Source organism: Streptomyces sp. NPDC059740 (genome assembly GCF_042733155.1).
Classification (GTDB): Bacteria; Actinomycetota; Actinomycetes; order Streptomycetales; family Streptomycetaceae; genus Streptomyces.
Genome location: NZ_JBHWGP010000011.1, coordinates 1 through 56,212 on the forward strand (window position 1 = coordinate 1; position 56,212 = coordinate 56,212).

The 56,212-nt window shown below is 73.1% G+C and carries 48 protein-coding genes, 2 pseudogenes and 1 riboswitch (1 of these 51 cut by a window edge); of the genes and pseudogenes, 25 read left to right on the forward strand and 25 right to left on the reverse strand.

The features are described from left to right. The first annotated feature begins 306 nt into the window (after positions 1-306). Positions 307-783 (forward strand): macro domain-containing protein, encoded by a 477-nt coding sequence (locus ACFV3R_RS15495; protein ID WP_385581728.1) that lies wholly within the window; start codon positions 307-309, stop codon positions 781-783. A gap of 229 nt (positions 784-1,012) precedes the next feature. On the opposite strand, the gene ACFV3R_RS15500 is transcribed toward ACFV3R_RS15495, so the two are convergent. The 7 genes from ACFV3R_RS15500 to ACFV3R_RS15530 all read right to left on the reverse strand — a co-directional run bounded on the left by ACFV3R_RS15500 (position 1,013) and on the right by ACFV3R_RS15530 (position 11,851). Continuing rightward, on the reverse strand, positions 1,013-1,288 hold the full coding sequence (locus ACFV3R_RS15500) for a DUF6881 domain-containing protein (RefSeq protein WP_385581731.1): 276 nt from the start codon (positions 1,286-1,288) through the stop codon (positions 1,013-1,015). A 2-nt stretch (positions 1,289-1,290) separates the two neighbouring features. After that, the gene (locus ACFV3R_RS15505) at positions 1,291-5,355 is read right to left on the reverse strand and encodes an HYD1 signature containing ADP-ribosyltransferase family protein (RefSeq protein ID WP_385581734.1); all 4,065 of its coding nucleotides are present in this window, start codon (positions 5,353-5,355) and stop codon (positions 1,291-1,293) included. Then, the gene (locus ACFV3R_RS15510; protein WP_385581736.1) at positions 5,352-6,083 is read right to left on the reverse strand and encodes a WXG100 family type VII secretion target; all 732 of its coding nucleotides are present in this window, start codon (positions 6,081-6,083) and stop codon (positions 5,352-5,354) included. The genes ACFV3R_RS15505 and ACFV3R_RS15510 overlap by 4 nt, the downstream gene beginning before the upstream one ends. Before the next feature lie 323 nt (positions 6,084-6,406). Continuing rightward, on the reverse strand, positions 6,407-7,669 hold the full coding sequence (locus ACFV3R_RS15515; protein ID WP_385581739.1) for a nucleotide sugar dehydrogenase: 1,263 nt from the start codon (positions 7,667-7,669) through the stop codon (positions 6,407-6,409). Next, complete coding sequence (locus ACFV3R_RS15520; RefSeq protein WP_385581741.1) at positions 7,662-9,095, reverse strand: MFS transporter; 1,434 nt, start codon at positions 9,093-9,095, stop codon at positions 7,662-7,664. Before ACFV3R_RS15520 ends, ACFV3R_RS15515 begins: the two co-directional genes overlap by 8 nt. Next, a complete protein-coding gene (locus ACFV3R_RS15525; protein ID WP_385581744.1) occupies positions 9,088-10,956 on the reverse strand; it encodes an NAD-dependent epimerase/dehydratase family protein in 1,869 nt (622 codons plus the stop codon). The genes ACFV3R_RS15520 and ACFV3R_RS15525 overlap by 8 nt, the downstream gene beginning before the upstream one ends. Positions 10,957-11,074: 118 nt before the next feature. Beyond that, entirely contained in the window at positions 11,075-11,851 is a 777-nt protein-coding gene (locus tag ACFV3R_RS15530) for a phytanoyl-CoA dioxygenase family protein (protein ID WP_385581747.1), read from the reverse strand. A 401-nt stretch (positions 11,852-12,252) separates the two neighbouring features. Between ACFV3R_RS15530 and ACFV3R_RS15535 the strand changes: the two genes are divergently transcribed. Together ACFV3R_RS15535 and ACFV3R_RS15540 are read left to right on the forward strand one after the other, a co-directional pair. Beyond that, complete coding sequence (locus tag ACFV3R_RS15535; RefSeq protein ID WP_385581750.1) at positions 12,253-12,948, forward strand: hypothetical protein; 696 nt, start codon at positions 12,253-12,255, stop codon at positions 12,946-12,948. 309 nt (positions 12,949-13,257) lie between these two features. Further along, positions 13,258-13,932: a pentapeptide repeat-containing protein gene (locus tag ACFV3R_RS15540; protein WP_385581753.1), complete on the forward strand. Its 675-nt coding sequence runs from the start codon at positions 13,258-13,260 to the stop codon at positions 13,930-13,932. A 12-nt stretch (positions 13,933-13,944) separates the two neighbouring features. Here ACFV3R_RS15540 and ACFV3R_RS15545 read toward each other — a convergent pair whose 3' ends face one another. Next, the gene (locus tag ACFV3R_RS15545) at positions 13,945-14,442 is read right to left on the reverse strand and encodes a hypothetical protein (protein ID WP_385581756.1); all 498 of its coding nucleotides are present in this window, start codon (positions 14,440-14,442) and stop codon (positions 13,945-13,947) included. Between the two features lie 188 nt (positions 14,443-14,630). Continuing rightward, positions 14,631-15,842 carry a beta-ketoacyl-[acyl-carrier-protein] synthase family protein gene (locus ACFV3R_RS15550; protein WP_385581759.1) on the reverse strand — a complete coding sequence of 404 codons (1,212 nt, stop codon included), beginning with the start codon at positions 15,840-15,842 and terminating at the stop codon, positions 14,631-14,633. 151 nt (positions 15,843-15,993) lie between these two features. On the opposite strand from ACFV3R_RS15550, the gene ACFV3R_RS15555 reads away from it, so the two are divergent. After that, positions 15,994-16,611 carry a TetR/AcrR family transcriptional regulator gene (locus ACFV3R_RS15555; protein WP_385581762.1) on the forward strand — a complete coding sequence of 206 codons (618 nt, stop codon included), beginning with the start codon at positions 15,994-15,996 and terminating at the stop codon, positions 16,609-16,611. Positions 16,612-16,710: 99 nt separating this feature from the next. Here ACFV3R_RS15555 and ACFV3R_RS15560 read toward each other — a convergent pair whose 3' ends face one another. Beyond that, entirely contained in the window at positions 16,711-17,286 is a 576-nt protein-coding gene (locus tag ACFV3R_RS15560; protein ID WP_385581764.1) for a TerD family protein, read from the reverse strand. A 306-nt stretch (positions 17,287-17,592) separates the two neighbouring features. Between ACFV3R_RS15560 and arfB the strand changes: the two genes are divergently transcribed. Continuing rightward, the gene (gene arfB / locus ACFV3R_RS15565; RefSeq protein ID WP_385581767.1) at positions 17,593-18,030 is read left to right on the forward strand and encodes an alternative ribosome rescue aminoacyl-tRNA hydrolase ArfB; all 438 of its coding nucleotides are present in this window, start codon (positions 17,593-17,595) and stop codon (positions 18,028-18,030) included. Between the two features lie 83 nt (positions 18,031-18,113). On the opposite strand, the gene ACFV3R_RS15570 is transcribed toward arfB, so the two are convergent. Beyond that, positions 18,114-18,614 (reverse strand): flavin reductase family protein, encoded by a 501-nt coding sequence (locus ACFV3R_RS15570; RefSeq protein ID WP_385581770.1) that lies wholly within the window; start codon positions 18,612-18,614, stop codon positions 18,114-18,116. 384 nt (positions 18,615-18,998) lie between these two features. Between ACFV3R_RS15570 and ACFV3R_RS15575 the strand changes: the two genes are divergently transcribed. Together ACFV3R_RS15575 and ACFV3R_RS15580 are read left to right on the forward strand one after the other, a co-directional pair. Then, on the forward strand, positions 18,999-20,942 hold the full coding sequence (locus ACFV3R_RS15575) for a diguanylate cyclase domain-containing protein (RefSeq protein WP_385581773.1): 1,944 nt from the start codon (positions 18,999-19,001) through the stop codon (positions 20,940-20,942). 347 nt (positions 20,943-21,289) lie between these two features. Continuing rightward, positions 21,290-22,246, forward strand: coding sequence for a carbohydrate-binding protein (locus ACFV3R_RS15580; protein WP_385581775.1), 957 nt, complete (start codon positions 21,290-21,292; stop codon positions 22,244-22,246). A 79-nt stretch (positions 22,247-22,325) separates the two neighbouring features. On the opposite strand, the gene ACFV3R_RS15585 is transcribed toward ACFV3R_RS15580, so the two are convergent. The 3 genes from ACFV3R_RS15585 to ACFV3R_RS15595 form a co-directional block, all read right to left on the reverse strand. Continuing rightward, entirely contained in the window at positions 22,326-23,264 is a 939-nt protein-coding gene (locus ACFV3R_RS15585) for a 1-phosphofructokinase family hexose kinase (RefSeq protein ID WP_385581778.1), read from the reverse strand. A gap of 194 nt (positions 23,265-23,458) precedes the next feature. After that, positions 23,459-24,658: an N-acetylglucosamine-6-phosphate deacetylase gene (gene nagA, locus ACFV3R_RS15590; protein WP_385581781.1), complete on the reverse strand. Its 1,200-nt coding sequence runs from the start codon at positions 24,656-24,658 to the stop codon at positions 23,459-23,461. Further along, positions 24,658-25,590 carry an ROK family protein gene (locus ACFV3R_RS15595; protein ID WP_385581784.1) on the reverse strand — a complete coding sequence of 311 codons (933 nt, stop codon included), beginning with the start codon at positions 25,588-25,590 and terminating at the stop codon, positions 24,658-24,660. Before ACFV3R_RS15595 ends, nagA begins: the two co-directional genes overlap by 1 nt. A 246-nt stretch (positions 25,591-25,836) precedes the next feature. Between ACFV3R_RS15595 and ACFV3R_RS15600 the strand changes: the two genes are divergently transcribed. Together ACFV3R_RS15600 and ACFV3R_RS15605 are read left to right on the forward strand one after the other, a co-directional pair. Next, on the forward strand, positions 25,837-27,114 hold the full coding sequence (locus ACFV3R_RS15600; protein ID WP_385581786.1) for an extracellular solute-binding protein: 1,278 nt from the start codon (positions 25,837-25,839) through the stop codon (positions 27,112-27,114). A gap of 277 nt (positions 27,115-27,391) precedes the next feature. Then, a complete protein-coding gene (locus ACFV3R_RS15605; RefSeq protein WP_385582235.1) occupies positions 27,392-27,601 on the forward strand; it encodes a DUF3263 domain-containing protein in 210 nt (69 codons plus the stop codon). Positions 27,602-27,865: 264 nt separating this feature from the next. On the opposite strand, the gene ACFV3R_RS15610 is transcribed toward ACFV3R_RS15605, so the two are convergent. Then, positions 27,866-28,444, reverse strand: coding sequence for a TetR/AcrR family transcriptional regulator (locus ACFV3R_RS15610; RefSeq protein ID WP_385581789.1), 579 nt, complete (start codon positions 28,442-28,444; stop codon positions 27,866-27,868). Positions 28,445-28,532: 88 nt separating this feature from the next. Between ACFV3R_RS15610 and ACFV3R_RS15615 the strand changes: the two genes are divergently transcribed. The 4 genes and pseudogenes from ACFV3R_RS15615 to otsB all read left to right on the forward strand — a co-directional run bounded on the left by ACFV3R_RS15615 (position 28,533) and on the right by otsB (position 31,175). After that, positions 28,533-29,414, forward strand: a complete 882-nt coding sequence (locus ACFV3R_RS15615) for an SDR family oxidoreductase (protein ID WP_385581792.1) — start codon at positions 28,533-28,535, stop codon at positions 29,412-29,414. 3 nt (positions 29,415-29,417) lie between these two features. Next, positions 29,418-29,734, forward strand: a pseudogene (locus ACFV3R_RS15620) (IS481 family transposase); the annotation flags it as partial. Positions 29,735-29,810: 76 nt separating this feature from the next. Further along, positions 29,811-30,218, forward strand: a complete 408-nt coding sequence (locus tag ACFV3R_RS15625) for a PPOX class F420-dependent oxidoreductase (RefSeq protein ID WP_385581795.1) — start codon at positions 29,811-29,813, stop codon at positions 30,216-30,218. A gap of 108 nt (positions 30,219-30,326) precedes the next feature. After that, on the forward strand, positions 30,327-31,175 hold the full coding sequence (otsB, locus tag ACFV3R_RS15630; protein WP_385581797.1) for a trehalose-phosphatase: 849 nt from the start codon (positions 30,327-30,329) through the stop codon (positions 31,173-31,175). Between the two features lie 101 nt (positions 31,176-31,276). On the opposite strand, the gene ACFV3R_RS15635 is transcribed toward otsB, so the two are convergent. Both ACFV3R_RS15635 and ACFV3R_RS15640 read right to left on the reverse strand, forming a co-directional pair. Then, entirely contained in the window at positions 31,277-32,731 is a 1,455-nt protein-coding gene (locus ACFV3R_RS15635; RefSeq protein WP_385581799.1) for a trehalose-6-phosphate synthase, read from the reverse strand. A 136-nt stretch (positions 32,732-32,867) separates the two neighbouring features. After that, complete coding sequence (locus tag ACFV3R_RS15640; protein ID WP_385581801.1) at positions 32,868-33,845, reverse strand: glucosyl-3-phosphoglycerate synthase; 978 nt, start codon at positions 33,843-33,845, stop codon at positions 32,868-32,870. Between the two features lie 307 nt (positions 33,846-34,152). Next, positions 34,153-34,308, forward strand: a riboswitch (SAM riboswitch). 17 nt (positions 34,309-34,325) lie between these two features. On the opposite strand from ACFV3R_RS15640, the gene thrC reads away from it, so the two are divergent. The 6 genes from thrC (at position 34,326) to ACFV3R_RS15670 (ending at position 40,477) form a co-directional block, all read left to right on the forward strand. After that, the gene (gene thrC / locus ACFV3R_RS15645) at positions 34,326-35,606 is read left to right on the forward strand and encodes a threonine synthase (protein WP_385581804.1); all 1,281 of its coding nucleotides are present in this window, start codon (positions 34,326-34,328) and stop codon (positions 35,604-35,606) included. An 88-nt stretch (positions 35,607-35,694) separates the two neighbouring features. Beyond that, the gene (locus ACFV3R_RS15650) at positions 35,695-35,973 is read left to right on the forward strand and encodes a MoaD/ThiS family protein (protein WP_385581807.1); all 279 of its coding nucleotides are present in this window, start codon (positions 35,695-35,697) and stop codon (positions 35,971-35,973) included. Positions 35,974-36,467: 494 nt separating this feature from the next. Then, entirely contained in the window at positions 36,468-36,671 is a 204-nt protein-coding gene (locus ACFV3R_RS15655; RefSeq protein ID WP_003986833.1) for a cold-shock protein, read from the forward strand. 549 nt (positions 36,672-37,220) lie between these two features. Beyond that, positions 37,221-38,843, forward strand: a complete 1,623-nt coding sequence (gene groL, locus ACFV3R_RS15660) for a chaperonin GroEL (protein WP_385581810.1) — start codon at positions 37,221-37,223, stop codon at positions 38,841-38,843. Between the two features lie 232 nt (positions 38,844-39,075). Further along, positions 39,076-40,137, forward strand: coding sequence for a hypothetical protein (locus tag ACFV3R_RS15665; protein WP_385581813.1), 1,062 nt, complete (start codon positions 39,076-39,078; stop codon positions 40,135-40,137). A gap of 91 nt (positions 40,138-40,228) precedes the next feature. Continuing rightward, entirely contained in the window at positions 40,229-40,477 is a 249-nt protein-coding gene (locus ACFV3R_RS15670) for a hypothetical protein (RefSeq protein ID WP_385581816.1), read from the forward strand. Positions 40,478-40,658: 181 nt separating this feature from the next. Here ACFV3R_RS15670 and ACFV3R_RS15675 read toward each other — a convergent pair whose 3' ends face one another. The 4 genes and pseudogenes from ACFV3R_RS15675 to ACFV3R_RS15690 form a co-directional block, all read right to left on the reverse strand. Beyond that, a complete protein-coding gene (locus ACFV3R_RS15675) occupies positions 40,659-41,795 on the reverse strand; it encodes a questin oxidase family protein (RefSeq protein ID WP_385581821.1) in 1,137 nt (378 codons plus the stop codon). 794 nt (positions 41,796-42,589) lie between these two features. Next, a pseudogene (locus ACFV3R_RS15680) lies at positions 42,590-44,233 on the reverse strand (PTS transporter subunit EIIC); the annotation flags it as partial. A 62-nt stretch (positions 44,234-44,295) separates the two neighbouring features. Then, entirely contained in the window at positions 44,296-45,252 is a 957-nt protein-coding gene (murQ, locus tag ACFV3R_RS15685; protein WP_385581824.1) for an N-acetylmuramic acid 6-phosphate etherase, read from the reverse strand. A gap of 259 nt (positions 45,253-45,511) precedes the next feature. Beyond that, complete coding sequence (locus ACFV3R_RS15690) at positions 45,512-46,516, reverse strand: MurR/RpiR family transcriptional regulator (protein ID WP_385581827.1); 1,005 nt, start codon at positions 46,514-46,516, stop codon at positions 45,512-45,514. A 403-nt stretch (positions 46,517-46,919) separates the two neighbouring features. Here ACFV3R_RS15690 and ACFV3R_RS15695 point away from each other — a divergent pair, with 403 nt between their 5' ends. From ACFV3R_RS15695 to ACFV3R_RS15715, 5 genes are all read left to right on the forward strand, one after another. Next, positions 46,920-47,279, forward strand: coding sequence for a hypothetical protein (locus ACFV3R_RS15695; protein WP_385581831.1), 360 nt, complete (start codon positions 46,920-46,922; stop codon positions 47,277-47,279). Positions 47,280-47,376: 97 nt separating this feature from the next. Then, positions 47,377-47,733 carry a DUF4031 domain-containing protein gene (locus tag ACFV3R_RS15700; protein WP_385581833.1) on the forward strand — a complete coding sequence of 119 codons (357 nt, stop codon included), beginning with the start codon at positions 47,377-47,379 and terminating at the stop codon, positions 47,731-47,733. Between the two features lie 268 nt (positions 47,734-48,001). Beyond that, a complete protein-coding gene (locus ACFV3R_RS15705) occupies positions 48,002-48,556 on the forward strand; it encodes a pyridoxamine 5'-phosphate oxidase family protein (protein WP_385581837.1) in 555 nt (184 codons plus the stop codon). Between the two features lie 179 nt (positions 48,557-48,735). Continuing rightward, a complete protein-coding gene (locus tag ACFV3R_RS15710) occupies positions 48,736-49,056 on the forward strand; it encodes a hypothetical protein (protein ID WP_385581840.1) in 321 nt (106 codons plus the stop codon). A 253-nt stretch (positions 49,057-49,309) separates the two neighbouring features. Beyond that, positions 49,310-50,206 carry an endonuclease/exonuclease/phosphatase family protein gene (locus ACFV3R_RS15715; protein ID WP_385581843.1) on the forward strand — a complete coding sequence of 299 codons (897 nt, stop codon included), beginning with the start codon at positions 49,310-49,312 and terminating at the stop codon, positions 50,204-50,206. Between the two features lie 117 nt (positions 50,207-50,323). Here ACFV3R_RS15715 and ACFV3R_RS15720 read toward each other — a convergent pair whose 3' ends face one another. The 3 genes from ACFV3R_RS15720 to ACFV3R_RS15730 all read right to left on the reverse strand — a co-directional run bounded on the left by ACFV3R_RS15720 (position 50,324) and on the right by ACFV3R_RS15730 (position 53,630). Further along, positions 50,324-51,568 carry a Cmx/CmrA family chloramphenicol efflux MFS transporter gene (locus ACFV3R_RS15720; protein WP_385581846.1) on the reverse strand — a complete coding sequence of 415 codons (1,245 nt, stop codon included), beginning with the start codon at positions 51,566-51,568 and terminating at the stop codon, positions 50,324-50,326. A gap of 239 nt (positions 51,569-51,807) precedes the next feature. Then, positions 51,808-52,641, reverse strand: a complete 834-nt coding sequence (locus ACFV3R_RS15725; RefSeq protein WP_385581849.1) for a helix-turn-helix domain-containing protein — start codon at positions 52,639-52,641, stop codon at positions 51,808-51,810. A gap of 335 nt (positions 52,642-52,976) precedes the next feature. Continuing rightward, positions 52,977-53,630: a hypothetical protein gene (locus ACFV3R_RS15730; RefSeq protein WP_385581851.1), complete on the reverse strand. Its 654-nt coding sequence runs from the start codon at positions 53,628-53,630 to the stop codon at positions 52,977-52,979. 170 nt (positions 53,631-53,800) lie between these two features. Here ACFV3R_RS15730 and ACFV3R_RS15735 point away from each other — a divergent pair, with 170 nt between their 5' ends. Next, entirely contained in the window at positions 53,801-54,508 is a 708-nt protein-coding gene (locus ACFV3R_RS15735; protein WP_385581854.1) for a copper homeostasis protein CutC, read from the forward strand. A 249-nt stretch (positions 54,509-54,757) separates the two neighbouring features. On the opposite strand, the gene ACFV3R_RS15740 is transcribed toward ACFV3R_RS15735, so the two are convergent. Further along, a protein-coding gene (locus ACFV3R_RS15740) for a HelD family protein (protein ID WP_385581856.1) crosses the window boundary here: on the reverse strand, positions 54,758-56,212 show its 3' portion. 669 nt of this gene lie beyond the right edge of the window; the window shows 1,455 of its 2,124 coding nt (coding positions 670-2,124); the start codon falls outside the window, past its right edge; its stop codon occupies positions 54,758-54,760.

The window sequence follows — 56,212 nt, forward strand, 5'->3', positions numbered from 1 at the left end:
GACTCGACACCCACATGATCACCAGCGGCCATGCCTGTTCTGCGTCCAGGGTCGCCTCCGACAGAAGTCGACAAGCCGTCATATCCGGAACTCAACGGGTGAAACCATCCCACCTTGGCACTTCTCAAAGACCCTGAGTGGGCGAGTGAAGCAGCCCGGTAATGGCTGGGCCCAACTTCATGAAGTGCGGCATACCGTATATCGGCAGCTTCCAGGGGTAAAGAATCAGGCCGGTGCAGGAGCTCAGTGCGAGTAGTACTATCGGTGAGTGCAGCTGCAAGTGGCGGGAAGGCGAGGAAAACCCTCATGATCGAAGAGGTGCGCGGGGATCTCCTGGATGCTGAAGCTGAGGCTTTGGTGAATGCCGTCAACACCGTCGGCGTCATGGGGAAGGGTGTCGCTCTGCAGTTCAAGCGGGCATTCCCCGAAAATTATCGCTTCTACAAGTCGGCGTGTGAACGTGAGTCGCTTGCGCTGGGTGATGTCCTCGTTTATGACTCTGCCAGGCCGGGTCCGCGGCGTTACATCGTAAATTTCCCGACCAAGGGGCACTGGCGTTCTCGGTCCAAGTCGGCAGATGTCGAAGCGGGACTTCGCTCCCTGGTGAAGGCGATCAGGGACTACCGAATGCAATCTGTTGCGATTCCCGCCCTGGGGTGTGGCAATGGTGGCTTGGAATGGATCGAAGTCCGAAAGCTCATCTATGAGGCGCTGAGTGAATTGGAAGGGGTTTTGATTCTGCTTTACCCCCCTCAGGATGCTGCGGCGGTTTCGGCTACGTAGAGCCGGCGCTTCGAGGTTCTGGAACGTTGTTCTGGAACGTTGCATGCCGCTCCGCCTCGACCAGATGCTTCGCCGAGCCGCGACCCCTCGGGGAGCCGCGGCTTCCTCGGGCGCATCTGTGCCGCAGGTGATCTGCTCCGTCTCCGTGGAACGAAAGCGTTTTCATCCTCGGGTGCTCATGTGCGTCGCCGGTTGGTGGGGGCCGAGGGGGTTGTTAAAGCGGTGCAAGTCACTTGACTGTGTCGCGCCATACCGCCTCGAATTCCTCTTCGGTGATGACGAAAGCTGAGAATTCCGGTTCATTTTGAAAGTCTTCGATGGAGCCGAGTGGAATCTCTCCGAGCTCGGTCGGGGCCGAGGATGCATGTTCACTGGCCCAGCCCCATCGTCCGTCACGAAATCGCTCGACTTTTCGCGTCTCGTAACCATCTTCGCCGATCTCCGAGTAGATCGCAATCGGCTCTTCTGTGAATTCATGGTGCCAGAGCACTTTCCAGTACTGCATGGTCAGTTCTTCCCGTGCCGGATGATGCGGCCAGTGAGATCCAAAGGTCGATCTCCTGGGATGAGGAAAACATCTCTCCTTTCGGTGCCCTGCAGCACTTCCAGGTCGGAGACGTCGATTTCGATGAAGTGGGTGAACTTGTGCCACCCCCGCGGCGTGCGCAGAAAAGCGTACGAGAGTTGTCCGGGGCGTTTGTCTCCGGGTTTTATGTCAGAAAGATATTGGCCATCTCCGAAGCGAGCATCCTTAGGGTTGTTGTTTTTGGTGGAAGCCCACAGTTCGTTGCTGTCCAATATTTGTTCCAGTCTTTTCTCGTTGGTGTAGTGAAAAAGAGTGGATGGTTTAGGTTCGGCGGGTTGCGCGTCATGACATTCGGGAGCCAGTCCGCACGAGTCGCTCAGGGCGAGGGGATTGTGTACGTAGGTTGCGGGATTGGGGGCGGGGGGCAACCCCAGCGGATCCGCTGAAAGATACCTTCCCGCCCCCGGCTCGTAGTACCGGAAGTAGTTGTAATGCAGCTCCGTCTCGGCGTCGAAGTACTGCCCCGGAAAGCGTAGTGGCGTGTAGGCGGTGGCATCGCGGTTCCAGGTGGTGGTGCCCCATAGGGTGGCGCGAGTGTGCCAAGCGATGTCGCCTGATTCGGTGACGAGTTCGGTGGGGGTGCCGATGAGGTCGGTAACGATGGCGAAGAAGCGTTCGTCCACCTCGTCCTGCAGGGCGTCTACCAGCTCCTCCGCTGCCTCTGGCCGGTGCGCGAAAGCTTCGTTGCTTCCCTCCGCTGTTCGCCCCGGGCGCGCATGCGCCGCCGCTGTGTTCTGAGAAACCGGCGTGCTCACGGCAACGAAGGGGACGCCTTCGAAAGCGGTGACAGATGACGGCCGTGCGCTCTTCAGGCCCACCGCGAGATCAGAAGTGCCGTCCACCTCACCGGGGATCTTCCGCTCGGTCTGAGCAACAGGCGCCAGCCCGTCGTAGTCCCAAGTGAGCGCGACGGCAGGGGCGGTGCCTTCCCCTCGGGTCACCTGTTCGGTGACGGTCACCCCGTCCCAGGTGAAGTCGGTGCGCTCGACGACCTCCTGCTCCTCCGAGTCGGCACCTTTTACGCCCATGCGCAGCTTCGCCACTCGCCGCCCCAACGGGTCGTACAGGTACCGCCACACCGTCCCGTCCGGCGTGGTCACCGATGTCAGGCGATCCTCCGGGTCCCACGTGTAGCGCCAGGTCTCCGGCTTCCGCGACAGGCGGGTCTTCTGCCGCAGGGTGGTGCGGCCCAGGGCGTCGTACTCGTACCGGACGTTTCCGGCTCGGGTTATTCGCGTTCCCTCGTAGGCACGTTCGCCGCGGGCCGCCGAGCCCGGGTGCTTGGCGGGCCAGTCGGCGTGTGCCTGGTTGCCGGCGGTGTCGTAGGCGTAGGTCTCCGTCCAGCCCTCGGCCTGCACGCCGGTCACCCGGCCGACGCGGTCGAGTACGAAGGTGCGTGTCGATCCCGCCAACCGGTCGTGCAGGGAGACGAGGTTGCCGTCCGCACGGTAGCCGTAGGCGCGCTCCTGCAGAAGGTGGGGACCTGCCTGGCGGGCCTCGGCCTCCGGGTCGGGGACGCCGAGGAGGGCCTGGGAGGTGAGCCGGCCGGCCGGGTCCCAGACCTGGGCCAGCGTGACGCCCGCGCCGAAGGTCCGGACCGTCTCGCGGCCGGCCGCGTCGTGCGTGGAGGCCAGGGTGCGGCCGGCGGCGGTGAGCGAGATGCGGTTGCCGGCGGCGTCGTAGGCGTACTCGGTGCGGTGGCCCGTGGGGGTGGTACGCGCGGTGACGCGCCCCAGAGCGTCGAAGGTGCGGTGCAGCGTCCTGCCGTTCACGGTCTCGGACGTCTGCCGGCCCAGCCGGTCGTATCCGTACTCCACGCGCGCGTCCGGGCAGGCCACCGAACGCAGTCGGCCGGATTCGTCGTAGTCGTAGGTCGTGATCTTGCCGGCGGCGTTCTTGTCGATGACCTGGCCGAGGACGTCGTAGGTGATCGTCCTCGTCTCGCCCAGCAGGTTGGTGCGAGAGACGAGCCGCCCTGCCCGGTCGTGGGCGTAGGACAAGACCCGGCCGTCGAAGTCGGACTCCGATATCAGGCGTCCCACCGCGTCGAACCCGTAGTCCCAGGTGAGCCCCTGCGGGTTGGTGACCCGGGTCAGCCGCAGCTCGGAGTCGTGGGTGAACTCGTAGCGGGTGCCGTCGGGGTCGGTGCGGGCGGCGAGCAGGTCGAAGTGGGTGTACTCGAAGTGGGTCGTCCGGCCGACGGCGTCGGTGTGGCTGAGGCGGTTGCCTTCCCCGTCATAGGTCCAGCTCTCGGTTGCCCCCAGGGGATCTGTCCGGGTGGCCGGTTGGCCCTCGGGCGTCCAGGTGAAGCGTGTGCCGGCGCCGGTCGGGTCGGTGCTGGCGACCACCCGTCCGAACGCGTCCCGTTCGAGGACCGTCCGGTTGCCCAAGGGGTCCGTGACGGTCAACGGGAGACCGGCTCGGTCGCAGGTGAGGTGGCTGGTGTTGCCGAGCGGGTCGGTGACCGTGGCGAGGTTGCCGCGCGCGTCGTACCCGTACCGGGTGGCGGCGCCCGCCGGGTCGATCACGGCGGTCAGGTTGCCGTGCTCGTCGTACTCCCGTAGCCAGCGTGTGCCGTCAGGCCCCGAGGTGGCGACAGGATGCCCGTCCTCGTCGTACTCCGTAACCACCGTGGACCCGTCCGGAAGCGTGACGCTCAGCAGGCGTCCGGCCTCGTCGTAGGCGTACCGCGTGGTGTTGCCGAGCGGGTCGGTGACCGAGGTGACCTGGTCGTGGCGGTCGTAGGTGGTGCGGGTGGTGGCGCCGGTCGGGTCGGTGACGGCGACGACGTTGAGGTCGTCGTCGACGTGGTGGACGGTGCGGGCGTCGAAGCTGTCGAAGGTGACGGTGGTGCGCAGCCCGGTCTCGGGGTCGCGCTCGCCGAACTGGAGCCGGGCGCGGAGGTGCCCGGCGGCGCCGCCCTGGCTGGTGCAGCGGTCCTTCTCGTCGTAGGCGAAGGAGAAGTGGCTGTCGTTGCTGTCGGTCCAGGAGGTGATGCGGCCCTCGGCGTCGTAACCGAAGTGCAGCGGTGCGCCGGTGGCCTTGGTGACGGTGGTGAGGTTGCCGGCCTCGTCGTAGGCGTAGGTGCGCAGCAGCTGGTCGGTGCCGTCCTCGGCGGCGCCGGCGAGGTGCAGAGCGGTGATGCGCCCGATTTCGGCGTCCGTGGTGAGCAGGAGGCGGTAGCCGCCGCTGTGTGTGATGGCGGTGGGCGCCCCGCTCTCCTGGTCATGGTCGAAGGTGATGTGGTTGCCGTGGACGTCGGAGATCTCGTCCAGCAGGGCCCGGTGCTCGCCCCGTGGGGTGTAGTACCAGCGGGTCCCGTCGGCCGGGTCGGTCAGGATGTAGTCGCCGTCCTGCGTGCGCTGAAGGGTCCGGCGTGAGCCGGTGGCGGGGAGGACGGGGGTGCCGTCCTCGTCCGGGTGCGGGTAGGCCAGCAGCTGCCCGTCGCGGCCGACGACGATGACGCCCTCGGAGTCGATCTCCAGCCGCTGGTCGGCGGTACTGGCCCAGGTCGGACCGAACCAGCCGCCGGCGCGGTAGGACGACTCGAAGGTGCGGGAGAAGACCAGCGGCGGCGCACCGGGCAGGGTGATGTCGGTGGCGGGCAGGATCATGCGGCCGGTGGCCAGGTCGACCGGTTCGAGGCCGAGCTTCTTGCAGTCGAAGTCGCGTCCGGTGTTGCGCAGTCCTTCGTCGCCGTTGACGGCCTGCCGGGCCCGGGAGCCGGCTGCCCCGCCCCCGCCGCTTCCCCCTCGGCCACCGCCGAGGTGGGGTGACTTGGGCACGTCCTTGTCCGCCCCGCCGAGGATCTTCTTCAGTTCGGCGGCGTGCTTGGCATCAGCCTCCGCGTGGTTCTTCGCCACCGTCTTCAGCCGGTTGCCGGCCGAGTGGTAGAGGTCCTGGATCGCCTTGCCGGCGTCCTTGGCGATGGTCTTGCCGACCTTCTCGGCACCGTCCTCCAGCGCCTTCACGATGCGGTTGCTCACGCGAAGCTCACCGTCGCCATCCGGCCCTGGAACTCCTCGGTGTGCGCCACGATCTTCTGCGCGTGGCGGTGGAAGACCTCGGAGCGGGCGTGGAGCGCTTCGGGGTCTATGGAGAACTGCTGGCCGGCGCCCCCGCCACCTCCGGCTGAGACGCCCAGCGCCGACTCGGCGGCCTGGAAGACCATGCCGCTGACCGCGCGGCCCACCGTCTCCGCCAGCGGGTTGATCGCCGCCTCGATCACCTGGCCGATGATGTAATGCTCCAACTGCTCTTCCAGGAACTTCGTCAGCTTCTTCGCCGCAGCGATCACCAGCGCCTCAGCCGCCTCCGCCGCTCCCAACGTGGCCACCGCCGCGGCCTGGTCGGCTATGAACGTCACGGCCAGTGCGACGAGTTCGCCGATCGCCTCCAGCTTCATCGCCACGATCGTGTCGGCCGCCAGGTCCAGGGCGGTCGCCACGGTGTGGCAGGCGTTGACCAGCTCCTGCATGTGCGAGTCGGACAGCTGCCCCCACTTGGACAGGAGCGCCTCGTAGGACGCCCCCTGGTAGACGTCCGCGAGCTGCTTGACGCTCGCGGTCGAGTCCTTGTGGGTGTCGTCCACCTTGTCCGCGAAGTCCCGCACGTGCTGCCCGAACTCGCGCACCTTGTCCTCGTTGACGTCCGGCCAGTTCACCCCGATGAACTGAAGGAACGACACCACCACTTCAGGCAGTTCGATCGCCATCCCCCGCATCCCCCTTCTGTGACGGGCGCGGTGACGGTACGCGCCCACACGGACACCAGACCGTGTGGGTGAGTAGGGACTCAACCAATGCTCTGCCAACCGGAGGTAAAGCCACTTGTGGCGACACGTCTCCCACAGGACGCGGAGTCGGACCGGGGGAGGCCACCTCCCCCGGCACCCGCCGCCCGCGCCGCCGCTGCCGGGGGCCCCGCTCGGTCACCGCCGCCGGGGGCCCCGCGCCGCCGCTGCCGGGGGCCCCGTTCCGTCACCGCCGCCGGGGGCCCCGCGCCGCCCCCGGCTACGGCCCCGGTGACGCCCCGCGCTCACAGCCTTTCGACGTGCTTCTCCGGCAGGGCGACCCCTCGCGTGTCCAGCAGCAGCCGCGCGTGTTCGGCGATGCGGTCCACGTCGTAGGCGCTGTGGGCCTGGAGGAGGATGACGAGGTCGGCGTCGGCGGCGGCCTGTTCGACGGGGTCGGGGGCTGCCGGGACGGGCCGGCCGTCCACCTCCCACCCGGTGACGTGCGGGTCGTGGAAGAGCACCTGGGCGCCGAGGCCGAGGAGGCGCTTGGCGACGGGGCGTGCGGAGGTCTCGCGCTGGTCGGAGATGTCGGCCTTGTAGGTGACGCCGAGCAGCAGCACGCGGGAGCCGGTTAGGGTCTTGCCGCTGCGGTCCAGGAGCTGTTGGGCGCGCTCCACGACGTACCGCGGCATGCGGGTGTTGATCTCCTGCGCCAACTCGACCATGCGGAAGGGGTAGCCGAGGGTGCGCACCTTGTGGGCGAGGTAGTTGGGGTCGATCGGTATGCAGTGTCCGCCGACGCCCGGGCCGGGCCGGAACGCCTGGAAGCCGAAGGGTTTGGTGGCCGCGCAGGAGATGGCGTCCCACAGGTCGATGCCGAGTTCGTGGCAGAAGATCGCCATCTCGTTGACCAGGGCGATGTTGACGTGGCGGTAGGTGTTCTCGATGAGTTTGGCCATCTCGGCCTCGCGTGCGCTGCGGGCTCGGACCACGGTTTCGACGAACCGGCCGTAGAAGGCGGCGGCGGCCTCGGTGCAGTGCGGGGTGAAACCGCCGACGATCTTCGGGGTGTTGTGGACGCCGTAGTCCTGGTTGCCGGGGTCGACGCGCTCCGGGGAGAAGGCGAGGTGGAAGTCGGCTCCCGCGGTGAGGCCCGAGCGCTCCAGGATCTCCCGGACCACCTCGTCGGTCGTGCCGGGGTAGGTCGTGGACTCCAGCACGACCAGGGTGCCGGCGGTCAGGTGGCCGGCGATGGTGCGGCAGGCGTCCTCGACCATGTGCAGGTCCGGTCCGCCGGAGGCGGAGAGGGGGGTGGGGACGCAGACCACGACGGTCGAGGCGTGGGCGATGGCCCCGCTGTCCGTGGTGGCCGTGAAGCCTGCCGTCAGCATCGCGGCGACGTCCTCGTCGGCGACGTCGTCGACGTGGGAGACGCCGGCACCGAGCCGGGCCACCACCTCGGGGCTGCGGTCCAGGCCGGTGACGCGCAGGCCCGCACGGCAGGCCTCCCGGGCGAGTGGGAGCCCTACGTATCCCAGGCCGATGACCACGAGGTCGTTAGGCATCTTGGTTCCTCTCCACTGGGGATGGTTGTTCCCGGGACGGCTGGGGTGCGACGGTTGCGGTGCGCGGCCCGAGGAGGGCCGCGCCGACGGCCGGCAGCAGGAGCAGGCTCAGGGAAACGGTGTGGTTGACGGGGTCGGAGCCGCCGGCGGCCACGCCGGCGTTGAGTGCCGCGGAGGCGAGCGCGACCGCGATCACCTGTCCGAGGTTCTGGGCCGTCTGCATCGCGCTGCTCGCCTGGCCCTGCTGGTCGCTGGGACTGTGGGCCAGGGAGAGCACGGTGAGGGACGGGGCGAGGAGGCCCATGCCGAGCGCGGCGGCCACCATGGCGGAGGCCGGGAGCACGGCGGGGGTGTCCAGGAGCGTTCCACCGGCCGCCAGGAGGACCGCGACGGCCAGCAGGCAGGCGCCGGCGACCACGAGGTGGTGGCGCGGCCGGCCGTGCAGCCAGTGGCCCTGGACCCAGGAGGACGCGGCCCAGGCGACGGCAGCGGCGGTGAAGACGAAGCCCACGAACACCGGGGACGCCCGGTGGCCGGTGATGAGGAGGAGCGGGACGAACGCCTCCAGGGTGAAGTAGACGCCGGAGGCGAAGCCCCTGAGCAGCACGGTGACGGGCAGGCCGCGCGCCGCCTTCCAGGTGCCGGGCGGCAGGATGCGGGGCGCGTAGCCGAGCAGCAGGGCCATGCCCACCACGGCGAAGGGCAGGTGGTGCAGGTCCCAGTCGGCCACCCCGTACTGCCCGAGTGCGGCGGCGACGCTGACCACGACCGCGACGGCGAGGGGCGGGCGGCGGCGGGCGGTGGCCGGGGGCGAGGTGTGCCAGGCGTGGCGGCGCAGGACCCGGACGGTGACGAGGGCGGGGACGACGGTGAGGGCGGCGAGGCCGTAGAAGACCCCGCGCCAGGACCACCACTCGGCGACGAGCCCCGCCAGCGGTGGTCCCGCGAGGGAGGGGACCACCCAGCAGGTGCTCATCAGTGCCAGGGCCCGCGGACGCAGGTTCTCGGGCAGGAGCTGGCCGATGGCGGTGTTGAGGCAGACCGCCACCATGCCGCCGGACACGCCGTCGAGGAACCGTCCGACCGCCAACTGCCAGACGCTGGTGCTGGTTGCCGAGACCAGCAGGGTGACCACCGCCAGCAGGGTGGCCGCCGCCAGGGGCCGGTGGGCGCCGGCGCGGTCCGCCCAGTCGCCGCCCAGGATGCCGCCCAGCAGGCTCGCCGCGACGAAGCAGCAGGCCACCAGCGGGTAGAGGGCCACGCCGTCCAGTTCTGCGGCGGCGGTGGGCAGCGTCGGGACGACCGCGAGGGCGGCGAACCCGGTGAGGAACATGACCGTCGCGAAGGAGGCGACGGCGACCCGGTAGGGCCCGTTCCACAGGCCCGCGGCCGTCCCGGGTGCCGTGGCCCGCAGCCCCTCAGCCACGACCGGGTGGCGCGTACGCGTTCGCCTCGGCGCCGTGGGTGTCGCAGGCCAGCCACTGTGCCTGGGCGCGGGCGCCCTGCGTGAGGTCGGCCGTCGGACGCCAGCCGGTCTCGGCGGTCAGGAGGCCGGTGGAGACCAGCGGCCGGTCCGGCCCGGGCGTGGCCGCGGGCTCCCACGGAGTGCGGCGGGCGACCGTGGTGACCAGCTCGGCCAGCGTCCCCTCGGTGAAGCCGGCCGAGGACACGTTGTAGACCGGCGACAGGGCCGGGCGGGACACCAGCGTGGCCAGGGCGGTCGCCAGGTCCCGGTGGTCCAGGAGCTGGTGGCGTCGTCCGCTCACCAGGTGCATGGCGCGGCGCGTCCAGGCCAGGTGCATCCACTCGGCGAGGACGCCGTCCCGCGGTGCGTGCGGGCCGACGACCTCCGTGAGCCGCAGGACCTGCACTGTCGCACCGGTGGACCGTCCCCAGGCGCGGCACTCCTCCTCCTCGTCCCACCAGGCACGGGCCACCGGGTCGGCGGGGGCCGTGGCCGGCGCGGCCTCGGTGCACTCGCTCTCCGCACAGCCCCGGTAGACGGCGGCCGAGCCGAGGTAGACCAGGCGGTGGACGCCGGCGCGGCCGGCCTTCGCCAGGGTCTCGGCCAGGGTGCCGGGGGTGGCGGGGTCGCCCAGGTGCACGACCGTGGTGGGGCGCGGGTCGGCCTGACCCAGGTCCGCCAGGTAGGCCGCGCCGCAGTCGGCGTCCTCCAGGAGCCGGGCGAGCCGGCTGCCGAAGGCGGCGTCCCCGCCCGTGACGGCGAGGGTGGCGGCCGGGCGGGAGAGCTGGGCGCCGGCCTGTGCGCGGTGGGCGGCGCGGCCGGCGGTGAACGCCGCAGTGGCCAGGTCGCGGACGAGGGGGATCATCGTCTGCAGCTCGGTTCCGGTGTAGTCCTCGCACAGGCCGCCCGGGCCGAGCGACTCCATGACGGCGGCGAGCACGGCGGGGTCCGGGTCGGGGGCCTTGAGGTCCTCGACGGCCGCCCCGGTGGCGAAGCCGGTCAGCCACACCTGGTGGCAGACCTCTTCGGGGAGGCCGGGGCGGGCCGTCGCCTCGTAGGCCCGGCGGGAGCTCTCCGCGAGGCCGATGCGCCGCAGGTGCCGCTCGGTCTCGGTGTACTCCACCTCGCCGCCGTACCGGACGGCACACTTGGCCTCGCCGTACTGGTAGAAGGGGACGACGGGGAAAGTGGCGCAGTCGTACGTCGAGGGGGCCTCGGCACGGGCGCTGTAGAAGGTCGCCCGCCGCCACCCGTGGGTGCTGTTTCCGGCGATGCTCGGTACGTCGTCGTGGTCGACGGTGCTGGGAACGGCGAGCCGTACCGGGATGCCCAGGGAGGCCAGGTACCGCTGTATGACGACGTCGTAGGGCCAGCCCCCGCCGTGCGCGGCGGCGAAGGCGGCGTAGCCGCGGGCCGCGTGGGCGGGGAGCATCAGCGCGAGGGAGGGGACGTGCTCGTCGACGGCGTACGCCCACTGAGCGCCGGTCAGCGCTCCCAGGCGCACGACACCGCTGTTGCGACCCTCCCAGCCCTCGTAGAAGGCGACCGCCTCGTCCGGCACGGCGGCGGCGACCTTCTCCACGTAGGCGAAGAAGCCCTCGGCCGGCAGTACGTCGTCCTGGAGGACGAGGTGGTGGGTCGCGTCCTCGCCGACGCAGCTCCAGGACGGGTCGGCGGTGCGCAGGGCCGTCGGGGGGCCGCTGGGGTCGGGGTCGGTGACCACGCGGATGCGGCCCGCGGGGTCGGTGGCCGCGAGCGCCTCGGCGGCCTGCGTCCTTCGGGGGTGCGTCATGACGGCACCGGTCAGGGTGACGGAGCTCAACGTTTCCTCTTCTCGGCCGATCACCACCGGGCGGCGCCTGCGGCCGACCGGGTGCTGCACTGTCGTGGGCGGGCTCCTCGGCGGCGCGTGCCGGCGCCGCGGGTGGCCCGGGACGTCGTCAGGCCTCGCCGGCCTCGGAGTTGCGGACCTGCCGCACGTTCTCCTTCAGGCCGTGGTCGGCGCCCTGCTCCCGCTCCAGCCGGATCATGGCCGCGGGGCGGTAGTTGAGGATGTACGCCCGCCGGGTGCCGTCGGTGGTGTTGCCCCGGGAGGAGTGCAGGGTCGAGCCGGAGTGGGCGACGGCCTGGCCGGCGGTGAGCGGCACCGCGGTGGCGCCGGGCTCCTGTTCGGAGCAGTCGCACTCGATGTTCTTGCCGTCGCTGGTCGGCCGGTGGGGGCGGAGCGGCTGCCGGTGCGAGCCCTTGACGTACCACATGCAGCCGTTGTCGACGGTGGCGTCGTCCAGGGCCACCCAGAGGGAGACGGCCCGGTGGTCGGGCATGTCGACCCAGTAGGCGGCGTCCTGGTGCCAGGGGGTGGGGACGGCGGTGTGCGGCGCCTTGTGGATCATCATGTCGAAGTCGAGCTCGGCGTCGGCGCCGATGAGTTCGCGGGCGATCCGCAGGGCGGTGTCGTGCAGGGGGAGGTCGCGCAGCGGCGGGTGCAGCGCGGACGGCCACATGATCTGGGTGATGTTCTCCCGCACGCCTTCCCGGCGCGGCACGTGGGAGCCGAGGTCGGACCTCTTGTCCCCGGTCTCGATGTCGCCGCTGAGCAGGCGGTCGTAGATATTCCGGTACGTCTCCAGGTCGTCAGGTGAGATCACCTCTCCGACAGCCGCGAAGCCGTCGGTAAGAAACTTCTCTGCGACATCGGTGATGACCTCGGTGGTCACGGAAGGGTCCTCTCTTCGCGGGCATGACGGAAGAGGACCTGAATGCCTCCCCCGTTGAATGGCATGGTGATCACCGGTGCCGGACGGGAAGCCCCGAACCGCACCGGAGTTGGTCTGGACCAAGAACCTACGGCCGGTGCCGGGCGCGGTCAACCGGGTTGATGTGACGGGTGGTTCTCCGAGTGGTGGGTGGTGCAGCAAACGGAAAGGGACGTTCCGCCTCCGGGGGTGTCAGGAAAGCGAAGAAAAGATCTCCACGGCTGCCCGGGTGTGAGGAAAAGGGGTTAGCATCCGCGGTTTGGTGGCGCGTTGGCGACACCTGTGTCGCACGTGACCGAATTGCCCTGCAAGGGAACTCCCGAGTAGTGCGAATGACGCGATGACGAATGCGAAGGTGAGAAGTGAACACACCCCGGAAAACGGACGATGTTCTCGGCGGGGGCGAGGCACTCGGTGCGGGCGGAGCTCACCACGGGGGTGCGGGCCGCGACGCGGACGAGGGGCTCCGGGTGCGGGTGGCCGTGCGCCGGAACCCCTACCCGCACCTGCTCGGGGACGGTGACTTCTCCGACCTGCTGTCCGAGCTCGGGGCGCGGCGTGCCGCCAGCATCCGGGAGAACCACCGCGCCGCCGCCGGGCAGGCGCCGCGCGGCCCCTACCCGCGGCCGGCCATGGGCTTCGTCGTCCTGGACCCCACGGCCGACGCGTGGGTGCCGCACGCGGAGGCCGTCATGGCCGCCGTCACCGTCGGCGAGGACGCCCGGCAGTACCTGCCCCGAGCGGCTGCCAAGGCGGCCACCCACCGCCGGCTGGGCCGCAACAACGGCGAGGCGGTGCACACCGATCCCCACCTGCTGACCGCCGGCGACTTCCGCTACGGCCACTCGGCCGAGGTGCGCGGGCTGATCGTGGCCGCCAGCTCGCAGACGCCCGACCAGGACCTGTACGAGGCGTCCCGGCTGGCCTCGGACCTCGTCGAGGAGATCGGCCTGCGGTACCGCCGGTTCGAGTGGCGGCACGGCGAGACCGACTGGTTCTCCGCCGCGGACGAGCCCGGCCGGACCTTCGGCGGGATGGTCGACTGGTTCCCCGCCTGAGCAGCCCTCGCCGAGGCGGGCGCCGGGAGCCGTCGCCCGGGCCGGTGGCGCTTCGCGCACGGGGAAGCCGTCGCCCGGGCCGGTGGCCCTTGGCGCACGGGAACCGTCGTACGGGCCGGTGACGAGGCCGGTGGTGCCTTACGCGGCGGCGGACCGCGGTGCTCGCCGCGTCCCGCTGTCGGTGGGGTACGCCATGATGGCCGGGACGGCAGGACGCAGACGGGGCGGCGGCCCCTCCGGCAGCGGGCGGCGGGTGCTTCCCGGCGCGGCGACCGGGGGAGGGGCGGCGCCGGGACGGACAGGGCACGGATGGCGGCACAGCGGAAGGCGAACGGCCCGGTCAGGCGGGTGCAGCGGCCACAGGTGCGGCTGCCGGAGCTGAGGCCGGCCCCGGCCGCCGGGCTGTCGGTGGAGGGGGACCACGACGGCGAGGAGTTCGCCGACGCCGACCTCTCCGCCCAGTCCGGCCTCGGCGCCCGGTTCCTGGACTGCGCCCTGCGCCGGTGCGCCCTGGACGAGACGGAGCTGACGCGGGCCCGGTTCGTCGACAGCGTGCTGGAAGGGGTGCGGGGCGTGGGCACCGACCTGAGCGAGGCCACCCTGCGGGACGTCGAGGTGGTGGACGCCCGGCTGGGCGGGGCACGGGCGTGGGGTGCGGTGCTGGAGCGGGTGGTGGTCCGCGGCGGGAAGCTCGACTTCCTGAACCTGCGGGGCGCCAGGCTGCGGGACGTCGCCTTCGAGGACTGCGTCCTGCAGGAGGTCGACCTCATGGACGCCGTGCTGGAGCGCGTCTCCTTCGACCGCTGCACGCTGGAGCGCGCCGACCTCACCGGCGCCCGGCTGACCGACGTCGACCTGCGGGGAGCGAGCCGCCTGGAGGTGACCCGCGGCATCGACCGGCTGGCCGGAGCGGTGATCCGCACCGATCAGCTCATGGAACTCGCGCCGGCGTTCGCGGCGCAGCTGGGGGTGCTGGTGGAGTAGGCGGTGGCCGGCTCAGACCCGCGGGTGGCGGACCAGCAGGTCCCACACCAGCGGGTTGTCGCCGAGTCCCTCGTGCATGTCGGTGAGATCGGCGACCAGGTCGTGCAGGAAGTCGCGGGCCTCGCGGCGCAGCGCCGCGTGGCCGAAGGTCAGGGGCTCCTCGCCGGCGGGGGACCAGTCGGCGCTCACGTCGACCCAGCCGAAGCGGCGGGCGAAGAGCAACCGGTCCGCGGACTCGGTGAAGTCCAGCTCGGCGTAGTGCGTCCGCGAGGACCGGCTGCCCAGCGGGTCCCGGTCCAGCCGCTCGACGATGTCGCACAGCGCCCACGCGAAGTCCAGCACGGGCACCCATCCCCAGGCTGTGGACAACTCGCGGTCGGACTCGGTGTCGGCCAGGTACACGTCCCCGCTGAACAGGTCGTGGCGCAGCGCCCGGACGTCCGCGGTGCGGTAGTCCGTCTGCGGCGGGTCCGGGAAGCGCGGGGAGAGGGAGTAGCCGAGGTCGATCACCCCTCGATGGTGTCACGGCCCCGCCCGGGCGGAACGCCCCGCACGCCTCCCGGGGCCGCCCCGCACACCCACCGGCCGGAACCGCTCGGCAGGCGACCCCTCGCCCCCCGCGGCGGTTCCCGCAGGCCGCTCCCGGTGGCCGCGCCGACGCGGAGGCGGGCCCCGGACCGGGCCGGCGGCCCCCGGGCTCAGGCGGTGGTGAGGGCGAGCGAGACGTTGTGCCCGCCGAAGCCGAAGGCGTTGACCACAGCTGCGCCCCAGTCGCCCCGGCGCGGGGCACCGGAGACCAGGTCGAGGTCGATCGCCGGGTCCGGCCGGTCCAGGTTGCGGATCGCGGGCGTGACGCCCTCGCGCAGGGACAGCACGGCGGCCACCGCGCCGAGCGCACCGGAGGCGCCCAGCAGGTGGCCGGTCATCGACTTGACAGCGGTGACCGCGGGACGGGTGCCGAGCGCCTCGGCGACGGCCTTCGCCTCCGCGAGGTCGCCCTGGGGCGTGGAGGTGGCGTGCGCCTGCACGAGGCCCACGTCGGCGGCGTCCAGGCCGCCCGCGGCCAGCGCGGCGCGCATCGCCCGGGCCTGCCCCGCGGGGTCGGAGGCCGTGATGTGTCCGGCGCTGGAGGTCACACCCGCCCCCGCCAGGGCCGCGTGCGCCCGGGCCTGCCGGGCCCGGGCGAAGCCGGCGCGTTCCAGCACCAGCACGGCGGCGCCCTCGCCCAGCACGAAGCCGTCACGGCCCGCGTCGAACGGGCGGGAGGCGCCCCGGGGGTCGCCGTGGGCGGTGGACAGCGCCGTCATCTGCCCGAAGCCGGCGAGCGGCAGCGCGTGCAGACAGGCCTCGGTGCCTCCGGCGACCACCACGTCGGCCCGGCCCAGCCGGATCAGGTCCAGGGCCGTGGCGAGCGCCTCGGCCCCGGAGGCGCAGGCGCTGACGGGGGTGTGCACCCCGCCGCGGGCCCCGAGGTCGATGCTCACCCAGGCCGCCGGGCCGTTGGGCATCAGCATCGGCACCGTGTGCGGCGAGACCTTGCGGGGGCCCGCCGCCTCCAGCACGTCGTCCTGCCCGAGCAGGGACAGGACGCCGCCGACTCCGGTGCCCACCACCACGGCCAGCCGTTCCGGGTCCACCTCCGGCCGCCCCGCGTCGGCCCACGCCTCCCGGGCGGCCACCAGCGCGGTCTGCTCACAGCGGTCCAGGCGCCGGGCCTCGGTGCGCGGCAGCACCGTCGCCGGGTCCACGCGGAGGCGGGCCCCGAGGCGGGACGGGAGCGGGGCCGCCCAGTCGTCCGTGAGCACCTCGACCCCGGACTCGCCGGCGAGCATCGCCGACCAGGTCGACCCGACGTCACCGCCGAGCGGCGTGGTCGCGCCCAGCCCGGTCACCCAAACCCCTGCGTCCATGCGTGACTTCCCTTCCGTGAACACCGTCCGCGCCGCCCGCCGGGCCCTTCCCGGGGCGCGGCAGGCGACCGCACCGCCCCCGCCGGGGAGGCCGGGGCGATGCACGCAAGGTAGCCAGCCAACCGTCTGGTTGGCTATGTAGGATCGTGTCATGACCGGTAGTGATGCACTTGTGGGAGTCCGCAGCCGTCTGCTGGCCGCCGCCCGCGTGGAGTTCGCCGCGCACGGCATGGGGGGCGCCCGCGTCGCCCGCATCGCCGAGCAGGCGGGCGTCAGCAAGGAACGGATCTACGGCCACTTCGGCAACAAGGAGAAGCTCTTCGAGGCGGTGGTCTCCGAGACGCTGCGCGAACACGCCGAACTGCTCGGCCCCCCGTCCGGGGACCTGGGCGAGTACGCCGGCCGCATCCACGACCTCCACCAGCGCAACCCCGAACTGCTCCGCCTGATGATGTGGGAGGCACTGCACTTCGGCACTGCGGCGCTCCCCGCCGCCCGGGAACGCACCGCCCGCTACCAGGAGATGGTGGGTGTCCTCGCCGACGCCCTGGGGCCGTGGGCCGACGGCCGGGCGGCGGGCACTCTGCTCGCCCTGCTCGGCATCGCCATCCTGCCCTCGGCCTTCCCGCAGATCACCGGTCTCATCCTCGGAACGGAACCCGGCGGCGAGGGCGGAATGCGCGGTGAGGAGCTGCGCGCCGGCATCGTCGACCTGGCCCGCCGGATGACCGGCACGGGCGCCGCCGGAACCGACCTCGCCCCCGCCTGATCCGCCCCCCGCACCTGACCGTCCGGGGCTGCCGCCCGGGGCCGGGACGTGCGACGGCCGCCCGCCCCGCGCACGGGGCAGGCGGCCGTCGAGCGGAGGTCAGACGTTGACGCCGAAGTCCTGGGCGATGCCCGCCAGGCCGGAGGCGTAACCCTGGCCCACCGCGCGGAACTTCCACTCCGCGCCGTTGCGGTACAGCTCACCGAAGACCATGGCGGTCTCGGTGGCCGCGTCCTCGCTCAGGTCGTACCGGGCGATCTCGGACCCGCCCGCCTGGTTGACGATGCGGATGAAGGCGTTGCGGACCTGGCCGAAGTTCTGGCTCCGGTTGTCGGCGTCGTAGATCGACACCGGGAAGACGATCTTGTCGATCTCGGCGGGCAGCCCCGCCAGGTTGACGTTGATCTGCTCGTCGTCGCCCTCGCCCTGACCGGTGACGTTGTCGCCGGTGTGGACGATCGTCTGGTCCGGGGTCGCCTTGTTGTTGAAGAAGACGAAGTGCTGGTCGGAGTAGACCTTGCCGGCCGAGGTCACGGCGATGGCGCTCGCGTCCAGGTCGAAGTCGGTGCCGGTGGTGGTGCGGACGTCCCAGCCGAGCCCGACGGTGACGGCGGTCAGCCCCGGCGCCTCCTTCGTCAGCGAGACGTTGCCGCCCTTGGACAGGCTCACAGCCATGGGAAGTCCCTTTCCTCGGTTCTCGTGCCTTGGTGACGCGGTGTCGCCCCGTATGGCGCGACGGTGACGAAGCTACCGTCAACCACCACAACGTCGGCAGGGGACCGGGTGGTTCCGGATGTACCGGCCTGCCGGCGCCGCGGGCGCCCCGCAGCCCCGTCGGGCCCGGCGCGGGGGGTCCGGGCCGGCGGACGTGGTGGCGCCGTGCCGCACGGGGAGCCGCACCGCCCGCGCCGTGGCCGGCTGCGGCCCGGCCGCCCTGGAAACGCGGATGACGACGGCCGGTGGACGAGAGATCATGGGGGTATGTCCGGTCGCCATGTCATCCGAGGATCGGTCTGCCTCCCGGAGTCCGAACTCCTCTGGCGCTTCTCGCGCTCCTCCGGGCCCGGCGGGCAGCACGTCAACACCTCCGACACCCAGGTCGAGTTGCGCTTCGACCTGGCCGCCACCCAGGCCCTCCCCGAGGTGTGGCGGGAGAGGGCACTGGCCTGGCTCGCCGCGCGCGGCCGGCTGCTGGAGGGCGGGGTGGTGGCGGTGCGCGCCTCCGAGCACCGCTCGCAGTGGCGCAACCGCGAGATGGCGGCCACCCGCATGGCGTCCCTGCTGGCGGAGGCCACCGCGCCGCCCCCCAAGGCTCGCCGTCCCACCCGCACGCCCCGCGGCGTCAACGAACGCCGCCTACGGGAGAAGAAGCAGCGGGCCGAGACCAAACGCGGCCGTTCGGGGCGCGGCTGGACCTGAGGCGCAGACGCCACGGGGCCGGGGGCGGGCGCCCGCGGCACGCCGCCGGCCCGGGCCCCAGCGGCCGGCTCCCGTGGGCCGGGTCAGGCCAGGTGCCGGTAGGAGCCCCGGAAGTAGGCCAGGGGGCCGTCCTTGGTGGTGGCCGTGGTCGTGGCCAGCACACGGCCGATCACCAGAGTGTGGTCGCCCGCGGTGACCCGCTGCTCGGTGCGGCACTCCAGCGTCGCCAGCGCGCCCTCGACGAGCGGTGCACCGCTGTGCCCACCGCGCCGGACGGGCAGGTCGGCGAAGAGGAGGCGGTCGCTGATGCGGCCCTTCATGGCGAAGCGGCCGGCGATCTGCCGCTGCCCGGCGGTCAGCACCGAGGCCGCCCACAGCGGCTGCTCCGCCAGCAGGTCGTCCATCCGGGACCCCTCGCGCACGCTCACCATCACCAGCGGCGGGTCGAGCGAGACGGAGAGGAAGGAGGTGGCGGTCATGCCGACGTCCTCGCCGGCCGGGCCGTCCTCCACGTCGTGCGCGGTGACCAGGACGACCCCGGCCGCGAGCCGGGCCATGGCGGCGCGGAACTCGTCTTCACTCACCCCACCAGCATGCGGTACGGCAGTCGGTCGGGGCGCGGGCGGGGGCTGGGTGGCGGAGTCGTGGAACACGTCCGGAACGCTAGCCCGCCGGTCCACCGGCCGCATCGGGCGCAGGACCGAGAGAGACCTGGGTCGCAAGACCGGTGACGACCTCTGAAGACGCCAAGGACGTTGTGGAGGAGGCGTGTTCAGGAGTTGAGGGATCGGCGGGGTTACCCGCGTGAGGCTCCCGATTACCGGTCCGACCGTATGACATGAGTCACAGCAGGACTGTTTTGTTGACCCTGTGTGCCCGCCTGCACAGCTCACTGTGATTCAGTGGCGAGGGGAAACCGAAAGACCGAAATGCTGGAGTTGCTGTCGAGGTCTCGGGGAGCGCGGAACATGGAGACCGAGTCGGAGCCATATGTCCGTCTTGCGGCCCTCCGGCAGCTACACAAGGTGATCGCCGACCTCAACACCGCCCGCAGCCTCCCCGACACCGTCCAGGCGGTCGCGGACGGCGCGGTGCGGGGCCTGGGCTACGAGATGGCCGCGGTGAACCTGGTGCGGCCCGACGGTGACCTCGTCGTCGCGGCACTCGCCGGCGACAAGAACGCCGAGGCCCTCATGGCCGGACGCGTCGGCTCGCGTGCCGCCTGGGACAGGCGCCTGAAGATGGGCGAGCGCTGGGGGGACCTCCGCTTCGTCCCCCACACCGAGGGCTGGGTGCTCGACGACGACGACGTGCCGCAGTGGCGCCAGGCCGGCCCCGAGCCCCGCTTCCCCGACGAGTGGCACCCCGACGACCGCCTCTTCGCGCCCCTCCACGAGCCCGCCCCCGGCGGCGAGCTCCTCGGCGTTCTCTCCGTCGACCGCCCTGCCAGCTGGCGCCGCCCCGGCCCCTGGGCGCAGGAGGCCCTGAGCACCTACGCCCACCAGGCCGCCATAGCCATCACCAACGCCCGGCTGCGCTCCAACATGCAGCGCGCCCTCGTCCGGCTGGAGCGGGAGCAGCAGGCGCTGCGGGCCAGTGAGGAGAGCTTCCGGCAGGCCTTCGAGTACGCCCCGAGCGGCATGGCCATCACCGAGCTGGACGGCGTGGAGCACGGCAGGCTGCTGCGCACCAACGACGCGCTGTGCCGTCTGCTGGGGCGGCCCGCCGGCTCCATCCAGCGGCTCTCCTTCGCCGACCTCGTCCACCCCGACGACCTGGAGGCCCTGGACCGCACGGCGGCGGAGGGCGGCCGGGCCGAGCTGCGGATGGTGCGGCGCGACGGCAGCCTGGTCTGGGTCAGCATGCGCCACTCGGTGATCGTCGACACCGGAGACGGCCCGCTCTTCCTCCTCACCCACGTCGAGGACATCGAGGAGCGCAAGCGGCACGAGCTGCAGCTCGCCCACCGCGCGAGCCACGACGCGCTGACGGGACTGCCCAACGGCGCGGAGCTGCGGGCCCGCCTCAGCGCCCGGATATGCTCCCGCCTCCCCGAGGAGGACCCCGTCGGGGCGGAGGGCCACAGCCCCGGCGACCCCCTCACCGCCTCCGGCGCCCTGCCCCACCCCTCCGGCCCGGCCACCCCCGCGGCCACCACCGCAGGCAGCGACCCGGGGCACGGCCACAGCGACCGCCACCCCGGTGCGGACGGCCTCCCCGAACCCTCCGAGCCCTGGAGCGAGGCGTTCGCCGACCGCTCCGGACGGTACGGCGGAGAGGTGCCCGCCTGGGCGCTGGGCGAGGACGGGCTCCCCGCCTTCCTCGGCGGCCGGCACCGGGCGCCCGGCCCGTCCGGCGTCCCGGCGGGGAGCGCGACCGGACACCGCGGCACCCCGGCCTACCCGGGGGCCGCCTTCGGCGCCGACCCCACGGCCTCTCCCTTCCCGCCGGCCACCGGCTCCGGCCACGAGCACGCGCACGTCGTCGCGCCCTCGAAGGGACCGGCCTCGGACGGGGCGAAGGGGCTGGCGGTCCTCTTCTGCGACCTGGACGGCTTCAAGTCGATCAACGACCGGTTCGGGCACCACACCGGTGACGCCGTCCTCATCGAGGTGGCCCGCCGCCTGACGGGCGGGGTGCGCGACGGCGACACCGTCGCCCGGCTGGGCGGCGACGAGTTCGTGGTGCTCGCCGACGGGCTCGGCCCCGGCGAGGCCGAGGACCTCGCGGCGCGGCTGCGCAACGCCATCACCCCGCCCATCCGGGTGGACGGCCGTGCCGTGCGGGTGGGCGCGAGCTTCGGGATCGGGTGGGCGACCTGCGGGATGTCGGCGGAGGCGGTGCTGGAATCCGCCGACCAGCGCATGTACGTGGAGAAGCGGCGCTCGAAGATGAGCCGGGGGGTGGGATGAGCGTGCCGGCCTGCCGTACCCGGGCCGGAGGCGGCGGACCGCGCCGGGCGACCCCTGCCGTTCACCGACCTGTGGCGGTTCCGTGAGCTCGCGCACCCGGTGTCCGCACGCCGCGACGGGGTAGGCTGCGCCGATGCGGCGCGGTGTCGCCCGGCGCGGGACGACGTCGCCAGGCGGCATCCTCGGGGGTGCGGCTGCCCCACGGCACCCACCGCGGCCGGACGAGGTCCGTCCGGCCCGCCCGGCCTCGCAGCGGGCCGCCGCCCACAACCCCCAGACCAGCCACGAGAAGCTTCGCCCTGGCGCACACCGCGCCGCGCAACCGATCGCCGAAGGAGTGACACGGAATGACGGCCGGCAACAACGGCGCGGGCACACCGGAGAACGACGACCCGTTCGCCTATCTCTACCGCTCGGAGGGCGGTGAGGGCGGCGCCCAGGGTGCGGCGGGCGACGGTGCGGCGCCGCGGCAGCCGGGCGTGCCCCGCACCTCGTACAACCAGGTCCGCGCCGTCGGCCAGCGGCAGTACGGCACGCAGACCGCCCAGCCCTCCTACGGTCGGCAGCAGCCGGCGCCCGGTGGCCAGAACCCCCACTACGCGGCGCCCGAGACCCTGCCCGGCGGCGACCGGGGCGGACACGGCGCCCCGCAGGGCGGCGGCGGCCGGCAGGGCGGCGGCGGGCGCGGCCGCAACGGCCTGCTGATCGGCGCGATCGCCGTGGTCGTGGTGGTCTGCATCGGCATCGGTGTGGCCATGCTCACCCAGAGCGACGGCGACTCCGGCGGCCAGGCCGCGGACCAGAAGCCGACGCCCACCGCGGGAGCCTCCCAGGGGGGTGGGGCCAAGCAGTCCAAGGGCTCGAAGGCGATGGAGAACCTGCCGAGCGTGGACGCGGGCTCCATGCGCCTGGAGGGCAACGCGGCCACCGCCAGCGACGTCCCCGGCGCCACCTCCGCCAACCACACCTACGTCGGCGGCATCAGCCAGCCCGGCGACGGCGCGACCTGGACCTTCGACGTGCCCAAGGCCGGCATGTACACGATGTTCGTGGACTACGGCGTGCCGGGCAAGGACGCCGACGCCACGCTCACCGTCGACGGGCAGGCCCGCGACACCTCCCTGAACATGGGCAACTTCGCCCACGCCAAGGAGGGCGACTGGGAGCACGGCTGGACCAACACCTACGCCTACATGCACCTCAACAAGGGGACCAACCAGGTCAGGATCTCCTGCGAGGACGGCAACACCTGCGGCTTCAACCTCTCCAAGGTGTGGCTGAAGGCGGGCCAGTACAAGAAGTGACCCCGCCGGCGGCGCGCCCCGCGCCGCCGGACGCGAACAGCGGCCGGCCGACCCCCTGCGGGTCGGCCGGCCGTCGTCCTCAGCCCGCCCCGACCGGCCCCCGCAGGGCCTCGGCGGTGACCCGGTGCCGCAGGTCCTCGTAGGTCGCCCGGTCGAACTCGCCCGCCGAGCGGGCCCGTACTGTGGCGGCCGACAGAGCCACCGCCCGCACCAGGCGCGCCGGCCACGACACCCCTTCCACCAGCCCCGACAGCAGCCCCGCGACCGCGGAGTCGCCGGCGCCGGTCGGATTGCCGGACAGCGCCACCGGCGGCGCCGCCTGCCAGGCGCCCTCGGCGGTGACCAGCAGCATGCCCTCCGCGCCCAGCGAGGCGGCGACCGCGTGCGCGCCCCGGCGCCTGGCCTGCCGGGCGGCGCGCAGCGGTTCGGTCGACCCGGTCAGTCCCGCCAGCTCGTCGGCGTTCGGTTTCGCCAGGTCGGGGCGGGCGGCGAGGCCGCGCCGCAGCGGTTCCCCGCTGGTGTCGAGCAGCACCGGCACGCCCGCGGCCCGGGCGGCGCGCACCAGCCGGGCGTAGGCGTCCACCGGGACGCCCGGCGGCAGGCTCCCGCACAGGGCGACCGCCTCCGTGTCCGCCAGCAGCTCGCCGTAGGTGCCCAGGAAGGTCTCCCACTCGGCGGGCGTGAGGTGCGGTCCCGGCTCGTTGAGCTGGGTGGTGTCGCCGGTGGCCTCGTCGACGACGGCGACGGTCCGCCGGGTCGCACCGGCCGTCTCCACCAGGGCGTCCGTCACACCGCCGGCCTCGGCGAGCAGCGCGCGCAGCTCCCCGCCGGTCGTGCCGCCCGCGAACCCGGTCGCCGTGGTCCGGTGGCCGAGGGCGGCCAGCACCCGCGCCACGTTCAGCCCCTTGCCGCCGGGCCGGGCATCCACCTCGGTGACGCGGTGGGTGCGGTGCGGTTGCAGGTGTGGGACGCGGTAGGTGAGGTCGATCGCCGCGTTCAGTGTGACGGTGAGGATCATGGCCCCCCTCTCCCCGGGCAGGCGGACGAGTGCGCCAGTGATCATGCCATCGCGGGCGCCCCGCGCCCAGAGGGCGTTACGGCCAACACCGGACCGAGTGGGCCGGGCCCGGCCGCCCCGTGCGGGCGGGGCGGCCGGCGGTCCCTCCCCGCCGTGGCGGCCGGGCCGGCCGTGGCGGGCCGGGCGGGGCCCGGTCAGCCGCGGCCGGCGGCCGGTCCGGTCGGCGGGGTCACCAGCCACTCGCCCCTGCGCAGCACGCCCACGACCGTCAGCGCCTCGTCGAGGACCACCAGGTCGGCGTCCTTGCCCGGGGCGAGGCTGCCGGTGCGGTGCTCGATGCCCAGCAGCCGGGCCGGGGTGAGGGACAGGGCCCGCACCGCGTCCTCGACGCGGACCCCGTCGACCTGCACCGCGCGCCGGAACGCCCGGTCCAGGGTGAGGGTCGAGCCCGCGATGGAGCCCGCCGTCGGGCCCTCGCTGATCCGGGCCACGCCGTCCCTGACCTCCACCTGCATCGGCCCCAGCGGGTACAGGCCGTCGCTCATGCCGGCCGCCCCCATGGCGTCGGTGATGAAGGCGACCCGGTCGGGGCCGGCGTCGCGGAAGGCGAGCTGGAGCATGGCCGGGTGCAGGTGGGTCCCGTCGTTGATGAGCTCGACGGTGACCCGCTCGTCCTCCAGCAGGGCCGCGATGGGCCCCGGGGCCCGGTGGCCCAGCGGCGGCATGGCGTTGAAGAGGTGCGTGGCGACGGTGGCGCCCGCCTCGACGGCCTCCCGGGTCGCGTCGTAGCCGGCGTCGGTGTGGCCGACGGCGGCCACCACACCGGCGTCCACCAGCAGCCGGACCGACTCCAGGCCGCCCGGCAGCTCGGGCGCGAGGGTCATCATCCGCGCGGTGCCGCCCGCCGCCTCCAGCAGCTTGCGGACGTCGGCCGGGTCCGGGTCGCGCAGCAGCTCGGGCTGGTGGGCGCCGCAGCGGTCCGGCGAGATGAAGGGGCCTTCGAAGTGGATGCCGGCCAGGTCGCCCTGTTCGACGAGCTCGGCGAGCACCGCGGCCTGCCGGGCCAGGTCGTCGAGGCTGCCGGTGACGGTGGAGGCGGCCATCGAGGTGGTGCCGTGGCGGCGGTGGGTGGCGGCGACGCGCAGGCACTCCTCGGGGTCGGCGGAGGAGAACGAGCCGCCGCCTCCGCCGTGCACGTGCAGGTCGACGAAGCCGGGGACGACGAGGTGCCCGCTCAGGTCCCACACCCGGTCGCCCCCGGCCGCGGGGGCGGTGGCGTTCGCCGTCGCGTGGGCCGCCGTGATGCGCGGCCCCTCGACGTGCACCTCGCCGGCGTCGGCGACGCCGTCGGGCAACGCGACCCGGGCACCGGTGAGGACGGTTCGTTGGGCCATCAGGCAGCCACCTCCGTGGAGAGAAGATCCCGGGCGAGCAGGCCGGCGCCCAGGCAGCCGGCGACGTCCCCGAGCGCGGCGGGGACGATCAGGGGCACTTGCTGGTAGGTCACCCGGCGGTGGACCGCCTCGCGGAGCGGCGCGAACAGCGTCTCGCCCGCCTCGGCCAGTCCGCCGCCGACGATGAGGGTGTGCGGGTCCAGCAGGGTCAGTGCGGTGACCAGACCTGCGGCCAGCGCCTCGACGGCGTCCGTCCACACCGCCACCGCGCGCGGGTCGCCCGCGGCCACGGCCCGCGCGGCGTGCGCCGCGGTCGCCTCCGGGTCGCCGCTGGCCGCCGCCCAGGCCCGGCCGACGGCCGCGGCCGAGGCCAGCGCCTCCAGGCAGCCGCGCTGGCCGCAGCCGCACTCGGGGCCGCCGGGGCGGACCGCGAGGTGGCCGATCTCGCCGGCGCTGCCGTGCGCCCCGCGCTCGATACGCCCCTCGATGCCGATGGCCCCCGCGATGCCGGTGCCCAGCGCGACGAAGAGGAACCGGTCGGCCTCCCGGCCGGCCCCGATCCGGCCCTCCGCGAGGCCGCCGGTGCGGACGTCGTGGCCCAGTGCCACCGGGAGGCCGCCCAGCCGCCGGGAGAGCAGCGCCCGCAGCGGCACGTCCCGCCAGCCGAGGTTGGCCGCGTACACGGCGGTGCCCGCCGCCTCGTCGACGATGCCCGGGACGGCCACTCCGGCGGCGCGGGCCGGCTGCCCGTAGCGCTGCTCGCCGAGCTCGTGCAGCTCGGCGGCGAAGTCGAGGATCGAGGCGACCACGGCCTCGGGGCCGCGGTCGCGGCCGGTCGGGCGACGGGCCTCGTACAGCAGGGCGTCGTCGTCGCCGACGAGGGCCGCCTTCATCCCGGTGCCCCCGACGTCGAGGGCGATGACGTGTTCCACAGGGCCAGTCTCGCGCGAACAGCCGTAAAAGGTCTAGTCCACTCGCGTCGGCGGGTCGCGAGGAGACCGGTGGGATCGTGCGGGCCCCCTGGTGGGAGGGGGTGAGGGGGTGTAGTAGACGTGGGGTGGCTCCTCGGGAGACACTCGCGGACCGTTCGGTGGCGAACGGGTACGGTTGGGCGTTTTCTCCCGCAGGATCGTTCCTGCTACGTGGATCTTCGGGACATCAGGACATAGGGGTAGTTGATGGCAGTGCGGCGGCGTTACCTGGGTGCGACGGCGGCGGGGGTCGCGACGGTCTTCGCCTTCTCCCTCACCTCGTGCTCCACCCCCTTCGGCGACGACGAGGTGACGTTGAAGCTCGTCGCCGCCGACTACGGCGACGGCCCGGCCAACTCCTCCACCCACTACTGGGCCGCACTCACCAAGGCCTTCGAGAAGAAGAACCCCGACATCAAGGTCGACGTCGACGTCTACAACTGGAAGGACGTCGACCGGAAGGTGGCGGACCTGGTCAAGGCCGGTCACGCCCCCGACATGGCCCAGGCCGGGGCCTACGCCGACTACGCCGCCGCGGACAAGCTCTACAGCGCCGACGACCTGCTCTCCATACCCGTCCAGGGGGACATCGTCGCCTCCCTCGCCCAGGCCGGCGAGTACCACGAGACCGAGTACGGCATGCCGTTCGCCGCCAGCACCCGGCGCCTGTTCTACAACAAGAAGCTCTTCGCCGAGGCCGGCATCGCGCACCCCCCGCAGACCTGGAGCGAGGTCGCCCGGGACGCGCAGCTCCTCAAGGACCACGGCGTGGCCGTCCCCTTCGGCCTGCCGCTGGGCCCCGAGGAGACCCAGGCCGAGACCATGATGTGGATGCTGGGCGGCGGCGGCTCCTACACCGACACCACCGGCGGCTACGCGATCAACTCCACCGACAACATCCGCACCTTCGAGTGGGTCCGCGACCACCTGGTCAAGCCCGGCCTCACCGGCACCGCCCCGGCCACCACCAACCGGCAGGACTCCTTCAACGCCTTCACCGCGGGCAAGGTCGGCATGCTGGACGGCCACCCCACCCTCATCCGGCAGGCGGCGGCCAAGGGCCTCGACTACGGCACCGCCCCGCTCCCCGGCATCAACGGCAACGGCCACCCCACGCTCGGCGTCAGCGACTGGATGATGGCCTTCAAGCAGCCCGACCACCGCCAACAGGTCGGCAAGTTCCTCGACTTCGTGTACCGCAAGGAGAACGTGGAGAAGTTCTCCGCCGAGTACAACCTGCTGCCCGTCACCTCCTCCGCCTCCCAGGCCATGGCCGCCGACGACAGGTTCCGCTCGCTGCACGGCTTCCTCACGCAGCTGGGCGGCGCCGAGTTCTACCCCGCCGACAAGACCACCTGGCCGATGGTCAGCCGCCTGGTCAAGGCCCGCATGGGCAAGGCCGTGGCCCCCGACGGCAACCCGGCCGGGACGCTGAACGAGATCCAGAAGGCGGCCGACGAGGCCGAGCAACGGGACATGTCGTGACGGCGCACACCGCCCCCGCCCCCGGCCACGGGCCCGGTTCCCCCCGCGTCGAGCGGCGCCTATCGTGGACGACGTGAGGGAGGACGGCGGAGACCAGGAGCGCCGCGAGGACACCGGGCCCCAAAAGGGACCCGGCACCGACGGCGGCCCCTCCGGCTCCGCCGGCACCACGCCGCACCGCCCCACCGGCGCCCGGCAGACCGGAACCGAACCCTCCGCCACCGTCACCAACCCCGGGCACCAGGGCGACGATCCCGGGCCGGACCCCCTCGCCCCGCTGGAACGTGCCGTGCTGGCCGTGGAGCGCCGCTCCTGGGGCGGACCGGGCGTCAAGGAACGCGTGATACGCGAGCGCCTGGGTCTCTCACCCACCCGCTACTACCAGGTGCTCAACGCCCTGCTGGACGACGCGCGGGCCCTGGCGCACGACCCGGTCACCGTCAACCGGCTGCGCCGGGTCCGGCAGGCGCGCCGCGAGCGGCGGTAGGACGCGAGTGCCGGACCGGGACCGCGCCGAGCCGGGGCCGGGCCGGGGCCGCGCCGGGCCGGGACCGCGCCGAGCCGGGGCCGGGACCGCACCGGGCCCCGGAAGAGCACAGGTCAGAGGCTCCCCAGGCTCCGCACCCGGCCGGGCAGCCCTCAGAACCTGTTTCCGAACCTGTTGCCGCAGGTCGAGCCATGTGACGCGGCACGGGGCACAGTACTCACGGCGCCGGCAGGGCCCGGCCGGTGAACAGCCGGGCGGCATCTGTCAGCCCAGCGACGCAGTTGCCGCGCGCAGGTCCTCCAGGGCTGCCAGGGCATGGGGCGCGAGCCCTTCTGTGTCGTCGCGATCGCTTTCGCACCACTCGGCGTAGCCCCGCTTGAACGCGAGGACTCCCAGCTCGCCCGCGAGATGCGCAGTCGGGTCGGGGACACCGCGGGCGATGAGTGCGGCTGTCATGGCGGCCGCGAGACCGACGCTCTTGAGGGTGTCGCGTTCCTGAAGTTCGGTGCTGGCTGCCACGGCTGCTTTGAGGCGGGGGCCGAGTTCGCGGTTCACCGGACCCATGGCGCTCGCTGCGTGCTCGAGACCGGCCGCCACTGCTTGAAGCGGGCTGGCGCTCGCAGGGGCCTCGGTGATGCCGTCGGCGAGCAGCCTGCTGAGCGTCTCCTGCCCGGCGACGAGTAGCTCGCGCTTGTCGGAGAAGTGCCGGAAGAAGGTGCTCTTGGTGACGCCGGCGCGCTCGGCGATCTGCGTCACCGTGGTGGCGTCGTACCCCTGCTCGGTGAACAGCTCAACGGCTGCAACGACGAGTCGCTGGGTCGCCCCCGGTTGCCATCTAGCCATGAGACCAGGATAGGTGATGGGACACCTGTCCCGTCACCGTGTATGGTCAGTGATGGGACAAGAGTCCCATCACTTTCAGGGAGAGCTCATGCACGTCTTCATCACCGGCGGTACCGGCACCATCGGCTCCGCCGTCGTCGCCGAACTGCTCGGCAACGGCCACACCGTTCTCGCACTGGCTCGCTCGGACGGCTCCGCGCAGGCCCTTGAGAGCACTGGTGCCAAGGTGTTGCGAGGAGAGCTGGCGGACCTCGACGTCCTGCGGTCCGGTGCTGCGCAGTGCGACGGCGTGATCAGCTTGGCGTTCGGACGCGACTACAGCAGTCCGGATGCGCTCGCGCAGGCCATCACTGAGGAGAGCGCCGCTCTCGCCACGCTGGGGCAGGAACTCATCGGGAGCGACCGCCCCATCGTCGCGGTCTCGGGTACGCCCTGGGTGCCGGGACGCGCCTCCACCGAGGCCGATCCGCTGCCGACGGACGGACCGGTGGGCGGTCGGGGCCGTTCGGTCACAGCGCTGCTGGATCTCGCCTCGCGTGGTCTGCGCAGCATGGCTGTCCGTATGCCGCGCACGGTCCACAACGAGGGCCAGGGCGGATTTGCCGGCCTGTTGGTCGATGCAGCGCGCCGTACCGGGGTGTCCGGCTACCCGGGCGATGGCAGCCAACGCTGGCCAGCCGTGCACGCGCTCGACGCGGCGGTCCTGTTCCGTCTGGTCCTTGAGTCGGCACCGGCCGGGACGTCCTGGCACGCCGTCGCCGACGAGGGCGACGCGGTGCGCGACATCGCAACGGTCATCGGTCGGCGACTGGACCTGCCGGTCAAGGAGCTTCCGCAGGAACACTTCGGCCCGTTCGGTCCGATCTTCGCCATGGACCAGTCGGCGTCCAGCGCCCACACCCGCAATGCCCTCGGGTGGCACCCGACGCACCCCGGCCTCCTTGAGGACCTGGAAAACATTCAGCCCTGACGCCGCTCCAGTCGGCCCAAAACCACCCCGCACCGCACTCACCAGCCGCCGAAGCACGTATCTGCCACCTGCGGACCAGCCGCAAGCTCGGCCCGGCCCGGATCGGCCCGATCCTGGGTCTTCCCGCCTCGGCCGTGCACCGGGTCCTGGTCCGGCACGGCCTGAACCGACTGGCCTGGCTGGACCGGCCCACCGGCGAACCGATCCGCCGCTATGAGCGCACCAAACCCGGCGAGCTGGTCCATCTCGACATCAAGAAGCTGGACAACATCCCCGACGGCGACGGCTGGCCGACCGTCGGCAGGGCGGCCGGTGACCGCGCCTTGCGATGCACGGCACCAGACCACGCGACCTCGTCGGACGCTCCTGTTGCAAGGACCCCTTAGGCTCGCGGCCATGTCCCTCCTCAACGACGCCGCCCGCCGCCTCCTGGACGACCCCAACCCCGCGGTCCTGGCCACCGTCAACGCCGACGGCAGCCCGCAGACCTCCGTGGTGTGGGTCTGCCGCGACGGCGACGACCTGCTGATCTCCTCGGCGGCCGGCCGCCGCAAGGAGCGCAACCTGCGCCGCGAACCGCGTGCCAGCCTCCTCGTGCACGACCCCCGGGACCCGCAGCGCTACGTCGAGGTGCGGGGCCGCGTCACCGTCTCCGAGGACGTGGGCCGGGAGCTGGCGGTCCGCCTGGAGGAGGAGTACGAGGGCCCCGGAGCCGGCCAGGAGAAGCTGGCCCTTCCCCCCGAGGTGGTGCGGGTGGTGCTGCGCCTGACCCCCGAGCACGTCACCGGCCGCGTCATGCACTGACCGGGTGCTGCACCGGGTCCGGTGCGGTGGGACGGCAGGGGCGACGCCCACCGGACCGGCCGGGTGGCCGCCCGGTTGGCGTCCCCGCGCGCGGGTAGGGTCGGCGCCATGGGCAGCCCCAGTACCTCCTTGCCGACACCGACCACCGAAGCGGGCCGCGCGGGCCTGGCGGCGTTCCTCGCCGATCCCCGCCGGGCCGTCGTCGCCCTCGACTTCGACGGCACCCTGGCCCCCATCGTGCCCGACCCCGACAGCGCGCGCGCCCATCCGGCGGCGGCCGCGCTCCTGACCCGGCTCGCCCGGGCACTGGGCTCCGCCGTCATCGTCACCGGCCGCCCGGCGGAGGTCGCGGTGCGGCTCGGCGGGTTCGCCCAGGAGGGCGGGGAGCAGCGGTTCACCGTCCTCGGCCACTACGGCGCGGAACGGTGGGACGCGGCCACCGGCCGGGTCACCGCGCCCCCGCCGGACCCCGGCGTGGCGGCAGTGCGGCGCGCACTCCCCGACCTGCTGGCCGCCGAGAGCGCGGCGCAGGGGGCGACCGTCGAGGACAAGGGCCGCTCGGTGGCCGTCCACACCCGCCGCGCCGCCGACCCGCAGGGCGCCTACGAGGCGCTGCGCGGACCGCTGGGCGACCTCGCGAGCCGCCACGGCCTCCTGGTCGAACCCGGCCGCCTGGTGCTGGAACTGCGTCCCCAGGGCATGGACAAGGGCATGGCCCTGACCTCCTACCTCCACGAGGTCGGTGCCGGCAGCGTCCTCTACGCCGGCGACGACCTCGGGGACCTCGCCGCCTTCGACGCCGTGAACCGGCTGCGCGCCGAGGGCCTGGGCGGGGTGCTGGTGTGCAGCGGCAGCACCGAGGTCACCGCCCTCGCCGAGCGCGCCGACCTCGTGGTCGACGGCCCCGACGGGGTGGTCGGCCTGCTCACCGCCGTGGCGGAGGCCGTCGGAGCCTGAGACCGGGGCGGGCTGCCGGCGGCTGTCCACTGCCGGCCGGGTGGGCTGCCGGGCCGCGCCGGCCCGCCGCTGTACGCGTCGCCGTCGGCCGTCCCGGTCCGTCAGCCCCGCAGCGCCCGGAGCTGGTCCAGGAACCACTGCGAGGGCGGCAGCGCGGTGGCCGCCGCCGCCAGCCGCTTGCAGCGCTCGGCGCGGGCGTCGGCGGGCATCGTCAGGGCCTCGTGGAGGGCGTCGGCAGTGGCGATCACGTCGTAGGGGTTGACCACCAGCGCGTCCTCGCCCAGCTCGGCGAAGGCGCCGGCCTCGCGGGAGAGCACCAGCGCGCAGCCCGCGTCCGAGACCACCGGCACCTCCTTGGCCACCAGGTTCATGCCGTCGCGGATCGGGTTGACCAGCGCCACGTCCGCCATCCGGTACGCGGCCAGCGAACGCGCGAAGTCGTCGTCGACCCGCAGCAGCACCGGCTGCCAGTCGGCCGTCCCGAACGCGGCGTTGATCTCCTCGGCGACCCGCGACACCTCCTCGGTGTACTTCCGGTACACCGACAGGTCCTGGCGCGAGGGGTAGGCGAAGGCGACGTGGACCACGCGCCCCCGCCACTCGGGCCGCTCCGTCAGCAGACGGCGGTAGGCGTGCAGGCCGCGCACGATGTTCTTCGACAGCTCCGTCCGGTCGACGCGGACCACGGTGCGCCGGCCTTCGCCGACCTGCTCCCGCAACCGCACCAGCCAGTCGTCCACGTCCTGCCGGTGGGAGCGCTCGCGCAGGAAGTCCGCGTCGGCGCCCAGACCGTGCACGCCGAGGCGGGTGGTGCGCCCCTCGTACGTCACCGCGATCTCCGCGCCCTCGCGCGTCACCCGCGCCCCCAGCACCCGCTCACAGCACTCGGCGAACGCCGCCGCCCACCGCTCGGTGAGAAACCCGGCCCGGTCGCCGCCCAGGACACCGCGCAGCACCGAGACGGCCACGTCGTCGGGGAGCAGGCCGAAGTAGTCGGCCGGCGCCCACGGAGTGTGCGAGAAGTGGCCGATGCGCAGGTCCGGGCGGCGCTCGCGGAGCATCCCCGGTACCAGCGTCAGGTGGTAGTCCTGCACCAGCACCGCGGCACCCTGCGCCGCGTCCCGGGCCAGCGCGTCCGCGAAGGCCGCGTTGTACGCCTCGTAGGAGGCCCACTGGGCGCGGAAGTCCGCGTCGAAGGCCGGCTCCAGCGGCGTCTGGTACAGCAGGTGGTGGACGAACCACAGCACGGAGTTGGCGATGCCGTTGTAGGCGTCCGTGAAGGTCTGCGGCGCGATGTCGAGCATGCGGACCCGCTGCTCGCCGGTGTCGGACTCGGGGAGCTGGGCGGGGTGGCGGCGGGCGGCCTCGCGGTCGCCGTCGTTCAGCGCCGCGCAGACCCACAGCGCGTCCGCGTCCGGACCGATCGCCGAGAGCCCCGACACCAGGCCGCCGCCGCCGCGTTTGGCGCGCAGCGAGCCGTCCTCCTCCAGGGAGTACGAGACGGGGCCGCGGTTGGACGCGACGAGGATCTGCGCACCAGGGGTCTCGGAGGCCATGCCCGACAACTAACCCACCGCACAACCGTCCAAACGTACGGACGCCGGGCGGCGCCGATCTCCGCAGACGCCGGGCGAGATCGCGCCACACCGCCCCGACCTGCACGGTCACAGCCCGTGCAGGCGGGACCCGCCCTCAGGCCGCCCGGCCCCGGGAGTACTCCGGCACCTCGCACACCGGTGGCCGCTCCTCGGTGTCCACCGCCCAGGTCCGCGGCTCGAACCCGCCGTCCTCACCCCGGACGAACTGGGTCAGCCGCGGCCGCACCAGATGGCCACGGGCCAGCCGCAGCTGCGCGGTGCGGTAGATCGCCGCCGCCATACGGCCCAGCGCCTGCCCGTCCTGGTGCCGGTGGCGCCGCACCCCGACGTCGACCTGGGCCAGGGCGTCCAGCCCCACCGTCTGCAACGCGTCCACCAGCAGACCCAGCTCCACCCCGTAGCCCACCGGGAACGGCAGCCGCTCCAGCAGCGAGCGCCGTGCCGCGTACTCGCCCCCCAGCGGCTGCACGAAACCGGCCAGCTGCGGCCAGTGCAGGTTCAGCAGGGGCCGGGCCACCAGCTCCGTCACCCGGCCGCCCTGCGCCGGGCCGCCGGCCCCCGCACCGCCGCCCGCCTCGGCACCCAGCGGCCGGTCGTACATGGCCTTGACCAGCGCGAGATCCGGGTCGGTCAGCAGGGGCGCGACGATGCCGGAGACGAAGGTGGCCGAGAACTCCCGCAGGTCGGCGTCGACGAAGCACACGATGTCGCCGCGGGTGACCAGCAGCGACCGCCACAGCACCTCGCCCTTGCCCGGTAGCGCCGGCAGCCGCGGCAGCACCGCGTCCCGGTGCACCACGCGGGCCCCGGCGGCGGCGGCCACCTCGGCGGTACGGTCGGACGAACCCGAGTCCAGGACCACCAGCTCGTCGACGAGCGGCATGGCGTCCGTCATCAGCTCGTCACGGATGGTGGTGACGATCTGGCCGACCGTCGCCTCCTCGTCGAGCGCCGGCAGCACCACGCTGACCGTCTGCCCAGACGCGGCCTTGGCGGCCGGCAGCAGGGCCGTGGGACGGTCGGCCGCCGACCAGGAGCGGGTGCCGAGCCAGCGCTCCACCTCTTCCAGCACCAGCGTCTCTCCTCACGCTCGCAGTCCGTCTCGCGGGCCCGTGCGGTACCCGTCCTCTCGTCCCGGCAGGTCGGCGACCGGCGGACGCGGGCCGGACGGGACCCTGGGGTCACGCTCTGACCTGCGCCCTCGCCTCCGCACCGCGGACCGGTGAGGACCGGCGCTCGTGCTGTGATCCATCTCGCGGTGCGGACGGCTGTCTCCAGCCCGGGGCCCTTCGGTTACAGTCTTGAACAACGCGAACGGCCCGCATATGTCGGGGTCGCCGCGCCACACAAACGCCCGGTCCGCAAGGCCGGTGCCACACCGCTCATCCAGAGGGGCAGAGGGAAACGGCCCGTTGAAGCCCCGGCAACCCTCCAGCCGGACTCGTCACCGCACCAGCAGCGGAACGCGAGGCTCCCCGGCTAGGGAAGGTGCCAATTCCGTCTCGCGGCGAGATGCGTCGCGAGGAAGATGAGGAGAAAGGGCCTCGCCTCCATGGCTGTGCAGACCGTCGCCACCGACACCCCCCTCACCCTCGGCTCCGCCGTCGCGCTGTCCTGCCGCGAATGCGGCGAGCGGTTCCCGCTGAGCCCGATCTTCGCCTGCGAGGCCTGTTTCGGCCCGCTGGAGATCGCCTACGACCTTCCCACCGGGGACCCCGAGGGGCTCCGGAAGCGCATCGAGGCCGGCCCGAACAACATCTGGCGCTACGCCCCGCTGTTGCCCGTCCCCGAGGACGTCGCGGACAAGCCGAACATCAACCCCGGCTTCACCAAGCTGGTCAAGGCCGACAACCTCGCCCGCGAGCTCGGCGTCACCGGCGGTCTGTACGTCAAGGACGACTCCGGCAACCCCACCCACTCCTTCAAGGACCGGGTGGTGGCCATCGCCGTCGAGGCGGCCCGCGTCTTCGGCTTCACCACCCTCTCCTGCTCCTCCACCGGCAACCTCGCCGGTGCCGTGGGCGCCGCCGCGGCCCGGGCCGGTTTCCGCTCCTGCGTCTTCATCCCGCACGACCTGGAGCAGGGCAAGGTGGTCATGGCCGCCGTCTACGGCGGCGACCTGGTCGGCATCGAGGGCAACTACGACGACGTCAACCGCTTCTGCTCCGAGCTCATCGGCGACCCGCTGGGCGAGGGCTGGGGCTTCGTCAACGTCAACCTCCGCCCGTACTACGGCGAGGGTTCCAAGACGCTGGCCTACGAGATCTGCGAGCAGCTCGGCTGGGAGCTGCCCGACCAGATCGTCATCCCCATCGCCTCCGGCTCGCAGCTCACCAAGATCGACAAGGGGCTCAAGGAGCTGATCCAGCTCGGCCTCGTCGAGGACAAGCCCTACAAGATCTTCGGCGCGCAGGCCGAGGGCTGCTCCCCGGTCTCCCGGGCCTTCAAGGACGGCCACGACGTGGTCCGCCCGGTCCGGCCGGACACCATCGCCAAGTCCCTGGCCATCGGGAACCCGGCCGACGGCCCGTACGTGCTGGACATCGCCCGCCGTACCGGCGGTGCCGTCGAGGACGTCAACGACGCACAGGTCGTCGACGCCATCAAGCTGCTGGCCCGCACCGAGGGCATCTTCGCCGAGACCGCGGGCGGCGTCACCGTCGGCGTGACCCGGAAGCTGATCGAGAACGGCCTTCTGGACCCGGCGAAGTCCACCGTCGTCCTCAACACCGGCGACGGGCTGAAGACGCTGGACGCCGTGGCGCCCACCACCGGCCCGACCGCGACGATCCGCCCCAGCCTGGACGCCTTCCGCGAGGCCGGCCTGGCCTGACGCGGGCCCCGGCCGGCCGCCCCCGGCCCCGCCCCGTCCCCTTTGCCACCCACCGACCCGGGCCCCGGGCCCGAGACTTGAGGCAGACATGAGCGTCACCGTCCGCATCCCGACCATCCTCCGCACCTACACCGGTGGCCAGGCCGAGGTCCCCGCCGACGGCGCGACCCTCTCGGAGGTCCTCGCGGACCTGGAGAAGAACCACAGCGGCATCGCCGCGCGCGTGCTGGACGACTCCGGCAAGCTCCGCCGTTTCGTCAACGTCTACGTCAACGACGACGACGTCCGCTTCGAGCAGGGCCTTGAGACCCCCACGCCCGAGGGTGCCGGCGTCTCCATCATCCCGGCGGTCGCCGGCGGCTGCTGAGCCACGCACCGCCCGACGGACCCGACACCGGCCGCCGCTCCTCCAGAGGGAGCGGCGGCCGGCTGCCGTGGGGGCGCGCGCACCGGGGTGCGCGGCGGGTGAGCGCGCCGGGGGGGGGTGGGATATGCGGAAGCGGTAATTCCGTACCGGGAATTAGCGTTAGAGTGGGCGCGGTTCCCGCATTGCGCGCAGGTCAAACGCGCATGACGAATCTCCGCGGCGGACACAAGATGTGTGCGTGGTTTGTCGGTTTGGTGTAGTTCGCCCGGACCGTATTGTGGCTGATTCCCTCTCTTTTTCGCTTATCGGTGTTTACCCTGGTCCGGATTTTTCGTCTGCTTGACCTGTTGCACTGGGCAGTTGTGCAGATACATTCAGCGGCGGTCGACGCGTTCCGGCGCACGCCCCCTCCTGCCGCCTGGCATCGGGGGTGAGGTCTGACCCGGGTCCGCGAAGTGCGGTCCTGCGTAGGGCCAGCAATAGGGGAGTAAGGAATGGCTCAGGGCACCGTCAAGTGGTTCAACGCGGAGAAGGGCTACGGCTTCATCGCGGTCGACGGTGGTGCGGATGTTTTCGTCCACTACAGCGCGATACAGATGGACGGCTACCGCACCCTCGAGGAAGGTCAGCGGGTCGAGTTCGAGATCTCGCAGGGCCAGAAGGGGCCGCAGGCGGACATGGTTCGCGTGGCCGGCTAGGGCGACGACCTCACAGCTGTCGCTGGGGCCCGCGCTCCCTCTCGGGGGAGCGCGGGCCCTTGTCCGTGTGTCCGCCGTTCCGGCGTCCGCCGTTCCGGCGTCCGCGTTCCGGTGGCCAGGTCCGGTGGCCAGGTCCGGTGGTGCCGCGTGCCGGGGTGCGGTGGTGGCCGGCGTCGGTGTCCGTGTCGCGAGGTCGGGGTGCGGTGGTGGCCGGTGAGTGGTCTGCGCCCCTTCACCCCGGCGACCTGCGCGGTTTCCGGGACGGCGGCGGTGGGTCGGGGCTTCGGGCCCGGGTGCCGGGCCGATGCCGCCCGTCCCGTCCGGTGGCCGCTCCTTGCACTCTCATGGCGAGAGTGCTAACTATTGCGTTAGCACTCTCCGAGTGAGAGTGACAGTAAGGACCGAGTCGGTGAGGTCCGGGAGCAGGTGGGACGGAACCACCAGCCTCCCAGATCGTCCGTCGCGGGCGCCAGCGCGGTCCGGAGTAATCCACCCTCCCCCAGACTCCGCGTCATGGGGGGACCCCCAGTCCTGGGAGGACCACTTCACATGGCCAAGATCATCGCGTTCGACGAGGAGGCACGGCGCGGTCTCGAGCGCGGGATGAACCAGCTCGCCGACGCCGTCAAGGTCACCCTCGGCCCCAAGGGCCGCAACGTCGTCCTCGAGAAGAAGTGGGGCGCCCCCACGATCACCAACGATGGTGTTTCCATCGCTAAGGAGATCGAGCTCGAGGACCCGTACGAGAAGATCGGTGCCGAGCTGGTCAAGGAGGTCGCGAAGAAGACGGACGACGTCGCCGGTGACGGCACGACGACCGCGACCGTCCTGGCCCAGGCACTGGTCAAGGAAGGCCTGCGCAACGTCGCCGCCGGCGCCAACCCGATGGCGCTCAAGCGCGGCATCGAGAAGGCCGTCGAGTCGGTCTCCGCCGCCCTGCTGGAGCAGGCGAAGGACGTCGAGACCAAGGAGCAGATCGCCTCCACCGCCTCGATCTCCGCCGCCGACACCCAGATCGGCGAGCTCATCGCCGAGGCGATGGACAAGGTCGGCAAGGAAGGCGTCATCACCGTCGAGGAGTCCCAGACCTTCGGTCTGGAGCTGGAGCTCACCGAGGGTATGCGCTTCGACAAGGGCTACATCTCGGCGTACTTCGCCACCGACATGGAGCGCATGGAGGCGTCGCTCGACGACCCCTACATCCTCATCGTCAACTCCAAGATCTCCGCGGTGAAGGACCTGCTCCCGCTGCTGGAGAAGGTCATGCAGTCCGGCAAGCCGCTGCTGATCATCGCCGAGGACGTCGAGGGCGAGGCCCTGTCGACCCTGGTCGTCAACAAGATCCGTGGCACCTTCAAGTCCGTCGCCGTCAAGGCCCCGGGCTTCGGTGACCGCCGCAAGGCCATGCTCGGCGACATCGCCATCCTCACCGGTGGCACCGTCATCTCCGAGGAGGTCGGCCTCAAGCTCGAGAACGCCGGTCTGGACCTCCTGGGCCGTGCCCGCAAGGTCGTCATCACCAAGGACGAGACCACCATCGTCGACGGTGCCGGCGACAGCGAGCAGGTCCAGGGCCGCGTCAACCAGATCCGCGCCGAGATCGAGAACAGCGACTCCGACTACGACCGCGAGAAGCTCCAGGAGCGCCTGGCGAAGCTGGCCGGCGGCGTGGCCGTCATCAAGGCCGGTGCCGCCACCGAGGTCGAGCTCAAGGAGCGCAAGCACCGCATCGAGGACGCCGTCCGCAACGCGAAGGCGGCCGTCGAGGAGGGCATCGTCGCCGGCGGTGGCGTGGCCCTGCTGCAGGCCTCCGCGGTCTTCGAGAAGCTGGAGCTGGAGGGCGACGAGGCCACCGGTGCCGCCGCTGTGAAGCTGGCCCTGGAGGCCCCGCTGAAGCAGATCGCCACCAACGCCGGCCTCGAGGGTGGCGTCATCGTGGAGAAGGTGCGCAACCTGACCCCGGGTCACGGCCTGAACGCCGCGACCGGCGAGTACGTCGACCTGGTCGCCGAGGGCATCATCGACCCGGCCAAGGTCACCCGCTCCGCGCTGCAGAACGCCGCCTCCATCGCGGCGCTGTTCCTCACCACCGAGGCCGTCATCGCCGACAAGCCGGAGAAGGCCGCTGCGCCGGCCGGCGGCGGCATGCCGGGCGGTGACATGGACTTCTGATCCCTCGAAGGATCGGAAGCTCCTGGAGCACCACGCAGGACGAACCGAGGGCGGCACCCCCACCGGGTGCCGCCCTCGGCGCGTTCGGGGCGCTCGTTCGGGCCGCTACGAGGGGCGGAGATGGCCGTTCCGGCACTCGAACGTCTACTCGGCGATCGGAAAATCCCTCTTACTGGTGAAGAGTCCGGCTATCGCATGCCTGAGCGACTCGAACACCCCTAACGTCGTCCACATGGTCACTTCAGCGCATGAGGCGATGCATCGGATCTTCCAGGAGGACCCGGGCATCTTCGCCCGCGCCTTCCGTCCCCTCGGCGTCCCCTTCCCGGAGCCTGTCGCCGCCACCGTCCTCACTCCCGACGTCACCGAGAACCGCCCCCTGGAACGGCGGATCGACACCCTGCTCCTCCTGGAGACGGGCGCAGAGGGCCCCGACGGGAAGCTCCTGCTCGCCGTCGAGTCGCAGGGCCGCAGGGACCCGGCCAAACCGAGCAGTTGGGCGTACTACTCGGCCTACCTGCGCGCCAAGTACGGACTGGACGTCGTCCTCCTGGTCGTCTGCCAGGACCGGGCCACGGCGCACTGGGCGGAGGGCCCCTTCTTCCTGGGCACTACCCACTGGCCCCTGCTCACCCTGCGGCCTCTCGTCCTCGGCCCGCACAACGTCCCGTTGCTCACCGACCCCGAAGCGATCGAGCGGGACATCCCGTTGGCCACCTTCTCCGCAATCACTCACCGTGGCGGACCGTGTCCGGATGAGATACTGAAGATGCTGTTCTCCGCGCATATGACCCTTGACGAGGAGACCTCTCACCTCTTCGTGGAAATCACCGAGCGCGGCCTGGGCGACTCCCCGGCCGCTGACATCTGGAGGAATCTGATGGCTCTCGACCTGGACTTCTTCACCTCGGACACCTCGATGCGGCTGCGCGAGGAAGGACGCGAGGAAGGACGCGAGGAAGGGCGCGAGGAAGGGCGCGAGGAAGGGCGCGAGGAAGGGCGTGCGTTGGAGGCCGCGGAGGTGTTGTTGCGGCTGTTGGATGTGCGGGGTTTGGAGGTGTCGGCGCAGGCACGGGAGCGGATCCGGTCCTGCGAGGACTTGGGCGTCCTGCACGGCTGGTTGGAGCGGGTGATCGAGGTCTCGTCGGTGGAGGAGTTGCTGGTCGAGTCTGCTGGGTCTGCTCGGACGGAGGGGGTCGCTGAGCCCGACGAGGCAGGACGGGTCGGTGCGTCGGGTGGTGGTGCGGGGGTGCCAGGGCCCAGGCTCGGTGGAGCGGTGGAGGTGCCCCGTTGAGCCCGGGTTGCTGCGACTGGGGCTGCCGGTGTGTCCGCGCCGTCGAGCTTGGTCTGGGCGGCTCTCCGGCGGGTGGGTTGGGGGGAATGTGATGGCTCTCGACCTGAGCTTCTTCACCTCGGACACCTCGATGCGGCTGCGCGAGGAAGGACGTGCGGAAGGGCGGGTGTGGGAGGTAGCGGACGCGGTGTTGCGGGTGCTGGCCGTGCGGGGGGTGGAGGTGTCGGCGCAGACGGAGGAGCGGGTGCGGTCCTGCAAGGAGTTGGAGGTCCTGCACGCTTGGCTGAAGCGGGCATTGGAGGTGTCCACCGCCGCGGAGTTGCTGGCCGAGTCTGTCTGAGCAGACCGCCTTGCTCGGCCCGTGTCCGTGCACTTCCGACTGCCCACCTGGTTCGGCCCCCCGGTGCGGAGGCGGGGCGCGGTCCGGAAGGGTCGGGGCCAGGAGGTCGGGTGGCGGGGCCGGACGGCGAACTGTGGCTCGCCCGCTCGTCGTTCAGCCGTCAGCCGTCAGCCGTCAGCCGTCAGCCGTCAGCCGGGATCAGCTGGGTGGCTCGCAGGGCTGCTGCGAGGGCTGCCGAGTCGCCGCTGCGCCGGTGGACGTCCAGGGCCGTGTCGGCGAGCTTCACGACGTGCTCGTCGCCGTGATCCACCGCGCGCTGGAACACCTCCTCGGCCGACACCGCCTGGGACAGCAGGGCCTCGGTCTCCGTGGGCGGGGCCGAGTGGTCCGGACGGTAGGCGGCGACGACAGCCGCGGTGGCCGACCAGGCGGCACGGAAGGAGGGCAGGCGCATCTCCGCGGGAAGAGCGGGCAGGGTGCGCAGGACCGCGTTGGGAGCGGTGGCCGCGTGGACCAACATCACGCTGTTCCCGTGCCCGTGGTGCAGGTAGTACCGCGTGGCTGCCTCGACGAGCCGGCTGAGGTGGCCTTCGGCCTCCGCGACGGTTGCCGGTTCTCGGAGGCTCGCCAGCGTCGCGGGCCAGGTGCTCAATCCCGGAAGCTGGCTCACCCGGTGGAGCAGGCCCTGGGACCGGTCGGGTACCGGGGGTACCGCTGTCAACGCCGCGGTGGCGTCCGGAGCCAGGTGGGTGGACACCGGAGCGGTATTCCTGTCGTCGGGCTGGTGCGGCCCGGGGACCGAGCCGTCGGCTGACTCAGAGGAGAAGGGGGTCGCGCCGGGTACGGGCAGCCAGCGGGCGGCCCAGTAGCCGAGGGCCTGCGCCAGCTCCGTCCGCCTCGCCGCGGTCTCCTGGCCGGACAGGGCCCGGACGGCGTGGCCGGTGCGGATCACGCCGTGGGTGGCGCCCGCCGCGATGCCCGGCAGGAGCCGTGGCCACCATCGCAGCAGCACGGGGTGCCACCCCTCCTCGGCGATCTCCCGGGAGAAGCGGGCCGTCCAGTCTGCGACGCGCCGCCGGTCTCCCAGCGCCTCGCGCCACTCCTCGTCGGTGACGGCTCGGCCGGGGCCGGGCCGGTCGTCCAGCCGCCGGGTGTATCCGTCGAGCCACTCGTGGGTGTGGTCGCCGAGGCCCCGCTGGGCCATGGCCTCCACCACCATCGGGCCGTGGTTGCTCAGGTAACCGTCGTACTCGGGGCCGGTGGCGTGGAGTCGGGTGTAGGCGCTGTCGAGGGTGTCCTCGACGGGTGCGTCCGTCATCGGTGCCTCCTTGTCCGCCGGGCGGACCCGACGGGCTCGTCTGGAACGAAGGGGAACGAGCGCGCTGTGGAGAACGCTAGGAGCGAGGGATGCGCCTTGCATCGGCCCAAGGAACGGGAAGGCACGAAGCCGAGCCCTGGGACGGACCTAGGACCGCAGGGGGAGAGGCCCGCGTTTCCCGGTCCGGGCCGTCCCCTCGGGCACGCCCGGCAGCCCCCGCCAGGGGCCGCCCCCGCCAGGGGCCGGCCCCCGCACGTGGCGGACCGGCGCCTGTGGGAACTTGGTGCTTGCGGGACCCCGGCGCCTCCGGGACCCCGGCGCCTGCGGAAACTCGGCGCTTGCGGGCCCCCGATGCCTGCGGGACCCCGGTACCTGCGGCACTCGGCGCCTCCGGGACCCCGGTGCCCGAGGGCCCTTCAGGTCACGAGGGGCGCCGATGTCCTCCGGACACCGACGCCCCTGCATCCCGGACACCGACGCCCCCAGGAAGCCGCCGACCGCTGACGCCGTTGACGGCTCACGCCGCTGGCCGCTCACGTCACTGACGGCTTACGCCACGCACGGCTCACGCCAGTCACGGCTCAGGCCGCCGTCGCGTCCTTGCTGCCGGACGAGGAGTCTCCGCTGGGGGGTTCCTGGGCTGCGGGGTTCGAGCCGGTCGGGGTGGTGCCCGTCGTGGCCTTGCCGGCCTCCGCACCCGCGTCCGCACCCGCACCCGCGTCCGCACCCGCACCCGCACCCGCGTCCGCACCCGCGTCCGCACCCGCATCCGCGCCCACTTCCGCGCCCCCGTTCGCCGGGTGGGAGGCGGGAGTTGCCGGAGCGGGTTCGGCCGGGTGGGTCTCCTCGCCGTTGAGCTCCGCCAGCATCTGTCGGCTGAAGCCGAAGAAGTAGGTGGCGAGGAAGCCGACGACGTACCCGGCCAGGAGTCCGCCACCGTAGACGGCGACCGTGGTGCCCAGGCCCTGGTTGCCCTTCAGCAGCGGGAACAGGGCCCAGCCCGAGGGGCCGATGGCCGTGGATCCCACCTGGTCGCCCAGCATCGAGAACAGGCCCACGAACGCGCCGCCTGCCGCGCCACCGACGCAGGCCGTGACGAAGGGACGGCCCAGTGGCAGCGACACACCGTAGATGAGGGGTTCGCCGACGCCGAGGAAACCGGCCGGCAGCGCGGACTTGATGGTCTGGCGCACCGAACGGTTGTGGCGCAGCCGCAGGTAGACGGCGATGGCACAACCGACCTGGCCCGCGCCGGCCATCGCCAGGATCGGCAGCAGCACGGTGTAGCCCTGCTGCTCGATCAGGGTGGTGTGAATGGGGATGAGCGCCTGGTGCAGGCCGAGCATGACCAGCGGCAGGAAGAGTCCGCCCAGGACCAGACCGGCGAAGGCCCCGGTGTTCACCAGCAGCCAGTTGGCAGCCGTCCCGATGCCCGTGGCGACCTCACCCGCGACGAACATCAGCCCGTAGAGGGTGACCAGTCCCGAGACCAGCACGGTGACGGTCGGGGTGACCAGGACGTCGACGGCTTCGGGGACGCGGCGCCGGCAGACCTTCTCCACCCAGGTCGCCAGGGCAGCGGCGGCGAGGGCACCGAGCACACCACCCTGCCCGGGGGCGAGCTTCTGCCCGAACGCCTCGATGTTCGCGACGCCGGGGAAGACGATGATCGCGGCGACGGCACCTCCCAGCACCGGGGTGCCGCCGAACTCCTTCGCGGTGTTGAAGCCGACGAAGACCGCGATGAGCGCCATGAAACCGGAGGCGATAGCGGTGAGGGCCGAGGTCAGCCCCGGCAGCCAGCCGAGGTTGGTGAGCAGGCCGTTGACACCGGCGATGATGCCGCAGCCGATGAGGGCGGGGATCAGCGGCACGAAGATGTTGGCGATCCGTCGCAGGAAGAGCTTCACGGGTGTCGCGTTGCGTGCCTTGCGCTCCGCGCGCAGGGCGGCCCCCTGCGCGGCGAGGGCGTCGGCGGTGGCCTGGTCCGAGGCGGCGCCACCGGCCGGTCCCGGGCCGGGCGTCCCCTCGTCCGGAGTTCCGGCGCCCGGTGCCGTGGTGTCGCTCGCGGGGGTGTCACTCGCGGTGGTGCCGGTCGCGGTGGTGCCGGGTTCCGCCGCGGTGGGTGGGGTGTCGGCCCCGCGCGCGTTCTCCTCGGCGGCGAGGGCCTCGAAGAGGGGGGTGACCCGGGAGACGGCTCCGGGCCCGAGCACGATCTGGTAGGTGTCGTCCTCGACCACGCCCATCACGGCGGGCAGGGCCCGCAGTTCCTCCTCGCGGACCAGGGAACGGTCGCGCAGGCCGAGGCGGAGACGGGTCATGCAGTGGTCGATGGAGGAGAGGTTGGCCGCACCCCCCACCAGGGGGAGGATCGCGGCAGCGGTGGCGCGGTGCTTGTCGGCGGGGTCGGCGCCGTGGGGGGAAGCGGTCTGAGACATGGTGCGAGGCGCTGTTCTGTGCGGGGGCGCCCCGGGCTCCTTCGCCCGGGAGGCCCGGTGGGTCAACTCGTGGTCGCGGCCAGCAGGGCGGCGCGCAGGTGTCCTTCGGAGGCGGCGAGGAGGCGGGCCGCGGTCGGACCGTCGACGTCGGCGAGCACGCAGAGGATCGCGTTCTTCACCTCGCCGCCGGTCGCAGCGAGCGCCGCCTCGATACGGTCGTCCGCCGCGCCCGTCGCCAGCGAGACGATGCGGCGCGAACGGGCGTGCAGTTTCTCGTTGGAGGCGCGGACGTCCACCATGAGGTTCCCGTAGGTCTTGCCCAGGCGGATCATGGTGATCGTCGAGATCATGTTGAGGACGAGCTTCTGCGCCGTCCCCGCCTTCAACCGGGTCGAGCCGGTCAGCAGCTCGGGGCCGACGACGACCTCGATGCCGTGTTCGGCCGCCGCGGCCAGCGCGGACCCCGCGTTGCAGGACAGGCCGACGGTCAGCGCGCCCAGCTCGCGGGCGTGGCGCACGGCGCCGACCGCGTACGGGGTGCGCCCGGACGCCGAGATCCCCACGACCGTGTCCTGGGCCGTCAGCCCCAGGGCGCCCAGGTCCTCGGCGGCGAGTTCGGCGCTGTCCTCGGCGCCCTCCACCGCGGTGACCATGGCCGAGGGGCCGCCCGCGATGAGGCCGACGACCTCTCCCGGCCCGGTGTTGAACGTGGGCGGGCACTCGCTGGCGTCCAGGACACCCAGGCGCCCGGCCGTGCCCGCACCGGCGTAGATCAGGCGGCCGCCACGGGCCATCCGTTCAGCCGTCCCGTCGATGGCGGCTGCGATGCGGGGCAGCTGGGCGGCGACGGCGGCCGGCACCGTGGCGTCCTCGCCGTTCATGATCCGGGCGATCTCCAGGGTGGAGCGCCGGTCGATCTCGGCGAGTTCCGGCCGGAACGCCTCGGTCGTCAGGTGCTCCAGCTCGGCTCGCAGGTTCGTTTCGGCTCGCAGGTTCGTGTGGTCAGCGGTCGAAGACATCTGGCTGGCGGCTCTCTCTGGTGTGGTGCGGTGTGTGCGCCCCGCCACCTACCTGACTGCGGGTACCCCTCTGGGGACGCACCGTAGCCGGTGGCGGTGTGTCGGGCTCGGCGGCGCGGTCGAAGCCGAGCGGCAGGTGGCCCGGCTGGCAGCGGTCCCGTCCCGTCGGGGCGGGTCGTCGGGTGTGCCGATGGGACGGGTCGATGCGGTTCCGGGTGCGTCGGCTGGTTCCTGGGCCGGTCGCCTCCCGGGTGGTCGGTCAGTTGCGGGTACGGGGGTGGTGGCGGTGCGCCAGGGCCTCGTAGGAGGCGGCCAGTGCCGGGGCCGCCGTCTCGTAGGTCCGCTGCGCCACGCCCACGAAGAGGCAGTCGACGATCAGCAGCTGGCTGGTACGGGAGGACATGGCGGCCGGCCGCAGCTCGCTCTCGCGCGCCGAGGAGGTGGTGAGGATGTGGTCGGCGTACGCGGCGATGTCGCCGTCGGCGCGACCGGTGACGGCGATGGTCGTCGCGCCGCGGTCGAACGCCACCCGGAGCGGCTCGATGACGTCCGTGGTCCGGCCGGAGTGGGTGATGGCCACCGCGACGTCGCCGGCGCGCAACTGCACGGCGTTGGTGACGGCCAGGTGCGGGTCGGGGTGCGCGTGCGCGACCAGGCCGATGCGCAGCAGCTTCTGCGCGAGGTCCTGGGAGACCAGGTTGGAGGCGCCGACGCCGTAGACGTCCACCCGGCGGGCGGTGGCGAGCGCGGTGACGGCGGCCTCCAGTTGCGAGACGTCCAGTGCCTGGGCCGTGTCGACCAGGCAGCGCTGCTCCTCCTGGGCGAGTTTGGCGACCACGTCCGGGAGCGCGTCGTCGACGGCTATGTCGGCGGTCACGGCGGGCGCGCGGCCCGCGGCCTGCTGGGCGGCGAGCGCGGCGAGGGCCAGTCGCAGGTCCCGGTAGCCGGGGTAGCCCAGCAGTCGCGAGGTGCGCACCACGGTCGCCTCACTGGTGCCCGTCAGCGCGGCGAGGCCGGTGACGGTCAGCGCCGCGCAGCCCGCCGGGTCGGCGGCGACGGCCTCGGCGACCCGTTGCATGGAGCGGGTCATCGAGGGGGCGAGGGTGCGTACCTTTGAGGCCAGGGCGCCGGGAGCGGGCGGGTGCTGGGCGGTCCGTGGCGTGCCGCGCCGGTGGTCGGAGTCCGGCGGCGCCGCCTCACCCGCCGCGGGTGCCGGCGTGGGGCGCGCGGGGCGGGGGAAAGTTTCCTTCAGGCCTCTGCTCACACCTGAAAAGTAATTTCAGCGGCTGGGGGCGTCAATACCGTCTCCGCGTGGTGGGCCCCACGTGGGCGCGGTGCGGCTGGGGCCGCCGGCGGCAGGAGAGCGGTTCCCGGATGCTGCTGGACGCTCCGGCGCAGCCCTGGCCTGCTTCTCGGTCCCCTCGCGGTCTCGGGTGGGAGGGCCGCCGAGGCGGTGCTGCCGGCTTCGTATGCGTCCGGGCAGACGCGGCCGGCCGACAGCGCGAGCAACTCGTCCTGGCGGCGCGCGAGCAACTCGTCCTGGCGCCGCACGAGGTGGAGAGGCGCCGCCCGGTGAAGCGTGCGGTCACCGCGGTCCGCCCCGTCCGCACGGGCACCCTGACCTCGGGTGGGGCTGCGCACGCCGGGGAGCGCGGGACAATGGGTGCATGGAGTTGGAACAGGCACTGCACGCCGCCCGCGCGCTGGTCCTCGCCGACCTCATGGCCGGTGACGTCGCCGACGCCGAGATCGTCTCGCTGGTCGAGGACGCGGTGGTCCACCGCCGGTGGTGGGTCGAGCAGTGGCCGGAGGGCGCCGCCTTCGTCGCCGGTCTGGTCGCCCAGGACGTCCAGGACGCCCTGCTGGAACGCTACGGACGGTGGCCGCTGTGCCCGGTGTGCACCGGCAGCGGCGATCCGCACGCCCTGGACGTGGAGCCCGAGTTGGGTGCCGACCCGCACTGGGTCTGTCCCCAGACGGCGGTGGCGGTGGCCCCCCTCGGATCGCTGGGGGCGGCCACCGGCTGACGCCGGCCGGGTAAGGCGCCGGTGACCGAGGACGTACCGCCGGCCGTTCCGGGACCCGGCGGCGAAGACCCGAGCAAGCAAGGAGGCCCGGCAGCACGTGACGCTCTACATCGACCCGCCCACCTGGCCCGCGCACGGCCGATCCTGGTCCCACCTCGTCAGCGACACCTCCTTCGAGGAGCTGCACGCCTTCGCCGCCGACCTGGGCCTGCCCGCACGCGCCTTCGACGGTGACCACTACGACGTGCCGGACCACCGGTACGCGGACGCGGTGCGCTCCGGAGCGGTGGCGGTGGGCGGCAAGGAACTGCTGCGCCGGTTGGTGGCGGCCGGACTGCGCCGCCCCAAGCACCGCCGTGCCGCAGGCCCGCAGCCAGGGCGCCCAGGTGCCGCAGGACACCGTCCGCCCCAGGACCGGCCCGGACCGGAGGCAGAACCACCGCAGGGTGGGTGAGGCGCACGAGGGCTCGGGCGCTCACCAACCGGGCAGGGCCGGGGACCACCGGCTTCCGGCTCTCCCGGGCGCACCGCCCCGGGCTGTGGGCACGGGCAGCCGTGGCGACCGGCTGTCCGGCCGGACTGCCGCGCTGCTGCTCGGCGTGCGGCTCGACCGGAGTCCCGCGCGGTGCGGCGAGCTGATTCAGCGGGTGGCCGACGGGGCATCCGGGTCCGGGCAGGCCGCCGGCCCGCTCCACCCCGCCCCGTCCACCGAGGAGTCACCCGTGGGAATCGGCCCGCTCACCGACCTGGACCCCGACTACAGCAGCCCGGACGCGGCTGCCGTCCCCTGGGCGGACGCCTCGGCTCTGCTGCGGGAGGCCGAGCTCTACTGGCTCAGCACCGTGCGGCCCGACGCGCGCCCGCACGTCACGCCGCTCATCGGCGTCCTGGACACCGACGAGGAGAGCGAACGGCCGACCTTGTGCTTCGCCACCGGCCCCGCGGAACGCAAGGCCCGCAACCTGCACCACAACCCGCACTGCGTCCTGACCACCGGGCGCAACGAACTCGGCGCCGGCTTCGACGTCGTGGTGGAGGGTGAGGCGGTCCGCGTGACGGACGGTGAGGAACTGCGGCGGCTGGCGGCCCTGTGGGAGGAGAAGTACGGCGCGTCCTGGCACTACGAGGTGGCGGACGAGCTCTTCGTCGGCGTGAGCGGTATCAGGGCCGAGGTGTTCGCCGTGCACCCGGTGACCGCCTTCTGCTTCGCCCGGGGGGAGCAGTACGCCCAGACCCGGTACCGGTTCGGACCTCCCGCCGGCGGCCTCGGCGGGTGACCGGGCGGGCGGTGCGCGGAGCGGTACGGGCGTGGCGGCAGCCCGGTGGACGGCGTCGGGGCAGGCCGTCGTGCGCGGGGCCTCCCGGTGCCGGCGGGTGGTGGGTGGGGTGCCTGGCGGGCCGCCACCACCCCCACGGCATAGTGGCGAGGTCCACCACCGAGCTCAGGAGCCCGAACATGCCGTTGTTCCGTCACCGCGCGAGCGTCACCGTCCTCCGCGACCTGGAGATCGTCCGCTCCCGCCTGGAGAGTGCGCTGGCCGAGGCCGATCCGGAACTGGCACCGGGGCTCAGGTACGCCCTGGACGTCGTCACCGAGCTGGACGACGAGCGCACCGACCTGCGCACCGAGTGGGCCCGGGGCGTCCTGGAGACGGAGGGCGTCGACCCACGAGCCCACGAGGTGCGGGCCGTGAAGGCGTTGCGCGACGCCCGCCCGGGCCTGTCGCTGCGGGACGCCGTGGAGATGGTCAAGGCCGTGCTGGCCACCGAGCACTGAGGAGCCGCCGTGCGAGGAGCCGCCGCGCCGAGGAGCCGCCTCGGTGCGGGCTGTGCGGACGGTCGCCCGTGGCGCGGGTGGGCCGTCGGTGTGCGGTGCGGGGGACGGGGGCCTGGCGCCGGGCGGGCGCAGGGGTTTCGGGGCGCGGCCGGCCGAGGGTACGGCCGTTGCCACGCGCCGCTCACCCGCCGAGAGGACGGACGGCGGTAGGTTCTCGGCCTGTACCTGACAGCATCGATCACCTGGGGATCCGATGAACCTGTGTCGACGTACCGCCCGCCTTCTCCTCACCGCAGGTCTGGTGGGTGCCCTGGCCACCGGGACCGCCGCCGTCGCGGCGCCGGCCCCCGGTGGCGCGGGGGCCGGCAACGGGCCGCGCGGCGCGGTGCCGCTGCGCGTCGCCTCGTACAACATCCACGCGGGGGCCGGCATGGACGGCGTCTTCGACCTCGACCGCACCGCGGCGGCCGTACGCGACCTGCACGCCGACGTCGTCGGCCTCCAGGAGGTGGACGTGCACTGGGACGCCCGCAGCCGCTGGCTGGACCTGGCCGCCGAACTCGGCGCCCGCCTGCACATGCACGTCTTCTTCGCGCCGATCTACGACGAGGACCCGGCCACCGCCGGCGCCCCCCGGCGTCAGTACGGCGTGGCGATCCTCTCGAAGTACCGCTTCGAGGAGACCGCGAACCACGACCTGACCAGGCTCTCCACCCAGGACCCCGACCCGCGGCCGGCGCCCGGCCCCGGATTCGCCGAGGTCGTGCTGCGGGTGCACGGCGTCCCCGTCCACGTTTACGACACCCACCTCGACTACCGGTCCGACCCGGCGGTGCGCACCCTCCAGGTCGCCGACACCCGCCGGATCATGGCGGAGGACTGCGGCACGCGCGGACGCTGCCCGCTCCAGTTCCTGCTCGGCGACTTCAACGCCGGTCCCGGGGCCCCGGAACTCGCGCCGCTCTGGCAGGAGCTGCGGCGGGCGGACGCGGGCGTCCCCTCCTGGCCCGCCGACACCCCCCGCACCGCCCTGGACTACGTCACCGGCTCCCGCGACCGGGTCTCCTTCCGGGACACCACCGTGGTCGACACCCAGGCCTCGGACCACCGGCCGGTCGTCACCGACGCGCTGCTGCGCCGCGGCAGGTGAGGCAGGCCCCGTGCACGGCCGCGAACGCACCCTGCCGCGAGCCGGGCGCGGGGTCGTCCGCGGACGACGTGGGGAGGAGGCCGGGGTGAGGAGGGGGGCTCGGCTCCGGCCCGGTGGTCAGTGCTCGCCGGGCGCCGGTGCGGCGGCCCCCCGCTCCAGGGCGGGCTCCTCGGCCGGCGTCCGGCCCCTGGCGACCAGCCGGGACGCGCTGGAGGAATGGTGGACCCGGATGGCGAAGAGGGTGATCACGACCGCGAGGCCGGCGAGCGCCGCCCCCGTCCACGCCACCGCCGGGTAGCCCCAGCCCGCGCTGATGACCAGCCCGCCCAGCCACGGGCCGATGGTGTTGCCCACGTTGAACGCCGCCGTGGTCGTCGCCCCCGCCAGGGTCGGCGCCGCGTCCGCCACCGCGAACATGCGCGCGTTGAGAGCGGGCGCGGTGGTGAAGGCCGTCACGCCCAGCATGAGGGCGAGTGCGACCGCGGCGGCCGGGACGTGGGCGGTCAGGGCGAGCACCACCAGCACGACGGTGGAGGCGCTGATCCCGCCGAGGATCGTGCCGAACAGGTGCGAGTCGGCGATCCGGCCGCCGAGGTAGGTGCCGGCGAGGGCGCCCACGCCGAAGAGGGCCAGCACCGTCGGCACCCAGCTCTCGGCCAGTCCGGCGGTCTCGGTCAGCAGCGGCGAGAGGTAGGAGAAGAGGGCGAAGACCGCGCCGCCGTTGAGCGCGGTGGCGGCCAGCGCGAGCCAGACCTGGCGGTCGCGGTAGATCCGCAGCTCCCGGCGGAGCACCGGCCGGTCCGCGCCCGTCGGCACCGAGGTGCGGGGCACCAGCGCCACCACGCCGACCAGTCCCACGGCGGAGAGCACCGCCACCGCCCAGAACGCCGACCGCCACCCGGCGTGCTCGCCGAGCAGCGCACCGGCCGGCACACCGGCGATGTTGGCCACGGAGAGACCTCCGACCATGACCGCCATCGCCCGGGCCCGCGCCGTCACCGGCACCAGCGACACGGCGACCGCCGCGCCCACCGCCCAGAACCCGGCACAGGCCAGGGCGCTCACCACGCGGGAGACGAAGAGCACCGGGTAGCTGGGGGCGAGCGCCCCCGCCACCTGACCGAGCCCGAAGACGGCGAGCAGCGCGATCAGCGTGGTGCGGCGCGGCAGGCGCAGCGTGGCCGCGGCCAGCACCGGGGCGCCCACTACCATGCCCACCGCGAAGGCGGAGACCAGCAGTCCGGCCTGCGGGATGGAGACGCCCATGTCCCGGGCGAGCGGCTGGAGGATGCCCGACAACATGAATTCCGAGGTGCCCAGGGCGAATACCGAAAGGCCCAGGACGAAGACGGCGGCGGGCATGCGTGTGCGGTCAGGAGACACACGTATCTGCTCGGTGGAGGCTTCAGGCATGTCCAGGCGAACGCCGACGGCAGGGGGGAGCATTCCTCGATCCGGGAGCGCGGTGGGGGTGCGGGGGGTGTTCCGTGTCACCCTCCGCGCGCCGCGGAGGGGCGGCTCGCGGAGCCCCGACCGGCTCGGCCCGGCGAGTGGGGGCGCTCACCGGGAGCCGGCGGTCCACGCCCCCGCCGTCCCGCGGCTCACCTCCCCAGCCGGTAGCCCTCCGCGGCCGACTCCACCAGGGTCAACGAGGCCTCGGGCGACAGCGCCGCGGCGCGGACCAGGTCGTAGGTGAGGCTGTAGCGCTCCACCTGCACCGGGTCGTCGAGGAACTTGTCACTGCCGGGCCCCTGGAGGTGCACCACCGGCGGGGCCTCGGTGAAGGTCATCAGTTTGAGAGCGCCCTCCAGGCCGGCGTGGGCGCCCTCGGCGAACGGCAGGACCTGGACGATGATGCGGCTCTCCTGGGCCAGGGTGAGGATGTGCGCGAGCTGGCCGGCCATGACGGCGGGGCCGCCCACCGGCCGTCGCAGCACCGCCTCGTCCAGCACCGCCCAGAACAGCGGGGTGGTCGGGTCCTCCAGGACACCGGCCCGTTCCAGCCGGGCGGCGACCATCTCCTCCACCAGCGACTCGGCCGCCACCGGGTCGGCGGCGCGCAGCACGGCCCGGGTGTACTCCTCGGTCTGGAGCAGGCCGGGCACGAGCTGCGGTGCGTACTCCCGGATCGTCTTGGCCAGCGACTCGGACTCGGCGGCCTGCGCCACGTGCTCAGGGAGCCGGGAGGTGGTCGCGGTCGCCAGGTGACGGGCGAAGAAGCCGTCGGTCCGCAGGATCTCGTCGATCTGCTCGGCGTACTCCCGCTGCATCCGGCGGGCCCCGGACTCCAACTGGCCGATGAAGGAGCCGCTGACGAACATCGGGGCGCCCAACTCGGCCTGCGAGAGACCGGCCTGCTCGCGCTGGTACCGCAACTCGGCTCCGTAGAGCGCGCGTGGGGTGAGCGTCGGGTCGGGACGGTGGGACTTGGACATGACGCGGCTCCCGCTCGTGTGCACGCTGGTGGTGACCCCTCCCCCCGCGCACCGTAGCCCCGCCGTGGCGCAGGGTGCACGCCCGTGGCGGGGTCGGTGGGAAAGGTGACCCCTGATGGCCTACAGCGGCGTCAACTTCCGTGACCTGCGGCGCCATTGATCGAAAAGGGCGGTAGGGGAGTGATGTCCCTCGTTGGGGGTTTTGCGGCACAGGGGGCACGCCCTGAGCCGGGGCCGGGGCGGCTCGTCCGCAGGGGGCGGGTGACACGTGCCCACCGGGTCCCGGCCAGGGGTGGTCCGTCCGTCCCGGGTCGGAGGGTGCCTGTCCGGGGGTGTCAGCCCGCCAGCAGGTCCAGTTCCGCCGACAGGTTGCGTCGGGCTGCGGCCTCCCACCGCGCCCGCCCCCGCGGGGTGCGGAAGAGCGCGGGGAGCTCCAGGAGCTGCCGCAGGACGGTTGCCCGGCCCTCGCGGAAGGTGCCGTCCGGGACGAAGGAGTACTCCTCCCGCACGGCCGAGGCGTACGCCGCGTAGGCCTCGGCCGTGCCCGCCAGGACGGCGAGGTCCGCGTCGCACAGCACCTCGCCGTTCCGGTCGCCCGGCGTGGGGTCGTGGGTCACCGTCAGCCGGACCAGGCGTGCCACCTCGGCGGTGCGGTCCGGGCCCACCCCCAGTTCCGGCAGGGCGCGCTCGGCCAGGGATGCGCTGCGCTCCTCGTTCTCGGAGCGGTCCGGGCGGTAGACCGCGTCGTGGAACCAGGCCGCCAACCGCACCGCCGCGAGGTCCTCGGCATGGTCGGCCAGGTCGTCGACCCGGTCCAGGACCGCGGCCAGGTGGACGGTGGTGTGGTAGTGGCGCTGCGGCTCCGACCAGCGGCGCAGCAGGTCCTCCGCGTAGCGGTCCGGGTCGGGTGACTCGCCCGCGGCGGCGGGGCGCGCGGCGGTGACGGTGGCCTCCCAGCGGTGGCGCAGGGTCTTCTCCAGGTCGTCCATGGGGTCATTCTCGCCGCGCCGTCGGGCTGTCGGCGGCCTGCCGCGGCTTGCCGCCGGCGTCCGGCCCCGGCGGTCGCGGGGGTGGGGCGGGGCCGTCCGCGGTGCGGGACGGTGAGGGAAGAGGGGTGCCGGACGTGGCGACGCGTTGCACGATGTGGCACTCTGGCTACATGTCTAGACCAATTCTCGAGGTGATCGCGCTCGACGCGCAGGACGCTCTCGCCGCCCGGGCCGGAGGGGCGGACCGCCTCGAACTGGTCACGGACATGGCAGCGGACGGCCTCACCCCGCCCCGTGAGGTGTTCGCCGAGATCCGCGCGGCGGTGGACATCCCGCTGCGCGTCATGCTGCGTGCCACCGACGGCTTCGCCGCGGGGGACGTCGACGCCCTGTGCCGGCGCGCGGCCGAGCTGCGGGCGGAGGGCGCCGAGGAGTTCGTCCTCGGGTTCCTCGACGGGACCGGTGCCCCCGATCTGGCCGCGATGGCCGCCCTCCTCGCCGAACTCGACGGCTGCCCCTGGACGTTCCACCGCGCCATCGACCAGGCCGCCGACCGCCACGCCCTGCGCGGTGCCCTCGCCGGCCTGCCCGGCCTGGACACCTTCCTGACCGCCGGCTCCGCGGCGGGCGTCGAGGAGGGACTGCCGACGCTGCTGGCCGAGGCCGCCCGCGCCACGGCCGGTGAGCCCGGCTACGCACCCCGCGTCATGGCGGGCGGCGGCCTCCACCTCCGCCACGTCCCGGCGCTGCTGGAAGGCGGCCTCGACGCCTTCCACATCGGCGGCGCGGCCCGTCCCGGCGGCTGGAGCGGACCGGTCGAGGCCGCCGCCGTACGGGACTGGCGCGCCGCTCTGGACACCTCGGCCGTCCCGGCCTGACCCCCGCCCCGGACGCCCGCCGAGCACCGCCGGGCGCCGAGCACCGCCGGGCGCCGCGCAACGCCGGGGACGAACACCGGGCGCCACCGGGCCGGGCCGGGGACACGCACCTCGCGGCTCCCCGGCGCCCGGCCCCCACCGTCCGGACCGCTTCGGGCCTCTCCCAGGCCCCCGGCCCCGGGTTCCGGGCAGCCAGCCTCGGGGCTCCCGCTTCAGGACTCAGGCCCCGGGAACCCCGGAACCCCGGCCTCAGGCCCCGGCCGTCAACCGGTCAGGCAGGTCCGCCGCGTGGACGACCGTCAGCCCGGAGACGGCCCTGGTCAGGCAGACGTAGAGGCGGCGCAGCCCGGTACGTTCGTCCGGTTCGCCGTCGACGACCGCGGCCGGTTCGTCCAGCACCACGGAGTCGTACTCCAGGCCCTTGGCGAGCGCGGCCGGCACCAGCGTCAGCCGGGCCTCGGACGAGGTCTCCTCACCCGGCGCGAGCACCCCGAGGCCCGCCGCCGCCAGCGCCTCCCGCAGCGCGGGCAGCCGGGCCTCGGCCGCGATCAGACCGACCGAGCCCTCCCTGGCCAGGGCGTCCCGGCAGGCGGTCAGCACGGCCGCGTCCAGGTCCTTTGGCGGCGTGCGGCGGATCTCGAAGTCGCCGGGCGCCTCCCGGATCGAGGTGGCCTCGCGCAGCCGCGGAGCGATGGCGGGCAGCAGCCGCGAGGCGTAGGCGATGACCTCGCGCGGCACCCGGAAGCCCTGCGTCAGCTCCTCCACCCGCGCCCCCGCCTTGCCCAGGTGCACCAGCGCCTCCTCCCAGGAGTCGGTGGCCCACGGGGTCGTTCCCTGCGCCAGGTCGCCCAGGATCGTCGCCGACCCCGTCGTGCAGCGGCGGCCCACCGCGCGGTACTGCATGGGGGAGAGGTCCTGCGCCTCGTCCAGCACGACGTGGCCCAGCGACGGGGTGCGCTCGACCAGGTCCCGCGCCTCGTCCACCAGCACCGCGTCGGCCGCCGACCAGGGCGCGCTCTTCACGCCGCGCGCCGGCTTCGGCCACAGCACCGCCTTCTGCTCCTCCTCGGTGAGGACGCCCGCCGCGTGCTCGGCCAGGAACGCCGCGTCGCCCAGCAGCCGGAGCACCACCTTCACCGGGTCCAGCGGCGGCCAGACCGCCTTCACCGTGGCCTTCACCGCGGCGTTGCGGGCCACCGCGTCCTGCACCCGGTCGTCGGGCGCCTCCCCGGCCTGCTCCATGCGCACCAGCACGGCGTGGGCGATGCGGTGCGGCAGCGCCTCGCGGCCCGCGCCGTAACGGGTGTCGCGGTCCAGCAGCTGCCGCACCATCTCCTCGATCTCCTGCGCCGGCACCCGCCACCGCCGCGAACCGCGCACCACCACACACGGCTCGGTGGGCATGCGGACGTGGGAGCGCACGGCCCGGCGCAGCACCTCCGCCAGCCGCGCGTCGCCCTTCACGGTGGCCGCCCGCGCGTCGTCGACCCCGCGCACCTCCACGTGCGCCACCAGGTCGTCGACGGTCGCCTGCTGCACCTCCAACTCCCCCAGCGCGGGCAGCACCTGCGCGATGTAGTGCAGGAACGACCGGTTCGGGCCGACGACGAGGGTGCCGGCGCGGGCCAGTCGCTCCCGGTGGGCGTACAGCAGGTACGCCACCCGGTGCAGGCCCACCGCGGTCTTGCCGGTGCCGGGCGCGCC

Bases quoted from the DNA above. Each gene is read 5' to 3' on its own strand.
- ACFV3R_RS15495 (WP_385581728.1), top strand. From the start codon at position 307: ATGATCGAAGAGGTGCGCGGGGATCTCCTGGATGCTGAAGCTGAGGCT.
- ACFV3R_RS15500 (WP_385581731.1), bottom strand. From the start codon at position 1,288: ATGCAGTACTGGAAAGTGCTCTGGCACCATGAATTCACAGAAGAGCCG.
- ACFV3R_RS15510 (WP_385581736.1), bottom strand. From the start codon at position 6,083: ATGGCGATCGAACTGCCTGAAGTGGTGGTGTCGTTCCTTCAGTTCATC.
- ACFV3R_RS15515 (WP_385581739.1), bottom strand. From the start codon at position 7,669: ATGCCTAACGACCTCGTGGTCATCGGCCTGGGATACGTAGGGCTCCCA.
- ACFV3R_RS15540 (WP_385581753.1), top strand. From the start codon at position 13,258: ATGGCGGCACAGCGGAAGGCGAACGGCCCGGTCAGGCGGGTGCAGCGG.
- ACFV3R_RS15550 (WP_385581759.1), bottom strand. From the start codon at position 15,842: ATGGACGCAGGGGTTTGGGTGACCGGGCTGGGCGCGACCACGCCGCTC.
- ACFV3R_RS15555 (WP_385581762.1), top strand. From the start codon at position 15,994: ATGACCGGTAGTGATGCACTTGTGGGAGTCCGCAGCCGTCTGCTGGCC.
- ACFV3R_RS15560 (WP_385581764.1), bottom strand. From the start codon at position 17,286: ATGGCTGTGAGCCTGTCCAAGGGCGGCAACGTCTCGCTGACGAAGGAG.
- arfB (WP_385581767.1), top strand. From the start codon at position 17,593: ATGTCCGGTCGCCATGTCATCCGAGGATCGGTCTGCCTCCCGGAGTCC.
- ACFV3R_RS15575 (WP_385581773.1), top strand. From the start codon at position 18,999: ATGGAGACCGAGTCGGAGCCATATGTCCGTCTTGCGGCCCTCCGGCAG.
- ACFV3R_RS15580 (WP_385581775.1), top strand. From the start codon at position 21,290: ATGACGGCCGGCAACAACGGCGCGGGCACACCGGAGAACGACGACCCG.
- ACFV3R_RS15585 (WP_385581778.1), bottom strand. From the start codon at position 23,264: ATGATCCTCACCGTCACACTGAACGCGGCGATCGACCTCACCTACCGC.
- nagA (WP_385581781.1), bottom strand. From the start codon at position 24,658: ATGGCCCAACGAACCGTCCTCACCGGTGCCCGGGTCGCGTTGCCCGAC.
- ACFV3R_RS15600 (WP_385581786.1), top strand. From the start codon at position 25,837: ATGGCAGTGCGGCGGCGTTACCTGGGTGCGACGGCGGCGGGGGTCGCG.
- ACFV3R_RS15610 (WP_385581789.1), bottom strand. From the start codon at position 28,444: ATGGCTAGATGGCAACCGGGGGCGACCCAGCGACTCGTCGTTGCAGCC.
- ACFV3R_RS15615 (WP_385581792.1), top strand. From the start codon at position 28,533: ATGCACGTCTTCATCACCGGCGGTACCGGCACCATCGGCTCCGCCGTC.
- ACFV3R_RS15625 (WP_385581795.1), top strand. From the start codon at position 29,811: ATGTCCCTCCTCAACGACGCCGCCCGCCGCCTCCTGGACGACCCCAAC.
- otsB (WP_385581797.1), top strand. From the start codon at position 30,327: ATGGGCAGCCCCAGTACCTCCTTGCCGACACCGACCACCGAAGCGGGC.
- ACFV3R_RS15635 (WP_385581799.1), bottom strand. From the start codon at position 32,731: ATGGCCTCCGAGACCCCTGGTGCGCAGATCCTCGTCGCGTCCAACCGC.
- thrC (WP_385581804.1), top strand. From the start codon at position 34,326: ATGGCTGTGCAGACCGTCGCCACCGACACCCCCCTCACCCTCGGCTCC.
- ACFV3R_RS15650 (WP_385581807.1), top strand. From the start codon at position 35,695: ATGAGCGTCACCGTCCGCATCCCGACCATCCTCCGCACCTACACCGGT.
- ACFV3R_RS15655 (WP_003986833.1), top strand. From the start codon at position 36,468: ATGGCTCAGGGCACCGTCAAGTGGTTCAACGCGGAGAAGGGCTACGGC.
- groL (WP_385581810.1), top strand. From the start codon at position 37,221: ATGGCCAAGATCATCGCGTTCGACGAGGAGGCACGGCGCGGTCTCGAG.
- ACFV3R_RS15665 (WP_385581813.1), top strand. From the start codon at position 39,076: ATGGTCACTTCAGCGCATGAGGCGATGCATCGGATCTTCCAGGAGGAC.
- ACFV3R_RS15670 (WP_385581816.1), top strand. From the start codon at position 40,229: ATGGCTCTCGACCTGAGCTTCTTCACCTCGGACACCTCGATGCGGCTG.
- ACFV3R_RS15675 (WP_385581821.1), bottom strand. From the start codon at position 41,795: ATGACGGACGCACCCGTCGAGGACACCCTCGACAGCGCCTACACCCGA.
- murQ (WP_385581824.1), bottom strand. From the start codon at position 45,252: ATGTCTTCGACCGCTGACCACACGAACCTGCGAGCCGAAACGAACCTG.
- ACFV3R_RS15695 (WP_385581831.1), top strand. From the start codon at position 46,920: ATGGAGTTGGAACAGGCACTGCACGCCGCCCGCGCGCTGGTCCTCGCC.
- ACFV3R_RS15710 (WP_385581840.1), top strand. From the start codon at position 48,736: ATGCCGTTGTTCCGTCACCGCGCGAGCGTCACCGTCCTCCGCGACCTG.
- ACFV3R_RS15715 (WP_385581843.1), top strand. From the start codon at position 49,310: ATGAACCTGTGTCGACGTACCGCCCGCCTTCTCCTCACCGCAGGTCTG.
- ACFV3R_RS15720 (WP_385581846.1), bottom strand. From the start codon at position 51,568: ATGCCCGCCGCCGTCTTCGTCCTGGGCCTTTCGGTATTCGCCCTGGGC.
- ACFV3R_RS15725 (WP_385581849.1), bottom strand. From the start codon at position 52,641: ATGTCCAAGTCCCACCGTCCCGACCCGACGCTCACCCCACGCGCGCTC.
- ACFV3R_RS15730 (WP_385581851.1), bottom strand. From the start codon at position 53,630: ATGGACGACCTGGAGAAGACCCTGCGCCACCGCTGGGAGGCCACCGTC.
- ACFV3R_RS15735 (WP_385581854.1), top strand. From the start codon at position 53,801: ATGTCTAGACCAATTCTCGAGGTGATCGCGCTCGACGCGCAGGACGCT.